The following is a 57,671-nucleotide window of genomic DNA, read 5'->3' on the forward strand; positions in this document are numbered from 1 at the left end:
AATTACAGGATACCCTTTTGTTGCATATTCATTGTTTAATGCAATTAAACGGTCTTCATATAATACTGAAAAGGGACACTCATTACATGTAAATGTAACGATATAACCTTTTGCATTTTCAATACTAGCTAAAGAAACCATTGAACCATCTACATTCTTAAGATTAAAATCTGTAGCAACATCTCCAATGTTATAACCTCCAATTTCTTCTAAAGTTTTAGTTTGTTCTGGACTACCACCTCCTTTTGGAGGTCCTTTTCTATCGCCTCCGTGTGGTGGCCCTTTTCGGTCTCCGTCATGCGGAGGGTGTTCACCTTTATGGTCTTTATGTTGATTTTCAGCAGAAGGTTCTCCTGTTTTATTTTCTTCATTTTTACAAGATACAAGTACACTTGCAGATAAACCAATAATGGCTATTAGGACACTGATTCTTTTCATGATTTTTTAATTAAGTTTTTTTATTTGGTTTTCTATGTCTTCTAAATTTTCAAAAGAGCGTTCATAAAATAAACGTTCGTTTTTGTTAAACATAATTGTAAATGGGATTGCACCAGACCAGTTAGGATCTATTTTATCTATCCACGCGTTAGCATCTGCATCATCCAATAGTACAACTTTTTGAGTTATGTTTTTTTTCTTTAAAAAAGGCTTAAGCTTTGTTTCAATATCTTTTGGGAAATCTAAGCTTACTAAAATGACTTCGACTTCGGGATTTTGAGCAGCGAATTGCTCAATGTATGGTAGCTCTTTGACACAAGGTGCACACCACATTGCCCAAAAATTAATGAGATAGGTTTTATCAGATTCCGTGTAAATTAAGGGTTCAAATTGATTAAAATTGTAAACAGGAATGTCTTGATTAACGTTCGTAGTCGTATTAGATTGTAATGTTTTATCTGATTTAGTATTGTTGCAACTCAGAAAAAAGCTAAGAACTAAAACCAAATGTATTGCCGATTTGAGTGGCTTTATTTTTAATAAATTCAAAATGATGTATTCTATTATTTTTTGTTAGACTCCATAAAAGACAAAAGGTTTAATGTAAAAGTGTTTTATTACTAATTAGACCAAACCGCATAACCTTCGCGTCGCAATTCTAAGGTAATTTGTGCTTCTGCTTTTAATGCTTCTGCTCTAGTAAAAAAAGGATCAATATGATTAAAAAGACTTGGGCGTAAATAGGTGCCATATTTCTCAACAATATTTGAAGATATTTTATGACCCTTTTTGTTACGATGTCCTGTTTTGTGTTGGAGAAAACGTTCTTTTGGAGTTTTACTTGTCATGCCAACATACAAACATTCTAAAACACCATTAAATTGTGGATTTGCATTTCTAAACTTCGCGTTTTCGGTATAAACGCGTTTAGAAAGTTCTATGACGTATATAGTATATAAGGTTTTTGACATTTAAGCTAAGCATTCTAGAAAACCCTTATGAGTATTATTTTAAACTAACATCTATTAAAAATAATATGAGTTAAAGCTCAATTTTATTTTTCAAAATCGCTTTGAGATAAATTATTATTAAATTTTATGTTCGTCCAACTCACATTTATCCAAGGTAAATCACTCTCTTCAGCAGACCAGTTAGAACGTTTGTACTGACGCTTTGTAGGAATTAATAAACCATCAATTTTTTCGTACTGAAGTTTCATAAGAGATGGGTTGTCCATTTTTCCAAAATCTGCAACGGTGAACAAAAACTGATCGACTAAGTTGGTTTCTTTATTGATATATAATTGATAAATGTCTGTAGGTTTATCATCTTTACTTGTAAAACTTACTTTTACAACATTATAGATTTTATTATCAATGGTTTTCTCTTCAATAAATTCATAATTTAAACCTGGATCTAACATTTTTTGAAACATTGTAAACCAATAGAAGTTTGTAGGTCTATTAAAAGCGGCTCTTTTTATATAGGCTTCATTGTCTGAAAAAGTGCCTTCGTGCTTTAACCAATACGTTTTACCATCGTAACCTTGTTCAATTAATCCTGTTAAATTCGCTAATGTTCTCTCATGTTTGCTATATGCACCATAAGATAATTCACCATCAAAAATATATTTCTCTGTAGAAGTATCTGTTTTCCCATCTGGAGTTTGGTATGTGTAGGTATAAATAACATCTTTCTTTTTACTTAATTGATCATAGTTTCCAACTTTTTGAACCATATTATATACAATCTCATGACCTTTGTTTTGAAATACTTGTGCTATTTCTGTAGTAGATTTAGACTCCTTTTCTTTTACAAGTTTCGGATTGTCATTTTTACAAGACACTACTAAGCTTGTCAATAGGATACTGAATATAATAGGAAACTTCATTTTTTGTAATTTAGATTTAGTTGATAATACGATAGAATTTGGTGTTAACTTAATAAGAAACCTTTCAGTTCATTGTAAGAATTTATTTTTATAGATACACCTTCTTTATCCATTACAGCTTCTATTTGAGAAGGTAAAGCCACGCTTTCTTTAATAACGTCTTCCACAACATCTAAAAACTTTGTTGGATGGGCTGTTTCCATAAATACCACATGAGCATCATTTTCTTTTAAGTAGTCTTTGGCACCTAAATACCCAACAGCTCCATGAGGATCTGCAACATAACTATAGTCATTATACAATTCTAAAAGGGCAGCTTTTGTTTCTTCGTCTGTATAACTATATGAAGATAAATTTGCTTTTAAAGCGTCAAAATCATTGTTATGTAATTCTTGAATTCTTATAAAATTACTTGGATTCCCAACATCCATAGCGTTACTAATAGTTTGTACTGACGGTTTTGGGATGTAGGTTTGAGAAATCATATAATTCACAACGGTATCATTTGCATTATTTGCTGCTATGAAATGCTTAATTGGTAAGCCTAATTTTTGAGCAACCATACCTGCACAAATATTACCAAAATTACCACTAGGAACAGAAAAAGCAATGTCTGAATGTTTCGATTTTAATTGCTTGTAAGCAAACATGTAATAAAAGAGTTGCGGTAGCCAACGTGCAATATTTATTGAATTTGCAGACGTTAATTGCATTTTATCCGTTAGCTCTTTATCCATAAAAGCCTGCTTTACCATATCTTGACAATCATCAAAAACGCCATCGACTTCCAAAGCGGTAATGTTTTGTCCAAGTGTCGTTAATTGCTTTTCTTGTATGTCACTCACTTTTCCACTAGGATAAAGAATAACAACATCTACTCCTTTAACACCTAAAAAACCATTAGCAACAGCTCCTCCTGTATCACCAGAAGTGGCTACTAAAACAGTAACATGGTTGGTATTGGTTTTGTTGAAATACCCTAAACATCGCGCCATAAAACGTGCGCCAACATCTTTAAATGCCATGGTTGGTCCATGAAACAACTCAAGCGTTGAAATATTTTCATTGATTTCAACTACCGGAAAATCGAAGTTCAGTGTTTCTTCAACAATCGTTTTTAAAATGTCTTCTGGAATTTCTGGAAGAATGAATTGTTTAATGGCTTCAAAAGCAATTTCTGCATTTGATTTATCTTCAATGGTTTCAAAAAATGAAGGATCTAATGGTGTTATTGATTCTGGGAAATATAAACCTTTATCTGGTGCAAGTCCTCTGACTACTGCGTCAGCGAAGGTTGTGTTTGGTGCTTTTTTATTTAGAGAATAGTAATTCATAATATTTTTATTCTAAATTATTATAAGCTTCAAGTAAGTAGACTGGTTAGAGAAAATTCTTTGTGAATCTTCGTGCCTTCTCTGTGAAGCTTTGTGTTATAATTTTAGTATTAAGTCTTCTGTCATTTTATTACAAAACCCGAATCCCTTCAACATTAATTTTAGAAACATAGGTTTCAAATTGTATATCTGTCGTAGAATAGACTTGTCTTATCGCATTTTCTACAGCTTTTGCTGTGGCTTCACTTTTACTCAACATAAAAATAGATGGTCCTGAGCCAGAAATAGCACAACCCAAAGCTCCAGCTTCTAATGCTGCTTTTTTAACGTCATCAAAATGCGGAATCAACTGTTTTCGGTACGGTTCAATTACCACATCGATTAATGACTCTTTTATTAAATCGTAATCCGAAGTATGAAGTGCATGAACCAAACTGCCCACATTTGCCCATTGGGCAATAGCATTGCTTAACGGAATGTCTTTGGGTAAAATTGCTCTAGATTCAGACGTTTTAATTTCAATCTGCGGATGAATTAACGTTGCAAATACATCTAATGGAGTAGGTAACTCTAAAATTTGTAAAGGCGAGGCACTTTTTACCAATGTAAATCCACCAAAAATAGCTGGAGCTAAATTATCTGCATGCTCGCATTTACTTGCCAAAGCTTCGCCTTTCATGGCAAAATTGGTTAATTCTGTTTTGTTTAATGGATAACCTAATAAGGCATTCATCCCAAAAACACTTCCAGCTGCACTAGCAGAGCTACTTCCAATACCACTTCCTGGTTTAATCTTTTTATAGATTTCTATTTCAAAACCACAGTCTGGTTGTAAAGCGTTATACATCGCTAAAGCCGAAACTCCGGCTACATTATTTTCAGCTTCAAACGGTAAGTCGTAACCTTCAATTTTTGTAATTCTAATACCTTTTTCTTCTGTTTTTCTGATGACCATTTCGTCTCCAATAGTATCTAAACAAAAGCCAAGTACATCAAATCCACAAGCTACATTAGCTACTGTTGCTGGCGAAAATATTTTGATTTCGTTACTCATATCTAATTATTAGCAATTCTTATGATATCGGCAAATAAACCTGAAGCCGTAACATCTGCTCCAGCTCCTGCACCTTTTATAATCATAGGTTGTTCAGGATAACGTTGTGTGTAAAACATGACGATATTATCTTTTCCCTTTAGATTATAAAACGGATGACCTTCAGGTATTTCTTGAAGTCCAACTTTAGCTTTTCCATCATTAAACTCAGCAACAAATTTTAACTGACAGTTATTGTCTTGAGCAGATTTGAATAAAGCTTGATAGTAAGCTTCATCCTTAATTAAAGTTTGAAAGAAATCATCGACAGTATCTGATTTCATGGCAGCGTCTGTTAAGAAATTATCAGTTTCAAGATCCGATAATTCGATGGCATGACCACTTTCTCTTGCCAGAATTAAAACTTTACGAGCAACATCAATGCCGCTTAAATCTATTCTAGGATCTGGTTCTGTATAACCTTCTTCTTGTGCTTGTTTTACAACATCATGAAAAGTAGTTTCAGCATTAAAGTTGTTGAATATAAAATTTAAGCTTCCTGATAAAACAGCTTGTATTTTGTTTACTTCGTCACCAGAAGTAATTAAGTGACTCAATGTGTCTATAACAGGTAATCCAGCACCAACATTGGTTTCAAACAAAAATGATGCATTATACTGTCTTGATAATTGCTTTAATTCATTGTAATATTCAATATTTCCTGAACAGGCAATTTTATTACAAGCTACAACTGAAATACTGTGTTTAAGATAATTGCCATAAATGTTAGCAACGGCATCATTCGCTGTAATATCTACAAAGACTGAATTTCTTAAATTCAAATTCTTAGCATGATCTAAAAACCCTTGAAGACTTGATTTTTCTCCATTTTCTAATTGTTCTTTCCAATCTATTAAATTGATACCATCGTCTTTTACAACCATAGTTCTAGAATTAGATAAACCAGCAATTTTTAAGCTGATTTTAAAGTTTTCTTTAACATAAGCTTTTTGTTGTTTAATTTGCTCTATAAGTCGTTCTCCAACATTACCAACACCTGTAATAAACAAATTGATTTGTTTGGTTTTAATTTCAAAATACTGCTCGTGTAAACTATTTAAAGCTTTCTTTACGTCATTTCTATGAATCACTGCAGAAATATTACGCTCTGAAGCTCCTTGAGCGATCGCTCTAATATTCACATTGTTTTTACCGAGAGTACTAAACATTTTTCCGCTAATACCTTGATGACTTTTCATTTTATCTCCAATGACAGCTATAATTGAAAGTTCATCTTCTATAATGATAGGATCTATTTTTTGAAGTGTAATTTCATATTCAAATACATGATCTATAGCTTCTTTTGCGCGTTGTGCATCACTAGACGAAATTCCAAAACAAATAGAGTGTTCTGATGACGATTGTGTGATTAATATAATGTTGATTTTTTCTTGTGCTAACGTTTCAAACAAACGTTTACTAAAACCAGGAACACCAACCATACCATTGCCTTGCAAGGTTAGTAAAGCAATGTTTTCAATATTACTAATACCTTTTACAGGCGAGCCATTTGACTGCGCATTATGTGAAATTGTAGTTCCAACCGCTTCTGGATCCATTGTGTTTTTAATTACAATTGGAATTTTCTTTTTAAGCACTGGCATTACTGTCGGTGGATATAAAACTTTAGCACCAAAGTGAGATAATTCTACAGCTTCTTGATAAGACAATTCTACAATTGGAGAAGCTTGTTTTACTAACCTAGGATTTGTTGTGTACATACCACTAACGTCTGTCCAAATTTGTAATTCTTTAGCATCAATAGCAGCTGCAATAATTGCAGCAGTATAATCAGAACCACCACGACCTAAAGTTGTAATTTCTCCACTAATAGATTTTGATACAAAACCAGGAAACAATACAATGGAGCTAGAATTAGACTTAAAAAATGTCTGAATATTAGTATTTGTAACGTCAAAGTTTACAATCGCATTGTTAAATGTTGAATCTGTAATAATAAGGTCTTGCGAATTTTTTAATTGAATGTCTATCTTTCTAGATTTTATAGTGTGATAGATAATGGTAGAAGATAGTGCTTCACCAAAACTTAAAAGTTTGTCTTTTGTTTTTGGCGACAATTCATTAATGAGATAAATACCATTTAAAAGGCTTTTTAGATCATTTAATTTATCTGAAATAACATCCTGTAATTCTTCATAATCTTTTTTTAGATTTTCATCATTATTTGAACCTTCAAAAAGACCTTCAATTACTTTATTGTGTCTAGACCAAATAGCATCGTAAGTCTGTTTATAGGCCAGATTTTTATCACAAGCTAAATTTGCAGCTTCTAATAACACATCTGTGATACCACCAACGGCAGAAACGACTACAGCAATATTTGATTCTTTTGATTGTTGATCTAAAATTGAAATGACTTTATTTATGTTTTCGGCTGAACCTACTGATGTTCCACCAAACTTGAGAACTTTCATATTAATTGTATATTTAAGAGAATAAAATGTCTGTTTAGACAATAAGGGACGGAGATCATATTATAAATTACCCCAAAGGGTAATTCGTGTTGAAATAAAAAACATAGAAATAATTGTACCTAATGTACGCACTATTGTATTTGCTGATATGTTTGTTTTTTTATTCATGACTACATGTCAAAAGTATTATTTTTACAACAATAAAAAAACTTATATTTCCTTTTTAGGGAATTTGTAAAAACGGGCTAGTCTTTGCATTTAAATTGAATTATTACTAGTGTTTTGTAAAAAGTATTAAATTATTCATATGAATACTGAATATTTATAGAATTTATAATTATTTCATGAATAATTTAAACACTATTGTTTTTACAATCAAAACATATAAATAAAAAAGAATGAAATTATTTTCAAAAGAACAAATTTACGAAGGTGATAGGATAACTACCGAACTGCAAAAGATAGCCTCTACAGAGTTAATGGAGCGCGCAGGAACTCAAATTTTTAATTGGATTCATAGTAGAATGCAAGGTGCTCAAGTTCCTATTCATGTTTTTTGTGGTATTGGAAATAATGGAGGAGATGGACTGGTTTTAGCACGGCATTTAATAACTCATGGTTACAACGTAGTAACGTATATTACTAATTGCAGTGATAAGCGTACAAAAGACTTTTTAATTAACTACGATCGTATTAAAAATGTAACTAAAAAATGGCCCATTTTATTGAGTTGTAAAGATGATCTCTCTAATATTGAAATTGGTGTAGATGATATTATTGTGGATGCTATTTTTGGAATTGGTTTAAATCGTTCTCCAATTGAATGGGTACAATTATTGTTTCAAAAATTTAAAGCTTCAAAAGCGTATACACTATCTATAGATATTCCTTCAGGCTTATATACTGATAAACCTGTAGAAGATGAAAACGCTGTGGTTTATGCTAATTATACCTTAAGTTTTCAATCTCCAAAATTGATTTTCTTTTTACCAGAAACTGCGAAATACACCATAGAATGGGAGGCTTTAGATATAGGAATTGATCGCGATTATTTAATAAAAACAGATACAGAAGCAGAGCTAATTTCTAAACATGAAGTTTTACCCATATACAAACCAAGAGAGAAATTTTCTAACAAAGGCGATTTTGGGCATGTGATGATTTTAGGTGGAAGTTACGGAAAAATTGGTGCTGTTAATTTAGCAAGTAGAGCAGCATTGAGTTCTGGAGCAGGATTAGTTACAGCTTATGCACCTAAATGTGGTTATCATAGTTTACAAACAGCCATTCCTGAAGTGATGGTGATTACTGATAGTGATGAAACTCATATTTCTAATATTCAATTTGATATTGAACCAACCGTTATTGGTGTTGGAGTAGGATTAGGAACATCTTCTAGAACGGCAAAAACATTTGAAGCGTTCTTAAAAAGTAATAAATCAAAGTTGGTTATAGATGCAGATGCTTTAAACCTGTTGTCTAAAAAGAAAACCTTATTAAAACTTTTACCAGAACAAAGTATTTTAACTCCGCACCCAAAGGAGCTGGAACGGTTAATAGGAAAATGGTCTGATGATTTTGATAAATTAGAAAAAGTAAAAGTTTTTTCAAAGAAATACAATGTTATTGTTCTTATAAAAGGAGCCAATTCCATTACTGTTTATTTAGATAAACTTTATGTTAATACAACAGGAAATCCTGGAATGTCTACAGCAGGAAGTGGAGATGTTTTAACAGGAATCATCTCTGGTTTGATAGCTCAAGGTTATGAATCGTTATCAGCAACAGTTTTTGGGGTTTACTTACATGGAAAATCGGCAGATATTGCTATCGAAGATTATGGATATCAAAGTTTAATCGCGAGTCATATCATTGAAAATTTAGGTAAAGCTTACCTAGATTTATTTAAACAGCCAGAACAACCAAAAGTAGCAGAAGAGGAACAACAATAAGGTAAACAATCAAAAAAGCCTGTCTAAGTTTAAATTAGACAGGCTTTTTTATTATTTGAGTTTGAATTTAGATATTTAACTCATTAAATAAATCTATTAAAGCAGAACTCGATGGTCTTGGCGCATCTGCATTTACAATATTACCATTTGGATCTATTAATATAAATCTAGGAATACCATTAACTTTATAATCTTGCACAAATTGAGATCTAAAACCGTTATCTGCTAACAATTGCATACCTCCTAATTGCTTTGCACCAATCATAGTTTTCCAACCTTCATAAGATGCCGCTTTGTTATTTTTATAACCACGACCTTCATCTACAGAAATACTAACAAATTCAATGTTTTTTCCTTCATATTGCTTTTCAATTTTTTTAAGCGAAGGAATCTCTTTTATACAAGGACCACACCATGTTGCCCATAAATCTATATAAACATATTTACCTTTTAAGTCTGAAAGTGATGTCGATCCACCAGCATAATTTTCGTAATTTTCAAATGTAGGCGAAGGAGATCCCTTTGGAAAGGCGTTAATAGTTGCTTGTTTAGATTTCATAAAATTAGAGATCTGACCGACTGTGCCTTCTATGTTCTTGTCCATATTAGCAAGATGTGTAGAATCTATATCAGTATATTTAATCTTTAGATCTTCGTATGCAGATTTATAACCGTCAATTGCTTTTTCTACATCTTCCATGTTTCCTGAACCAACAAGATCTTCAGTAAAATAATCCTTAGAAATTAAAAAAGATTGAACAGAAAAATTATTAAGATCAGAATCATCTCCTTTAAATACCATAGAGTCTATAAACGAATCGTAATTAGTTTCAAAAGATGATGTATTGTTATTTTCTAAATATATTTGACCATATTGTTTTCCATGTTGAAAGCTGTAATCTCCAGCTTCAACTTTTAAAGTATCATTAAACGTACCATCATCATTTAGGGTTATTATTTTTTCGAAATCACGTCCTTTTAGGATTTTTAATATTTTACTTTCATCTGGGTTTTCAATTTTTCCAGAAAGTGTAACATAATCTTTAGGTTCTCCTTTACATGCAAATAATGCAGAAGCAATGCAAAGTAATAATAATCGTTTCATAGCTAATGTTTTGTTTAAGCTCAAAAATAAACATTAAAAGGCAATGTTAATTTTAAAATTATTATAAAGTTTTAGTTGAATTATTTAGACCTTAAATTAAAATAAGCCTTCATTGAGATGCTTATTAAATAGCGTTTAATGCTTGATAACATGAGTGTAAGAATACCGTATTACTTGAAGTGAATAACTATTTAATTTTTCTAGCTTTATTTGCATTGCTATAACGAATTTATTTTGTTAAAAAGATTGCAACGATTTATTAACAAATCCTTGTAGACTGTAAAAATATTCTCAATTTTGAAACAATAAAAAACGACTCCACATGGATAACTATCATATTATTTCTTCTGATGCTATAGATATTGTAACGATTTACAATATTTTTTATGAAAATAAAAAACTAAAGCTTTCAGAAGAGTCTGTAAATAAAATACAAAAGTGTAAAGCTTATTTAGATGATAAATTAGCCAATAATGAAAAGCCAATGTATGGTATTAACACAGGTTTTGGGTCGCTATATAATGTTAAAATTTCCAATTCAGATTTGAGTCAGCTTCAAGAAAACTTGGTAATGTCTCATGCTTGCGGTACAGGAGATCGTGTACCAGAATCTATAGTTAAGGTCATGCTGCTTTTAAAAATTCAGTCCTTAAGTTATGGTCATAGTGGAGTACAATTGGCTACTGTAGAACGGTTAATAGCGTTTTTTAATAATGATATTTTTCCTTTTGTTTTTACACAAGGCTCTTTAGGAGCATCGGGAGATTTAGCTCCTTTAGCGCATTTGGCTCTTCCTTTATTAGGTAAAGGAAAGGTAATGCATAATTCAAAGGAGTACGATGCTGCAACTATTTTAGAAGAGTTTAATTGGGAGCCTATTACGCTTGAAGCAAAAGAAGGTTTAGCGTTATTAAATGGCACTCAGTTTATGAGTGCTTATGGTGTTTATTTATTATTAATGTCTCATAAAACGTCTTATTTAGCAGATATTATTGCAAGTATTTCGTTGGATGCTTTTGATGGACGTTTAGATCCTTTTCATGATTTAGTACATGCTGTAAGACCACATCCAGGACAGCGCAAAGTGGCCAGACGTTTTAATGAATTTTTAAAAGGAAGTGAACTTATAACTAGAGAAAAGGAACATGTACAAGATCCTTATTCTTTTCGTTGTATTCCGCAGGTTCATGGAGCCACAAAAGACACCTTGGATTTCGTTGAAAGGGTAGTCTTAACTGAAATTAATTCGGTAACGGATAATCCTAATATTTTTCATGAAGAGGATTTAATTATTTCAGGTGGAAACTTTCATGGTCAGCCACTAGCATTAGCTTTAGATTATTTAAAAATTGCTATGACAGAAATTGGGAATATTTCTGAACGACGTGTATTTCAACTCGTATCTGGATTGCGAGGATTACCCGCGTTTTTAGTAGATAATCCAGGTCTTAATTCAGGATTTATGATTCCGCAATACACAGCGGCAAGTATTGTAAGTGCAAATAAGCAAATGGCAACTCCCGCTAGTATAGATAGTATTGTGTCTAGTAATGGACAAGAAGATCATGTTAGTATGGGAGCTAATGCTGCAACCCAAGCTTACACATTGGTGACAAATGTAGAGCGCGTTATCGCTATAGAATTAATGAATGCTTCGCAAGCACTAGAATTTAGAAGACCTTTAAAAACGTCACCATTTTTAGAATCATTTTTAGATCAGTATAGAAAAGTCGTGCCTTTTATAAAAGTAGATGAGGTGTTACATAATTCAATTGAAGCTTCAATTCAGTTTTTAAAAGATGTAGATATTGAAATTGATGAATTATTTTTGAATCATTACGATTTAAAATAAGTCTTAAATATTGAAAACATCCTAAAATAGGAAGTTGCTAAACTGTTATTTTTAGAAATAGATTTGCTTTTAGAAATATATTGAAGATCTTATATTCTAATTACAATGATATGTCATCTCATTAGCCCAAGCAACGGCATCTTCAAGTTCAGTAAAAATCTCAAATGGTTTATTGAAAAACATTTTTTCAATTTTAGCATTGACTTTTACTTGATAATTATTGGTTACTACAGCTAGACCTTTTATGGTTGGTATTTGTTCTGTTTTAAAATAAACTTTTGGATCTACAGAATAGGAATTTATTCTATTACTAATGTAAACAAATGGCTTGTTTGAAAAATAAGACTCTGCAACTTTAAGAAGTGTTTCGTTGTGTTCTAATGTGATTACAACTCCTTCATTAATAACCGTTATGACGTAATTATCATAAATGGTCATACTACAAAAATCGAATGTTAGGGATTCTTTCATGAGTAACTAATATTTAAAAGCAGAATATAAAAAAACTCTTTCATTTCTGAAAGAGTTTTCTTACTAATTTAATGATAATTTAAAGTTCTGTTGTTTTACTAGATGAATTTATTTTAATGCTTAGAACATCATTTTCTTCATCTAAATCCATTGTAATTTTGTCTCCTTCATGGATTTTAGAATTTATGATTTCTTCAGCTAATGCATCTTCAACATATTTTTGAATAGCTCTGTTAAGTGGTCTTGCTCCATACTGCTTGTCAAAACCTTTTTCAGCAATATAGTCTTTGGCTTTTTGAGAAAGTTTTAATTCGTAGCCTAAGTCTTTTATTCTAGCTATTAAGTTTGCAAGTTCGATATCGATAATTTTACCTATATCTTCTTTTTCTAAAGCGTTAAATACAATAACATCATCAATTCTATTTAAAAACTCAGGAGCAAATGCTTTTTTAAGCGCATTTTCTATAACTCCTTTTGCATGATCTGATTCTTGTGCAACTGCTGCAGAAGTTCCAAACCCAACACCACTTCCAAAATCTTTTAGTTTTCTAGCGCCAATGTTAGACGTCATGATTATGATTGTATTTCTAAAATCAATTTTACGACCTAAACTGTCTGTTAAATAACCATCATCTAAAACTTGTAATAACATATTAAAGACGTCTGGATGTGCTTTTTCAATCTCATCTAAAAGAACAACAGCGTATGGTTTACGTCTTATTTTTTCAGTTAATTGACCACCTTCCTCATAACCAACATATCCTGGAGGTGCACCAACTAAACGAGAAATAGCGAATTTCTCCATGTATTCACTCATGTCTATTCTCACTAACGCATCATCACTGTCAAATAGCTCACGAGCTAAAACTTTAGCTAGTTGTGTTTTACCAACACCAGTTTGTCCTAAGAAAATAAATGACCCAATTGGTTTGTTAGGATCTTTAAGTCCAGCTCTGTTTCTTTGGATAGCTTTAACCACCTTAGCAACCGCTTGGTCTTGGCCAATCACTTTACCCTTTATTAAATCGGGTAATTTAGAGAGTTTAGTAATTTCCTTTTGTGCAATTTTATTAACAGGAATTCCTGTCATCATAGAAACAACATCAGCAACATTATCTTCGGTTACGACTTCACGATGTAGTTTAGTGTCGTCTTCCCATTTTTCTTGTGCTGTAGCTAATTCTTTTTCAAGTCGTTTTTCATCATCTCTAAGCTTTGCAGCTTCTTCATACTTTTGTTTTTTAACGACACTATTTTTAGTTATTTTAACTTCTTCAAGCTTCTTTTCTAATTCTAAAATTTGTTTAGGTACATCTATATTAGTAATGTGTACACGAGAACCTGCTTCATCTAAAGCATCAATAGCTTTGTCTGGTAAAAAACGTTCCGTCATATAACGACTCGTTAATTTTACACAAGCCTCAATGGCTTCGTCTGTATAATTAACATTGTGGTGTTCTTCGTACTTACCTTTAATGTTATTAAGTATTTCTATAGTTTCTTCAACAGTTGTAGGTTCAACAATTACTTTTTGAAAACGACGTTCTAATGCACCATCTTTTTCAATATACTGTCTGTATTCATCTAAAGTTGTAGCACCAATACATTGAATTTCACCTCTCGCTAAAGCAGGTTTAAACATATTTGAAGCATCTAAACTTCCTGTTGCGCCACCTGCACCAACAATGGTATGAATTTCATCTATAAATAAAATGATATCATCGTTTTTTTCAAGCTCGTTCATTACGGCTTTCATGCGCTCTTCAAATTGTCCTCTGTATTTTGTGCCTGCAACTAAACTGGCTAAATCTAAAGTAACTACACGCTTATTAAATAAGGTACGTGACACTTTACGTTTTACAATACGTAAAGCAAGTCCTTCTGCAATGGCCGATTTACCAACACCTGGTTCGCCTATTAATAAGGGATTGTTTTTCTTTCGTCGACTTAAAATTTGAGACACACGTTGTATTTCTTTTTCTCGGCCAACAACAGGGTCTAATTTGTTTTCTTCTGCAAGTACAGTAAGATCTCTTCCAAAATTATCTAAAACTGGAGTTTTAGATTTTTTGTTTGTCTTGTTAGATTGTCCACCAAATGGATTCTGCTTTGCGTCTTCTTCTTCATTTATATCATCATCAGAAAAAGATTCTGCCTTTGGTGTTTCTAAATAATCATCTTCGCTAGTTGCCATAGATTTAAATTCTTCTTTAACGTTATCATAATCTACTTTGAGCTTATTTAAAAGCTTAGTGGTAGGGTCATTTTCATTTCTTAAGATGCACAATAATAAATGTGCTGTATTAATTGAGGTGCTTTGAAATAATTTGGCTTCTAAAAAGGTTGTTTTTAAAGCACGCTCTGCCTGTCGTGTTAGATGTAGATTCTTTTTTTCATTCGATGTTGAAATGATATTAGGGTTAGCAGGACTTAAAATCTCTACTTTACGCCTAAGGTGATTTAGGTCTACATCCAGTGCACTTAATATATCAATTGCTTTGCCGTCGCCATCTCTTAATAGTCCAAGCATTAAATGCTCAGTACCAATAAAATCATGACCTAAACGCAAGGCTTCTTCTTTGCTATAAGCTATAACATCTTTAACTCTTGGTGAAAAATTATCGTCCATATTGAAATCCTTTCTGCTTTAAAAATAGTAAAAACATATTGAGTACAAGGCAAAAACTATACCTTAATTATATGTTATAAACGAAGAGAGTAAAAAAGCATTTTAAATCAAAGGAAATAAGCAGATACTTATTAACGAAAAAGATATCAGGTATTGTTAATAAAAAATACCAAAAATATCATTGGATTAGGCTTTAAACATTAGGATTTTGGTTATATTAGCACGTTATGAAAACTCACAAAAAAACTAATTAATTTTATATATGGCAGAAGGAGAAAAACTCATTCCAATTAACATTGAAGATGAAATGAAATCGGCTTACATTGATTATTCAATGTCGGTCATTGTGTCACGTGCGTTACCAGATGTAAGAGATGGTTTAAAACCAGTACATAGACGTGTACTTTATGGTATGCATGAACTAGGTATTAGAGCAAATAGTGCACATAAAAAATCGGCAAGAATAGTTGGTGAGGTTTTAGGTAAGTATCACCCACACGGAGATACTTCAGTATACGATGCAATGGTACGTATGGCTCAAGAATGGAGTTTACGATATATGTTAGTAGATGGACAGGGTAACTTTGGTTCTGTAGATGGTGATAGTCCTGCAGCAATGCGTTATACGGAAGCACGTATGCGTAAAATATCTGAGGACATGTTGGCAGATATTGATAAAGAAACTGTAGATCATAAATTAAATTTTGATGATACTTTAGAAGAACCTACAGTTTTACCAACGCGTATTCCAGGACTTTTAGTTAATGGAGCTTCTGGTATTGCTGTTGGTATGGCAACTAATATGCCTCCTCACAATTTAACAGAGGTTGTAGATGGTACTATAGCGTATATCGAGAATAATGAGATTGAGATTGATGAATTAATGCAGCACATTAAAGCTCCAGATTTTCCTACAGGTGGAACAATTTATGGCTATGATGGCGTTAAGGAAGCTTTCCATACAGGTCGTGGACGTATTGTAATGCGTGCTAAAGCTATAATCGAAGAAGTACAAGGTAGAGAATGTGTTATTGTTACTGAAATTCCTTATCAGGTGAACAAGGCAGATATGATTAAGAAAACTGCCGACTTAATTAACGATAAAAAGCTAGAAGGTATTTCTACGATTAGAGATGAATCGGATAGAAATGGTATGCGTATTGTTTATGTTTTAAAACGAGATGCCATTCCTAATATCGTTCTTAACAAGTTATTTAAGTATACAGCGTTACAAACGTCTTTTAGTGTTAATAATATAGCACTTGTAAATGGTCGTCCGCAGTTATTAAATTTAAAAGAACTTATTCATTATTTTGTTGAACACAGACATGAAGTTGTTGTTAGGCGTACAACTTATGAATTGCGTAAAGCAGAAGAACGAGCTCATATTTTAGAAGGTTTAATTATAGCTTCGGATAATATAGATGAAGTGATTAAAATTATTCGTGCATCATCTAATGCAGAAGAAGCGCGTAATAGTTTAATTGAACGCTTTAAATTATCTGAGATACAAGCAAAAGCCATTGTAGAAATGCGTTTGCGTCAGTTAACAGGTTTAGAGCAAGATAAATTACGTACTGAGTATGATGGTATTATGGCAACTATAATAGATCTTAAGGATATCCTAGCTAAGAAAGAGCGTCGTATGGATATTATTAAAGGAGAGCTAGAAGTTGTTAGAGATAAATACGGTGATGAGCGTCGTTCTATAATAGAATATGCTGGTGGAGACTTAAGTATCGAAGATATGATTCCTGATGCACAAGTTGTAATTACAATTTCGCATGCAGGTTATATTAAAAGAACCTTACTTACAGAATACAAAACACAGCATAGAGGTGGAGTAGGACAAAAAGCATCAACCACTAGAAATGAAGATTTCTTAGAGCATTTATTTGTAGGTACTAACCACCAATACATGTTATTCTTTACGCAAAAAGGAAAATGTTTCTGGATGCGCGTTTATGAAATTCCAGAAGGATCTAAAACTTCAAAAGGTAGAGCTATTCAGAATTTAATAAATATTGAGCAAGATGATAAAGTGATGGCTTTCATTTGTACTCAAGATTTAAAAGATGAAGAATATATTAATAGTCATTATGTGATCATGGCGACTAAGCAAGGTCAGGTTAAGAAAACATCTTTAGAGCAGTATTCGAGACCAAGATCTAATGGTATTAATGCTATTACTATTAAAGAAGATGATGTTTTATTAGAAGCGAAGTTAACAACAGGCGAAAGTCAAGTAATGTTAGCCTTAAAATCTGGTAAAGCTATTCGTTTTGAAGAAGCTAAGACAAGACCAATGGGTAGAAATGCTTCTGGTGTTAGAGGAATTAGACTTCAAGATGAAAAAACAGACGAAGTTATCGGAATGATTGCTGTAGATGATATGGAAAGTAATATTCTTGTCGTTTCTGAAAATGGTTATGGTAAACGTTCTAGTTTAGAAGATTACAGAATTACTAATAGAGGAGGAAAAGGGGTTAAAACTATTTCTATCACCGAAAAGACAGGTAATTTAGTATCTATTAAGAATGTAACAGATGAAGATGATTTAATGATTATTAATAAATCTGGAATTGCAATCCGTATGGCAGTAGCAGATTTACGTGTTATGGGTAGAGCAACGCAAGGTGTAAAGCTTATTAACTTAAAAGGAAATGATTCTATTGCAGCAGTTGCTAAAGTAATGAAGGATGATGAAGAAGAAATTATTGAAGCCATAGATTCTGAAGTTCTTGATTCGGAATTAGCTGATAATGAAGATGCTTCTGAAGATGGCACAGCTATTGATAATACTGAAACTGAAAACGAATAATTAACAACAAATATTTATTACAAGATGAAAAAATTAATGACATTAGTGCTTTTATTAGCAATTACGTCAATGTCTTTTGCGCAAAAAAATGAGATAAAGGAGATTGAAAAAGCACTTAAAAAATCAAATTTTGCCGATGCTAAATCTGCCGTAACAGCAGCAGAAGGTTTAATAGGTTCTATGGATGATAAGTCTAAAGCTAAATTTTATTTATTAAAAGCACAAGCATTATATGCAAATGGTGCTGGTACAGATGCCAATATTGATGAGGCAATTACAAGTTTAGATGAGTTAAAAACTCTAGAGTCTAAAATGGGTAAGCTTAAGTATACAGCAGAAGCTAATGAAATGACAAGCGGTATGGTCAATTCTTTTTTAACTAAAGCTAACGATGCATTTACAAACAAAAACTACGAAGTTGCAGCTAAAGGTTTTGAAAAAGTCTACAGAATGTCTCCAAAAGATACACTGTACTTGTATTATGCTGCTTCTGCTGCAGTATCTCAACCAGACTTTGATACTGCGTTAAAGCATTATATAGAATTGAAGAATTTAGGTTATAATGGATCTTCGATGAATTATTATGCGACTAATGTAGAGACAGGTGTAGAAGAGAATTTTGCAGGTAAAACAGCAAGGAACTTTTCTGTTAAAGCTAAGTTGCATGAGAAACCAAGAGACGTTAGAAGTCCTTCAAAAACAGCAGAAATTGTAAAAAATATTGCTTTAATTTATGTGTCTCAAGGAGACAATGAAAAAGCATTAGGTGCAATGTCTGATGCTAGAGAAGAAAATCCAGATGATATTGGTTTATTATTATCAGAAGCTAATGTTTATCTTAAAATGGGTAATAGAGATAAATTTAAAGCTTTAATGGAAGAAGCTACAGAAAAAGATCCTGGTAATGCAGAGTTACAATATAACTTAGGAGTATTAGCTGCTGAAGGAGGTAATTCAGAAGAATCAATTAGGTATTATGAGAAAGCCCTTGCCATTAATCCAAATTATGTAGATGCTTATAATAACTTAGCCGTTGTTATTTTATCTGGTGAAGCTAAAATTGTTGAAGAAATGAATGGTTTAGGAACTAGTAGAGCTGATAACTTAAAATATGACCAATTAAAAGAAAGTCGTACGCAAATCTATAATAAGGCGATTCCTTATTTAGAAAAAGCTTTAGAATTGAAAAACACTAACGTTGATGCAGCTAAAACGTTAATGAACATCTATAGCGCCTTAGGTGAAACAGATAAGTTCAAAGCAATGCGAACAAGAATAGAAGAAATGGAAGCTTCTGCTAGTGGTAATTAAATCACTACGAGAGATTGTATAAAAAAAGCGACTTATTTATAAGTCGCTTTTTTTATACAATTTTTTTAATCACTCTTAGTTTGTGTGTATGTATCTTTTTATCAATATTATAAATACCACTATGATCTAAGCGATCAATTCTTATTTTTCCGTGAGCATGGATAATATAGTTGTCTTCCATTATAATACCAACGTGAGTAATATTGCCTTCAGAATTATCAAAAAAGGCCAAATCACCTGGCTCACTTTCTTCTATAAAACTTAGTGCTTCACCTTGTGTTGCTTGTTCAGAAGCATCTCTTAATAGTTTGTAACCATTAATTTTATATACCATTTGTGTAAAACCAGAACAGTCTATTCCAAAAGGTGTTTTTCCTCCCCATAAATAGGGTGCATTTAAAAATTGAAATGAGGATTTAACAATATTAGTTTTATCACTTTTAGAAGTGATTGCAATACCATCAAAGTTATGATTAAGTAATTTTAAACTGTTTAAGTCAGAACCTACAGGAATCGGATACAAACTGTTTGAAGCATCAGAAACAAATTCAATTAAATCTTTTGAAAGATAAATTTCAGATTTTAATAAGTCGTTGTAATTAGATTCTTCAACTTCTATATATTGCTTATTATCTATCCATCCTTCATATTTATCAAAAGCAAAACGAATACGACTCCATTTTTTACGTTGTTCGAGAACTTTAAAATAATCGCCATACAAAGCTTGCGTTACCATTTCTGAGGTATCGCTAGGTTCTAATCGTATAGGTACAATTCCAAGATTACAAATGCCGTATTGCATAAAATGTTGTTAAGCGCGTTCTAATATCACAGCAGAAGCACCACCACCACCATTGCAAATAGCAGCTGCACCTAGTTTAGCATTGTTTTGCTTTAGTACATTAATTAAGGTTACTAAGATTCTAACACCAGAACAACCAAGCGGATGCCCTAAAGAAACGGCACCTCCATTAACGTTTACATTACTATCGTCTAATCCTAATATTTTCATATTAGCTAATCCAACGACAGAAAAAGCCTCGTTAAATTCAAAAAAGTCAACATCTTTAATATCAATATTTGCTTTTGCTAACGCTTTTGGTAAAGCTTTAGAAGGCGCTGTTGTAAACCATTCTGGTTCGTGTGCAGCATCAGCATATCCTTTAATTATTGCTAGAGGTTCTAAACCTAATTCTTCGGCTTTTTCTCTACTCATTAATACCATTGCGGCAGCTCCATCATTAATTGTTGAAGAATTAGCAGCAGTCGCTGTTCCGTCTTTAGTAAATGCAGGGCGCAAAGCCGGAATTTTTTCCATTTTCACATTCGAATATTCTTCGTCTCTATCTACAATAACAGGTTCTCCACGACGTTGAGGTACTTCAACAGCAATTACTTCATCTGTAAATTTACCAGATTCCCAAGCTGCTTTAGAGCGCTCATAAGATTGAACAGCATAAGCATCCTGATCTTCTCTTGAGAATTTATATTCAGCGGCACATGCATCTGCACAAACTCCCATAGCATTATTATCGTATGCATCTACTAATCCATCTTTTTGCATACCATCGATAAGTGTTGCAGGTCCAAATTTTGTTCCTGAACGTGCGTGCATATAATGCGGAATAGAACTCATGTTTTCCATACCACCAGCAACAACAATTTCGGCATCACCTAATTGGATCGCTTGCGCTGCTTGCATTACTGCTTTCATACCAGAAGCACAGACTTTATTTATCGTGGTACAAGGAACTGTATTTGGTAAACCAGCATAAATGGCTGCTTGTCTTGCCGGAGCTTGACCTGTACCTGCTTGTACAACATTTCCCATTATAACTTCATCTACCATTTCTGGTTTCAGGTTAATTTTACCTAAAGCTCCTTTAATTGCAGCAGCGCCTAATCGTGGTGCTGGTACTGAGGATAATCCTCCTAAAAAACTTCCAATTGGTGTCCTAACTGCTGAAACTATAACGACGTCCTTATTCATTCTAATTTTGTTTTTGCTTGATGCGAAATTAAACATTTTTTAAGAGATTTGAGAATGTATTAGTGATATTAGGTGTGTAAAATTCTAATATTTATTACATTTGATTGTATATGAATGTATTCTTCAATAAGTGGTATAAGAACCATGCCTTAGTCTATAAGATTTTGTTGTTTATTGTAACAACATTATTTATAGTATATCTTTTTCCTAAAACAGGAAAATTCAGGTATTCCTTTGAGAAAGGGAAGCCTTGGCAATCCGAAAACTTATACGCTCCTTTTAATTTTGCGATTAAGAAATCTCAAGCTGAATTAAATAAAGAGAAAAATGAAATTAAAAGCCGAAGTCTTGTCTATTTTGAACTGAATAAAGATACTAAAGCTGAAGTTCTGTCTGATTATTTGGTGCGGTTTAATCAGGTATTTAAGGACTCGAGCGCTTTTAATATTGAAAACTCTCAGCTCTATAAAAAAGGAAAAACTATAGTTAGTGATCTTTACAATTCTGGCATATTAGATTCGGATTATAATTACGCTGATGATAGACCTGTAAAATTAGCAACTTCAAATAAGGTAGAAAAAGAGACCGAATACGGAAGCTTATTTGAATTGAGTAATCTAAGACATCGGGTAGAATCAGACTTAGGGAATTCAATACCAGAAGATGTTAAAAAACGTATGCTATCCGTCTTTTTTGATGTTATACAACCCAACATTAAACTCAATAAAAGCTTAACAAAAAAGGCATTAGAGGAAGAGTTGTCTCAGGTCTCTTTAACAAGAGGTCGCGTAGAAAAAGATCAACTTATTATTACTAAAGGACAAGTTATTGAAGAGTCTCAGTATGATATTTTGAACTCTATAAAATCGGAATATGAATCTCAAGTTTGGAATTCTGCGAATTACAATTGGGTACTTATAGCTTATACATTATTGGTTGCCTTGGCACTTCTCATGTTGTTATTATTTCTAAGAAAATATAGAAAAGAGGTCTTTTTGAATAACACAAAAGTGACGTTTTTATTTTTCAATATTGCTTTAATGATATTGCTAAGTACCTTAGTCATCAACTTTAATTCGCAATTTATTTATGTGGTTCCGTTGTGTATTCTACCACTGGTTTTAAAAGCGTTTTTCGACGCGAGGTTAGGTTTGTTTACACACGTACTTACTGTATTGCTTTTAGGTTTTGTGGTTCCTAATAGTTATGAGTATATGTTTCTTCAGATTATAGCTGGTATGGTGACTATATTGACGGTTTCGGAATTATATAAAAGAGCAAATCTATTTATTTCAGTAGGTCAAATAACATTTATATACATTATAGCATACTTTGCTTTTTTTGTGATTCATGAAGGGCAACTCACAGGATTAAAATTAGAAACCTTTGGATTATTTATCTTGTGTGGTTTAGCAACACTTTTTGTGCAGCCTTTAATTTATATTTATGAAAAGATCTTTGGGTTGGTATCCGATGTATCATTATTAGAACTTTCTGATACAAACTCAAAACTGTTAAAGGAATTATCTAATCGCGCTCCTGGAACTTTTCATCATTCTTTAAACGTTGCTAATTTAGCCGAAGCATCTGCCAACGAAATTGGTGCAAATGCGATGTTGATTAGGGTAGGAGCTTTATACCACGATATTGGTAAGATGAACAATCCTACTTATTTTACAGAAAATCAGAGTACAGGAATTAATCCGCATGATGAATTATCCAGTAAGGAAAGTGCAAAAATTATTATTGATCATAGGTTAAATGGTATTGAAATAGCAAAGAAATATAACTTACCAGATCGTGTTATTGATTTTATTAGAACACACCATGGAACAAGTTTGGTGTACTATTTTTATATGAAGGAAAAAGCGACGAACGAAAATGTAGATATAAAAGATTTTACGTATCCAGGACCAACACCATTTAGTAAAGAAACAGCAATACTAATGATGTGCGATAGCGTAGAAGCGGCTTCTAAAAGTTTAAAAGAACCTACAAGTACAAAGATTAACGATTTTGTAGAAAACATAATTAACAAACAAATGGAAAGTGGTCAGTTTTTAAATGCTGATATTACATTTAAAGAAATTCAATCAATAAAAAAAGTATTGAAATCTAAGTTGGCTAATATTTATCACCTTAGAATAGAGTATCCAGAATAGCCTTAACAGGTTCGATATTAAACAAGATATATTCAACTAAAACGAATCCCTACTTTCTTCATAGGGAGTGTTTTTTTTAAATTATAATCCTAATCTATAAAACAAGAAACATAAAACTCGTTTAAACCTTTTTATATTCTTAAATGAATTGAAAAAGTATAAACGAGTTTTATGATTTAAAAACAACTTTTAATGTTTCACTAAAAGTTCAAAATGCTTTTTAACATAAGCTTCTTTTTCAGGCTTGGACATATTATCAGCGGATTCAACATCGATATTAATAGCTTTAAAATGTAAATCTTTTTTCAACAGATTATATAGTTCTTTTTTTGCATCAGTTGGACCAAATAAAAGCACATTATTATAGTTTAAAATAGCATCTGAAATACTTTTATAATAAGCTTTGGTCAGTTCTTGTTCTTTATTATGCATGGAACTTTCACCTTTTTGTAATGCCTCTTCTTTGGTATCAAAAGTAAATTGTGATACTATAGAACGACAATTTTTAGAGTCATTTAAATCAATTAAATTAGCTTCAGCATGACTCATGTAAATGCCTAAGTTTTTTTGAATTTTCATATTTTTAAATTTATAATTATGATACCAAATATTAATACATCTACTTTTTTAAAATAGCATTAAGTACTTCAGCTTTATCCATTTTTTTAGTACAGAAAAACCAATCTTTACAATCTAAACCAGCTGTGTTTGTCATTCGTTCTTCTGCAACACCACAAGAACCAGCAGGAGAAACAATAACATCATCTCCTGGATTCCAATCAGCAGGAGTTGCCACATTAAATTTATCTGCGGTTTGCATAGCAATTAAAGCTCTGTAAATTTCATCAAAATTTCGTCCTAAGCTTAAAGGATAATAAATAATGGCTCTAATTATACCATTTGGATCAATAAAAAAGACAGCTCTCACAGCTTGTGTTTTACTTTCGTTGGGTTGAACCATACCGTATTTTTTGGCTACTTCCATGCTAATATCTTCAATCAATGGGAATTTAACATCGATATTTTTTAAGCCATTAAATTCAATTTTCTCTCTAATGGTTCGTAACCAAGCGATATGGCTATATAATCCATCAATGGATAAACCAACTAATTCGCAATTGGCTTTATTAAATTTTTCTTCAAGGTGTGCGAAGGTTATAAACTCTGAGGTACAGACAGGTGTGAAATCTGCTGGATGACTAAATAGGATAACCCATTTACCTGCATAATCTTCAGGGAAATCAATATTTCCTTGCGTTGTAACTGCTTTAAAACATGGAGCTTCATCACCAATTCTTGGCATTGGTGTTATCTGTTCTTGTGATTGTATCATTTCCATAATGTCTGTTTTTATATTTGATAAGTATAAAATTAAGACATAGTTACACGACTCTAAATGACCTGTGTCAGTTTCGATTTTAATTCGCGCTTTTGTAGATATTTAAAGCGTAATAATGCAGCAACATAACCTATTAATAATAAAATGAGAAGCTGAATAATTTCAGTTCTGTACAAATAATTGTCAACACCCATTATGGTTTGTTTTTTTAGAAATTCGAAATAAGGTTTTAGCGGAATAAGGTTTGAAATAAATTGTAATACCCAAGGCATTTCTTTAAAAGACCATGTAATTCCTGTAATTAAAAAAACAGGATAGGATGTAAAAGCCATTATTTCCATAGCTCTAGCTTGAGATTTAAAAAAGCTTGACACAAACCAGCCATAAAATATAGCCGCAATAAAAAATAATATGGATACAATAATTAATGAAAATAAACTCCCATTTATAGGTAAATCAAAAATAGGATATGCCACTAAAAATGTAAGTAACATGTAAGCGGAATAGAGTAAAATGTAGAAGCCTGTTTTTCCCAAAATATAATTAAGAAAATTATATTCACTTTCCTTGAATCGTAATGCTACTTGATTTTTTTCACGATCTAGTGCGACACTTTCAGAGAAACCGATTAATAATGTTTGATGTAAAATAAGTATCAATAATGCTGGTAACAAAAAATTACCATAATTATTAGTTGGATTGTAAACCGCATTAATTTGTGCTGTAATAGGTTGGGCTTTTTTTACTGCAAGTGATGGATTTATACCTTTAGATTCAAAAAAGGTCTCTCGAGATTTTTCAGCATATTCCATAGCCACCAAATTAACGGCCTTATTAACATCGTTGGAAGACAAAAATTTCGAATTATTGAGAATTAAGGCTATTGGAGTACTTTCATGAGCTTTTAATTTTTTTTCAAATCCTTTAGGAATATGAACTAATGCTTGTACATCAAAGCTATTAAAGCCATGTTTAGCTTCTGCGAGATTGTTGCAAGCCTGTATTATTTTTATTTTTTGAGTCGCATTAATTTTATTTAAAAACGCTTTACTGCTCTGCGATTGATCGAGATCTACAATACCTACACTTACTTTTTCTTCATCTTTATTAAAATAGGTGGAACCCATCAGTGCAAAATAAAGTAATGGAGCTGCCAATAAAGCCAATAGAATACTATGGTCATTGTAAACTTGTGTAGCTTCTTTTTTGAGTAATATCCAAATGATTTTTAGGTTCATAACGTACTCAGTTTAGGTGGCAGGAAAATGTGTTTTCTGTTTACAATTAATCCGAGAATAATTATGAATACAGCAATAGCTAGAAAAATAAAGAGTTTTTGAATTTCGGGGAGTATAAATTTGAATGGTGTATTGAGCTGATAAATTTTAAGAAAGCCCGTTAAAAAATGTGTATATGGAATTACTTGCGCATACAAGGAATTAAACCAAGGCATCGCCCAAATAGGAAAGGTAAATCCGCTAAATACAAAGGCAGGAGAATTGTAAAAAATAGCCACGTCGAGTGCTATTATTTCATCTTTTAATAACAATGAAATCCCGAAGCCAAGGGCAATATTAACCGTAAGAAATAATAAAAGTAATACAAAGAGCGAACCAATATTACCATAAATAGGAATCCCAAAAACAGGAAACACAATAGCCAAAAGGAAACCACATAAACTGAGTCCAAATACCATATATGCTAAATATTTCCCCAGAATCATGGACCAAATGTTCCCATTCGCCATCGCATATAAATTAGTATACGTATTTAACTTCCATTCGTTATTAAAAGCTCTTGACGCTGTAAAAAATAGAATCATTTGAATTAAAACGGTGGCTAAACCAGGTAATAAATAGTAAACATAATTGTATTCAGGGTTGCCTAAAACCTTTGTGTTTATATCAATTGGCATTACAGTTCCTAATATTTTATTGGGATTTATACCAAGAGGAGCTATGTTTTTAACAACAACAGCAGCACTTAGTAGTTGTGTAACTTGCGATGCTGATTTGTACAACAAATTTCCAAAAACAATGTTTGTAGAATTTGTATAGATTTTTATCTGTACAGGAACATTCTTAAGGACATCTTTATGAAAATCCTTTGGAATATAAAATATGCCTTGAACTTCATTTTTAACAAATACGTTTTCTATGTCATCTTTTGAAGACATATAATACGTGATTTTTAAGTTGGGTGAAGCTTCTAAATAACGAATATAAGTACGACTTAAAGTACTATTATCATTATCATAAACAGCAATAGAAAGGTCTCTTATTGCGCCTTTGTAGTAAATAGAACCCAATATAAAGAATACCACAACAGGAATGATTAGAAATAAATTTCTAGCCGACTTTTGTTTAGATAATCGTAGTAGTTCTCGTTTAAAAATATGGTAAAAAGCCCAAGTCATGGATTGCTATTTATTTTATAATTTGAATAGACATTCCTGGTCGTAATTCTGCTATGCGCTCTTGTGGTTTTAGATGGATTTCAAAAGATTTAAGCTCATATTCGCCTTTTGCTTTTATAGGCACCCAAGTTGCAAAATCTGCCATTGGTGAAATATAAGTGACTTTAAAATTGATTTCATCATTACCTAAACCTGGTACTTTTGCTTTGTAAACGGTATTCATTTTAAAATCGGATAAATCATCTTCTCTCACATTAAAAATGGCATATATTTTCTCTGGAATTTGAACAGTTAATAAAGGATAACCTGCAGCAATAACTTCACCTTCTTCGGCAATTTGATTACTGATGATTCCAGAAGTAGGCGCAATGATCTTTAATTCATCATAAAAAGCTTCCACTTCATTAAACGCACTTTGGGCACTTTCATAACTTCCTTGAGCGGCTTTAATATCTTCTTTTCGAGTCCCTTTTTTTCCCATTTCCCACATCGATTTTGCTGCATTCATTTGTTCTTTTGCAGCATCAAATTTAAATTGTACTTCATCTATTTCCTGTTTTGAAATGATACTATCTGCATAAAGCGCTCTGTAACGTTTATAGCTTTTCTCGGCAAAATCAAACTGACTTTTAGCCATTAAATATTGATTTTTAAGCGCATTAACTTCTTCTATACGAGCACCTGTTTTAGCTTTTTCAATTAGAGAACTTGCTGCTTTCACCATACCTTCTGCTTGCCCTTTTTTAGCATCCAAAATATCCGGTTCTAATGTGGCTAAAACTTGTCCTTTTTTTACCGTATTTCCTTTTTCGATTAAAATGGAATTTACGCGTCCTGAAATTTCTGAGGATACATTAACCTCTGTCGTTTCTAGCATACCAACATAGATATCTTGTTCAGCTGTGTTAGATTCTAAAAGAAAATAGACAATAGAGAACACTATAATTAGAATAGGAATTGATAATATGATGTGTGATTTTTTCATAGTAATTTTTGGTTACTTATAATTGGAATTATTTTTTCGGGCTGCCCAATGGCTGTGTATAAATTAGCGATGGCTTTATAATAACCATCTAAGGCAACGAGTTGTTCTATTTTTGATTTTTCGTAGAGTAAAGACGCATCTATAACATCAATAGATTTTCCCAAACCTTCTTCAAAACGTCTCGTATTAATTCTAAGGTTTTCTTTGGCTAGATTTACTGTGGTTATTTGGCTATTGTATAATTTTTGCTGGTTAAGCGTGTTCATATAATTACTTTCCACTAGTAACCTAATCTGTTGCGAAGCATAGGCTTTTGCATTCTTAACTTCTGCGCGTAAATGTTTGCTAACTTTCAGTTTATTAACATCTTTAAATCCGTTAAAAATATTGAGTTGCGCCTGAACACCAACGATGAATTTTGGTGGTACAATGGGCAAATCTTCACGGAACATATTGTAAGTTCCAAAAGCAGCGATATTGGGCATGAATTTAGATTTTTCAATGGCATAAGACTGTTTTGCCATGATTTCTTTTTGATCTATCAATTCTAAAAGCGGTTGACTTGTGTTGGCTGTGTCTAGAAGTTTGTTAAAGTCAAAATACAAATCTTGGTAACCAATACTGTCCATTGTTTTTAATGGTATAGAATCGGGCAAATTCATTGTAGTACGTAATGCCATTTCTGCTAATTTCAACCTGTTTTCATCATTATTAAGGTCTTTTTCGGCATCTGCTACAGCTACTTTTGCTCTTAATAAAATATGCTTAGGAAGTATCTCTAATTCAATAGCACGTTGGGTTTGTGCTTTGTGTTTTTGCATGCCATTATAAACTTGCTGACGTGTTTTGATCACCTGTTTTAAAAGTGCCACAGTAAGATATCTATCGATAAGCTCATTGGCAATATCATCTTTTATTTGTTTCAGTTCTATTTCTGAATATTCTAGTTCGGCTTTAGCATAGCGCTTTGCAGCATTAATTTTTCCACCTGTAAATATTGGCTGTGTTGCAGTGATCGCAGCTGTTGAAAACTGTTGGTTATCAATAACCATATTTGGATACGCAGGAAATTGCCCTAGAACGTCTACCAAAGTACTGTATGCACTCTCTGCAGACACACCAGATAAACCAATTTGTTCGCCATAAGCTTGCACAAATGCGGCACTGTATTTTCCACCTAAGGCATCTAAAGAACTTTGAACTTGAGATGTATTTACTTCCATGTTTTCACTCAAATACGTATAGCCACCAATAACATTGATAGATGGCAGAAAATTACCTTTAGCAGCTTTGTCTTCATAAAATTTTTGTTCTACACGTTCCGCATAACGTTTTATTTGCTCGTTATTTTTGTAGCTTATCATCAGGGCTTCAGAAATGCTTATTTCATTATTTTGTCCGAAACCATAAATACTACAAAACATAAGTATGGTGTAAATGATTTTTAGTTTGTGTTCCGAAAATATAGAATTCCAATGTTTCATTTGTATACAGAATGATCAGTGAGAAATTTTTTATAAAATTACTATTCATATTGAAAAATAAACATGATCTAAGTCAGTCTTTAAAACTAAAGAAAGGATTTTTTCAGCGATTCAAAATTTCAAAATTTCGATGTTGTGCTTTAATAAATCTACAGTGCGTATCGTAAAAGAAATGTCATTAAGATGATTAAGGTCATTTTAGTTATAAACTATGTACTCTAATTTTGTTTATCTGTAGAATGCGGATATAATCGTATAAAAAAATATAGAGCTCACAGATATTGCAGATTTGGATGATGCTATAGAGAAGACTGAAGATGACTATATAAAACAGGTGTATAAAAAATTGTTGGCAGCATCACATAATCACCTCAATGTTTTTAACAGACAGTTATCTAGATATTGATTTTAAATAGGATTAAACATATGATAGGTTAATTAAATTAAAATTACAGTTATAAAATAATACTACTATTCTCATGACGATAGCGCTTATTATATACTTTCTTTTAGCATTCGTTTTAATGGGTAAATTATTGCTTTATGGGATTAGACCAACAAAAACTTTAGCTTGGTTGTTGGCCATTTTTACGATTCCAGTTGGAGGTATGCTTTTTTATTTTGCATTAGGTCGTAATAGAAGAAAAAACAAATTCTACATTTTAAAAAGGACAAGATCAATTTCAGAATATCTAGATAAAGTTGAAGGCTATTATAAAATCATAGATTCTAATTCCGAAGTTCCTATTATTTTAAAGCGTCATATAAAGCTCGTTAAATTAATTATTAAAGGCTCAAACTTTGTTCCAACTGTAGGAAATGAAATAAGTCCGCTTAAAAATGGAGCATCTACATTCGAAGCCATTTTTAAGGCCTTAGAAATAGCTAAAAAATTCATTCATATTCAATATTACATTTTTGAAGAAGGAGATTTAGCCGAAAAGTTTAAATCTATATTAATTAGAAAAGCTAAAGAAGGAGTTAAAGTACGTTTCCTTTATGATGCTTTAGGAAGCAGAACATTGAGTAGCACATACATTAATAGTCTTAAAGCAGAAGGTATAGAAGTATTTGCTTTTTTACCCATGCGCTTAGGCCGATTTCTATCTTCAATAAATTATAGAAATCATAGAAAAATTGTCATCGTCGATGGTCTTTATGGGTTTACGGGAGGCATCAATGTTGCTGATAAATACATCTCTGGCGATACTAATTTAGGAAATTGGTACGATATGCATCTAGAACTAAAAGGAGCTGTGGTAAACAGTTTACAAGCTGTTTTTGCTATGGATTGGAGCTTTGCAAGTGGTACAGATCATTTATTAAATACAGACTATTTTATTAAACATTCTAACGAAGGCAATTCAATAGCACAAGTGGTTGCAGGAGGGCCAGATTCCGATTTTTCTGCTATACAACAGCTCTATTTTTCAGTAATCAATAGTGCCAAGAAGTATATTTATATTATTAATCCGTATATAATTCCTGGAGAAGCGATAAAGGAGGCGTTACAAGTAGCAGCAATGAGTGGAGTAGATGTTAGGTTGTTGCTTTCTGCAAATTCAGATAGTCTTTTGGTAAAATGGACAGTTCGTTCAAATTTTGAAGATTTATTGGAATCAGGAGTTAAAATCTATTTATATCCTGATGGCTTTTTACATAGTAAAGTTATTATTTCTGATGATGAACTCTCTACCATTGGAACTGCAAATCTAGATATTAGAAGCTTTGAACAAAATTATGAAGTCAATATTTTAATGTATGATAAAGCCATTACAACTCAATTGAAACAAGACTTTTTAAAAGATTGTAGAAAAAGTAATCAGTTACAATATGAGCAGTTTTCAAAAAGGTCAAATATAGAACGATTAAAAGAAGGCATTGCCAAAGTATTTAGTCCTGTTTTGTAAAGAACTGATAAACGTCATTCTCTATTTATAAGCAACAATGTATCTTTGTTTAAACCAACTTAGCAATATAATGAACATAGGTTTAGTACTTTCTGGTGGTGGCGCACGTGGAGCAGCTCACATTGGTGTTATTAAAGCATTAGAAGAACATAATATATTTCCAACACATATTTCAGGTACAAGTGCAGGAGCTATTGTAGGTGCTTTATATGCTGCAGGTGTTAATTGGTCTGAAATATTAAATTTCTTTAAAACAATTCCTCTTTTTCATACGAGTAGATATGCTAGAAACAAACCTGGGTTTTTAAATTCAGCAAATTTTTATGATGATCTTAAAACCTACTTTCCTGAAGATAGCTTTAGTGCCTTAAAAAAACCAATGTTTATTGCCGCGGCGAATATCATAGATGGTAGTTCAAAGATTTTTAGTAAAGGACAACTTATAAAACCTATTATTGCTTCGGCATCATTTCCAGGTGTTTTTACACCAACGGAAATCAATGGTAAATACTACGTAGATGGAGGAACTTTAAATAATTTTCCGGTAGAACCTTTAAAATCTTCTTGTGATAAAATTATAGGTGTGTATGTTAATCCGTTAAAGGAAGTTAGCATTAACGATTTAAAACATTCCTATTCTGTAATTGAGCGCGCTTATAAAATAAAGGTTGCTGCAGAATCCATGAACAAATTTCCAGATTGCGATTTAATCATAAGTCCACAAGAATTAGTGAATTATGGCACTTTTGGTATGAATAATATGGATGCCATTTTTAAGTTGGGATACACAGCTACCAAGTTAGCTTTAGAAGGAAATAAATTATTAATAAATAATAAACTAAAAATAGACTGATCAAGGTCATTTTAATTAGAATAACATTCATCTAGTTTTGCAATCTATATGGATAGCAACAACATCAAATTACCATTTAATTTAGATTCTTGGATTACTTTTAGTCTAGTAATTTTAGGCTGTATTATACTTGGTATAGTCTCTCAATGGATTCTTTTTTCATTGATTAAAATTTCTAAACGGAGAAAGCCAACAGTTTTAAAAGTGCAATTAATCAAGTATTTAAAAGCACCAGCACTATTTCTGTTTCCCATACTCTTTGTTTTTAGTTCACTTAACTTTTTAGATATAAATGCTATTTGGCACAAGATTATTGAAAGCCTAATTATCATTAATTTCTCATGGCTTTTAATTGCATCAATAAATGCAGTAGAAGAAATTGTAAAACAAAAATTTACAGTTAATGATATACACTTGGTAAAAGAAAGAAAAGTATTGACGCAATTGCGTTTTATGAAGAACCTTTTAGTAGTTATAATCATTACGCTTGCTGTGGCTACTATTTTATGGAATATTCCTTCAGTTAGAAAATTAGGAACTACCATACTTACCTCTGCAGGTGTTATAGGAATTATAGCAGGAGTTGCTGCTCAAAAATCAATTTCTAATCTTATTACAGGATTTCAAATTGCATTTACCCAACCCATAAAAATTGATGATGAAGTAGAAATAGAAGGAGAATTTGGAACTGTAGAAGACATTACACTGACTTATGTTGTGATTAAAACTTGGGATTGGAGACGCTTGGTAATTCCTCTTAATTATTTTAACGATAGTGCTTTTATTAATTGAACGTTTAACTCGGAGGAATTAATTGGAACCGTCTTTTTTCACGTCGATTATATGTTTCCTGTAAATGAAATAAGACAAAAATTTTTAGAAATTTTAAAAAGTGATGATTTGTGGGATAAAAACGTAGCCGATTTAGTTGTTACTAAAGCAGCTATAACAACAATGGAATTACGAGCTACTTTTAGTGCAAAAAATGCTTCAGACATATGGAATTTGCGCTGCAATGTAAGAGAGAAATTGATTGTTTTTATTCAGAAGACTCATGAAAACGGTTTACCTATAATTAGGTTGAAAGAATTAAGCCAAACCTAAAATAGTTAATCTTAATTACCGTAAATTGAAAGCAAGCTATTGACCACTGAAAACGATAAACATAGTACATGAAATTAGATTCTCTAATTAATAATTTACCAAATTTATTTTACCGTGTAAAGAACGATAAAAATTGGACTGCAGAATATATTAGTGAAGGCTGTTATAAGTTAACAGGTTATAAAAGTGAAGAATTTATAAATAAGGATATTCACTTAGGTCAAATTATTTTAGAAGAAGATCGGGATAGAGGTTGGCATCTAGTCCAAGAAGCAGTGGCTAAAAAAGAAATATTTAATATTGAATACCGTATAAAACATAAAAATGGAACTATTAAGCACTTTTGGGAACAAGGTCAAGGTATTTACGATTCAAACGATCTTTTAATTGCCATAGAAGGTTTTGTGCAAGATATTACAAAGCAAAAAGAAATAGAATATCAGTTAAGAGACAGTAAGGCCAAATACAAGGCCTTATTGGAAGCGATGCCAGATATGTTATTTATTCAAGACTTAGAGGGTGTCTATACAGATAGTTTTACACCAAAACCTGAGCAATTATTTATGTCTCCAGACAAAATTATAGGTAAAAACATGAAAGATATTTTACCTGCTCACGTTTATGATATTATTAAAAACGGACATGATTTAGCTATTGCAAGTGGTGGTGTAGAAGTTGCAGAATATAATATTACCAATAGTAACGGAGAGCATTTTTTTGAGGCACGAATGGTGCATTTAAATCAGCATGGTGTTTTAACTATTGTTAGAGATATTACTGAGAGAAAGTTAGCAAAAAGTCAGTTTACAGAAAGTGAACATAGAAATAAGGCCATGTTGCAAGCTATTCCAGATTTTCTATACGTTCTCAATAAAAAAGGTATGTATCTAAGTGCACATGCACCAGATAATTTAGTACTTCCTGAGCATAGAAAAGATCTGGTTGGTTTAACCATCCATGATATTCTTCCTAATGAACTTTGTGAAAGAATAATGAAATCCCTTTATCTTAGTGAGGAAACTAAGGAAACTCAATTTTTAGAATATTCATTTTTAGTTAAAGAAGAATTACATTATTACGAAGCTAGAATTGTAGCAAAAGATAATGGTAAGTTTTTAGTGATTGTGCGTGATATTACTGAAAGAAGAGTAATGGATGATATGCTCTATCTTAGAAACAAAGCCTTAGAGGCAGCATCAAGTGGTATTATAATTACAGATGCACGACAACATGACAATCCTATTATTTATATAAATGAAGCATTTGAGAAAACTACTGGCTACCAAAGTGCCGACTTTATAGGTAAGAATTGCCGTTTCTTGCAAGGGGATGACTTAGACCAAGAAGAAATTAAAATTATGTCTTCAGCAATTAAAAATGGAGACTTATGTAATGTGGTATTACGAAATTACAGAAAAGACGGTTCGCTCTTTTGGAATGAAGTATCGCTCACGCCTATTTTTAACAAACATAACGTATTAACTCATTTTATTGGTGTTCAAAGAAATGTTACGGCTCGTAAAGAAGAAGAATTTTTTAAAAATGCCATACAAAACGTGATGGATATGATTATTCAAGACGAGCCTTTAGAACAAATTGGTAATAAAATAATTGAAACCATTGAAAATGCTATACCCAATTCAATAGGTTCTATTTTACTACTGAATAAAGAAAAAACTACATTACATAAATTGTCTGCACCTCATATGCCTCCAACTTATAGCAAAAGTATAGATGGTATTGAAATTGGTGAAAAAGAAGGGTCATGTGGTACTGCAGCTTTTTTAAAAGAAGAAATTATTGTCTCAGATATAGCCACTAGTCCTCTGTGGGAAAAAAACAAGAAATTAGCATTAGAAAATGATTTAAAAGCCTGTTGGTCGTTCCCTATATTCTCTTCTAACAAGGAAGTCTTAGGCACATTTGCCATATTTTTTAATACTATAAGAGTGCCTTTAACAGCGGAGACAGACATTATTTATAATATTATACGTACAGCGAGTTTGGCAATAGAGCAACATAACACAAACATTGCATTAGAACGAAGTACAGATAAACTTGCAGACTATGCCGAAGAGCTTGAAAATGAAGTAGAATTACGTACCAATGAATTAAAACATATTGTTCAAAAATTAACAGAGTCTAATTTAAGTCTCGAAGACCAAATTCACGAAACCAAAGTGGCAGAAACTAAAATGCTACGCAATAAATTTTTATTAGATAATATCTCTCAAAATTTTCCCAAAGGATTTATAGTTGTAATAGATTCTGATATCCGAGTAGAGTTTATGGCTGGCGAAGAATTAGAAGAATTAGGTTTTAGCGATTTGGTAAAGAAGAAACCGACATTAGATGATTTTACCATGATGCCAAAAGAGATTCTGGTTGATTTTAAAAACTATGTAAAACGAACATTTAAAGGAGAGCATTGTTCTTTTGAAGTTGATTATTTAAACAAAACATTTCTAGTTAATACCACACCTTTAATGAATGACAATAACAAGATTAAACATGTCTTGTTTGTATATAACAATATTACGCTACAAAAATCAGCGGAACTTAATGTTCTAAATTCCTTAAAAAAAGAACAAGAACTGAGCGAGCTAAAATCACGTTTTATATCCATGGCATCTCATGAATTTAGAACACCGCTTAGTGCAATTTTATCTTCGGCCATTTTAATAGAAAAATTAAATGCACCAGGAAAAGAAGAGAAAAGAATTAATCATGTATCAAAAATTAGATCTAATGTTAAAAACTTAGTCGTTATACTCAATGACTTTTTGTCGTTAAGTAAACTTCAAGAAGGTAAAGTGAAAGCACAACCTTCAACCTTTGATTTTATTGTGTTTTCCAAATCTATAATTCAAGATATGGAAGGCATTAAAAAGCGAGGACAAAAAATTAATATTAAGAGTGAAGAACCTCATATCGAAGTGTATTTAGATTCAAAATTAATGCAGCATATTATTTTCAACTTGTTATCTAATGCACTTAAATATTCAGATGAAAACACAACCATTATTTTTGAGATAGAAACAGATCAACAGCAATTATTTATAGAAATAACAGATCAAGGTATTGGTATTCCAAAAGAAGAAATAGATAATATGTTTCAACGCTTTTATCGCGCCAATAATACAACCAATATTCAAGGTACTGGTTTAGGATTAAACATTGTAAAAGAATACACAGAACTTATGGAAGGTAGCATAAAGATTAAAAGTGAATTGCATATAGGTTCTACTTTTTATGTTACGTTTCCATTAAATCTAAGAAAAGATGAAAAAAATACTATTCATTGAAGACAATAAAGATGTTAGAGAAAATACAGCCGAAATTCTCGAATTAGAACATTACGAAGTTTCCACTGCCGCAAATGGCATCATAGGAGTGGAAAAAGCAATCCAGGATATTCCTGATATTATATTATGTGATATTATGATGCCAGAGCTAGATGGTTATGGTGTGTTTGAAAAGTTAAGCACCAATCCTAAAACGGCTAGTATTCCATTTATATTTTTAACGGCAAAATCCGAGAAAGCAGATTTAAGAAAAGGAATGAATCTTGGAGCAGATGATTACTTAACCAAACCTTTTGAAGAAACGGAATTGTTGGAAGCAATAGAGTGTAGAATTAAAAAAAACAATTTTTTAAAGAAAAAATACTCAAAAAATATACAAGGTATTAATGAATTTCTAAACGAAGCTTCAGAATACTTAAATCTCGAAGAACTTGCAAAAGAACGTGATTTTGAAAACTACGATAATAAGGAACGTATTTATGACGAAGGCAATGCGGCACATCACATGTATTTTATACAAAGTGGGAATGTAAAAACATATAGAACAACAGAATCTGGAAAAGAATTTGTTACAGGTATGTATAGTGCAGGCGATTTTATTGGGCAATTATCCTTACTTGGCGATTCTGGTATTTATATAGAAACCGCTAGTGTTTTGGAAGAAGCTGAGGTTTGTAGTATTCCTAAAGCAGATTTTACTAAGCTTTTGTTTCAAAACAAAGACGTTTCTAATAAGTTTATTGGGATGATTTCTAATAGTTTAATCCATCTACAAGAACATTTGGTAGATATGGCATTTGCGACTGTAAGACAAAGAACAGCAAAAGCGCTTTTAGAATTAGATGATAAAGGCATGATGATAAATGAAGATCATGATGGTATTAGTATTCCAAGGGAAGATTTTGCAGGACTTATTGGAACAGCTACAGAAACAGCGATTAGAATGTTAACCGAGTTTAAAAATGAAGGATTAATAGGTGTAAAGCCTAATAGAAAACTGGTGTTATTAGATAAAGTAGCTTTAAAAAATATTACTGAATTTGGATAATAAAAGTTGAATTAAAAACTTACTTTTTCTATTAAGTTATACTGTTATTTATTTAAAGTATATCGTCTTCTTTATGCCCTTTTAGTTTTTGAAATAAATAATTTTTCAAAAACATTAATAGGCGCTCTTGTAGTAAACCTTTAAATTCAGTCTTAATATTAGTCGCTGTAAAACTATTTTTAGAACTATTTAAACTCAGTTTTATACGTTGCTTATAAATCTGCTTTTCTAGACTCAAAATCTTTAACTGATGATCTATGTCTGCAAACGAATTATAACTATTTGGTATCATCTTTTGTAAAATAATAATTAGAAAATTTTCTTATCAAAGGAGTATTAAGCTTAGTTCTAAAGACGTAAATCAATATAACAACTAATACATAAAACAAACCTACAATTAGAAAACCATAAAATGTATTCTCTAAAATTTGGGCTAACTTAAAAGCAATTGCAAAAGAAATGACCAATAAAGCAATAGAACTTAAAGCACCTATAATTAGTGTTTTGGTAATAAAAATAATACCAATCATAAGTGCTTTAAAACTTTTAAGCTTAATGTAGTCTTCACTGCTTTTTATATAGCCATGAATATTATCATCAGTCTCTAAAATGCTTTCTTTTAATGCTTCAAAAGCCATAATTAGTTTCTTTGAAGATGTACATTTTTCTTTTTAAGATCTTCTAACTTAGTTTCTAAAGCCGAAATTATATCATCTGCCTTGCCGCTCATGTTAGAAATGGTGTCGTCTAGCGTTTGTTCAAATTCGTCTTTTTTGTCATTTACCGTTTTAGTAAGTTCTTGTTTGGCATGAGAAACACGATTAGCAATATCATGTTCCAAATCCTCCGCTTTTTGTTTAATTTTTCTTCTGGTTTCTGTGCCCTTATCTGGTGCATACAAAATTCCAATTCCTGCACCTATTGCTGCTCCTGTTAATAAAGCTAATAAGGTGTTTTCGCTATTTCTTGTCATGATTCTATGTTTTAAAGGCCTACGATATATAATGGCAGGCAGATTAATAATTTAATTATATACTTCAAAATTAGGACTAATATCATAAGATTAGAATGACCTAGGTCAGTCTGTTATAAATTAAAATAGTCTAAAAAAAAGGTGGATTGATATAGGTCATTTCACAGGTTTAATTATCACATTAACTTAGCTATACAATTGAGATTAATAGTGCTAGTAGTAAAATACAGATGAAGAATAGAGTAGAAGATATAAATGATAAACGTGTTTTATTAAAGTCATTTCAATCCATTAATCAAATTGAAAATATTGTAAAACAAATTTGTAGTTCAGAGATGGATGATATTCAGATTTCGGTATTAGGGAAAGTTGAAGACGTCAATTTAGATACAAATTTTTCAGATTCATGGACGGAATTAAAATCGTACTGTTCAAATAAGTTACGTCTAACTTCAAATTTTGGAATGGTTTCTAACGCAGAGATTGGTACGTATTTTATAGCAGGATTTTTAGCACCTATGTTTTTGCAAGAAATTAATGGTAAAACTATAGGAGCTATGTCTGCTGGTTTTTATGGGATCTTAGGAGGTTTAGGTATAGATCAAGAAAATGTTTCGGATTACTCAAAAGCATTAAATAAAGGAGATCTGATACTTATAATTAGAGGTAATAAAAGTGAAATATCTAAATTAAAACCATTGATAGTTTAGATTTTGTTTGATTCAATTTTATTAAATTAGAAATGTTTTTAATGTTATTGAGAACATTTTATAGCAGTAAGATTTATTAATGAGTACAAAAAATAATGTATTACACATAAAAAAAAGGAAGCCAAACAACCACGGACTTCCTTTTTTTTTGGAACTTATTAATATAATTTAATAAGTTCACTTATTGGTAAATCGCTTATAAAAAGCTAAAATAAATATAGTGTTAGTTACAGTATTTCCTTTATTTAATACTGTAGGACTTTAAAATTTTGCCTTTTCCATCCATAAAGACTACCATTTTTGAATCTTCTTTTACTAGGTTTAGTTTGTATCGTTCTTTTTTCTGTTTGTTACTAAAGTGTGTCATTTTATAGTGGTCTTTTGTAATAGTCCAACCAGAGAAATTGTCTGCAACACTTCTTCTAACGGCAATGTTAGGTGCTACGTTTTTTAAATGCTCAACGGTACTTTGTAGCTGACCTTTTTTATTGTAGGTTGCATTTATTCTACCTTGCTTACCTTTTAAAATTACTTGGTAAGTATCGTAGTCTTCATTGTTATCAATGTCTTCATTTACATAGACATCTTCTTCAATAAACTCAATAGGTAAAGCATAAAACTCAACCACTTCTAAATCCCCAAAATCAGTAGCGATCACTTCTATGATTGCTGTAGGCATTTCTTCTTTTTTGATTTTTTCTTTAAAAATCACGTCTTGACCATAAGATTGAATTCCCAATCCTAAAAAAAATAGGCCTAAAATAATTTTTTTCATTTTTTTAATATTTAAAGTTTTATTTAAATTCAGTTCTGTAATTAATAGTATAAATCTAAAGCAGGATTTTGATGGTGAGAATGACTTGGGGCAATCTTAGATATTTATTTTTAAGCGATTTCCAATTCATTTTTCACTTCATAAACACCAGGCGCATAATAAGCTGTTTTTTTAGCTTCATCTCGTTCTGAAATAGAATGGACTTTACCTTTTAGTTTTACAGTATGTCCATCGACCTCTACAGTAATATTTTTAGACTCTAGGTCTGCTAATCGTTCAAAAGCTTTTTTTATTTTATCTTTAATTTCAATGGGTTTTACTATTGGTTTTATAGAGATAGAATTAGTGACACCATGTATACCATTTAAATCTTCAATAGCATTTTTTGCAGATGTTTTTTGATAATCCCATTCAACCTCACCTGATAAATAAACCCATCCATTTTCAACTTTTATTTCAATTTCATTTTGAGGAACAGAAGAATTCCAGGTTAAAGCATCAATAGCAATTTTGGCAATCTCTGCATCTGTTTTTTTGTGCTGCATTCCATACTTTATAGTGATTTCTTCAGCAATAGCTTTTACTCCAGAAACCCCTTTTACAGCATTTTCTACTGTACGTTTTTTGCTGTAGGTATCTACAATGCCACTAAGAGTTACAACGCCGTTTTGGACAATGACACCAATTTGAGTTTCATCTATGTTAGGCTGCCAACTTAATTCGGCAAGAACATCTTCTTTTATACTAAAATCTGATTTCATAATATTCTAATTTTTAATTAAACATGCTCAAAATTACTTCAGAGTATTAAGTTCCTAAATGATGTAAGTCAGCCTTATATATTTTTAAGGACTGACCTAGGTCATTCTAAATGGCTAAAGGCATCCTTAAATTTGAAGTATATAATCACGTATAAAAAATTTCAAAATGAACAGTCTAAAATATTATGAAAGTAAAAAAGAATTTAATGTATTTGTAGCAAGTACGTTTTCGGATTTAAAGACTTATAAACTCGAAAACAAACAAGCAGCCTTCAATGAATTATTATTTACAGACTTGTACGAAGTAAAACGTTTCATCATTAAAAGATTAAGTACTGCTTTAACCAAAGGAAATCTTCCTCACGGCAAATACAAAGCAGATGATTTTATAGATCAACTTTTTATTGAAGTCTATGATCATTTTGAAGACGTTGAAAACGAAAAGCAACTATATCCTTGGTTATTTAAGAAAGCAAATGATTTGTTAGATAATGTTATTACAGAAGAAAATTTTGATGATTCTTTTCTTAAAAATATAGATGATTATACCAAGCCAGAATGGGATGCCATGGAGGAAAAATATAGCACAGATGCTAACGGTCATTTATTGATGATTGAAGAATTAGACGATATGTCTTACAACCATAACGACTACACTTTAAATCATGTATTTATAGAAGATGACGAAAAAGATTGGATAGAAAAAATAGACAAAGATTTAACTGCAGAAGAGATTCAAAATCATATCTCTATGGTGTTGTATTACTTGCCGTTAGAAGTCCGAACTGTTTTCCAATTATCAATTGTTCAACATCTAGAATTGGTTGAAATTGCTGAAATACGAAACATTACAATTGAAGCTGTAAAACTACATTTAGCGACGGCAAAAAAAGCGCTTAAAGTCAGTTTACTCAATAGATATCCTTTAAAATAAGAAATCACTTTGTAAGATGAACTATAAGGATTATTACAAAATATTAGGCGTTAATAAAGATGCTTCAGAAAAAGACATCAAAAAAGCCTATCGGAAATTAGCAGCTAAACACCATCCAGATAAAAATCTAGATGATAAAGCTTCCGAAGAAAAATTTAAAGAAATTAATGAGGCTAACGAAGTCTTAAGCGATAAAGAAAAGCGTGAAAAATATGATACGCTTGGCTCTAATTGGGAAGCCTACCAAAACACAGGAGATGATTGGAGAGATTATGCCAATCAAGCTAACCAAAGAAAGAGTAGGGGAGACGGTTATTCTTATCAAGGAGATCCTTCAGGATTTTATGGTCAAGGCGCTCAAGGTGGAGACGATTTCTCAAGTTTCTTTGAATCCTATTTTGGAGCAGGAGGACGTTCTGCAAGAGGACAACGACCAACACACTCAGGAGGAGACACGCAAGCCGAAATGCCCATTACACTTTTGGAAGCTTATGAAGGAAGTAAAAGAACTTTTGAAATTCATAATGAAAAGTTACGGATTACCATTAAAAAAGGAGCTTATGATGGTCAGCAATTAAAAATAAAAGGCAAAGGCCAATCAGGTGCTCAAGGTGGAAAAAGAGGAGATTTATATATCATTTTAAAAGTACAAGCAGATCCTAGATTTGAAAGAAGAGGAGATAACCTGTTATACAATGCTTCAGTAGATTTATATACCGCCATTTTAGGTGGAAAAATAGAAGTGCCAACATTTACAGGAACTTTAAAAATAACAGTTCCCAAAGGTAGCGAAACAGGAAAAACACTTAGACTTAAGGGAAAAGGAATGCCAAAGTATAATAAGCCAACAACACATGGAGATTTGCTTGTTAAATTAAATGTAGATCTGCCTAAAACACTCACTAAGGAAGAGGAAGAATTATTTAAAAAATTACAAGATTTAAGAACAACTCAAACGGTAAATTAAACACAAATTAAAACTATAAAATCATGGACACATTAATTTCAAACCCAAAAGAGCAATATTTATTAGGTGCAGGACTAGATGTTTTACACTTTGAAAGCAGAGAGTGGCTAGATACTATTGACTTGTATAAAGATGAAGTTCGTTTTTTTGAAGACTTATTAACTAAAAAAGAAATTTCAAAAAAAAATAATACAGACTATGAACAAATGCTGAAAAATCTTGATAAAATTCATAAAGATTTGTTTGAAGATTTAGAAGAAGCCATCATAAAACACGAACAATTATTATCTAGAATAGAACTTTCAGAACAAGGATTATCTGATAATAACTATCGAGAAAAACACCAAGAAATTGGCTTAAGAATGAGCACATTTACAAAGGATTTTAAAACTTTTAAAAGAATCGTTTTTAATTATGCAAAAGGGCTTTAATAACAAATAATCCAACTATTAATTTACTTAATCCAATATGTGAATTAATAGTTTGGTTTTAAAATTAAAAACAGATGAAAGGCGATTTTAATAAAATAGTAAATGAAAAAACACCTGTTCTGGTAGATTTCTTCGCAGAATGGTGTGGACCTTGCAAGGCGCAATCTCCAGTTATTAAAGAGCTAGCACAAGAAGTAAATGGTAAAGTACGTGTTATAAAAATAGATATAGATAAAAACCAAGCAGTAGCACAGCGTTACAATGTTAGAGGAGTACCAACTTTGGTTTTATTTATAGAAGGTCAGATAGTTTGGAGACAATCTGGTGTACAAAGTAAATCGCAACTTTTAGATGTTATAAAACAGCATACATCTGTATTGGGTTAACTATTAATTAAAAAAAAGACATTATGGAATTAGCAATTTATACAACAAACTATGACGTAACAGATACGGTTCAAAATTTTATGAATATCTATTATGCGACAAACATGCCATATTTGGCAAGCGATCTTTTAAAGAAAGGATTAACACCAGTTCAAATTTCTGATGCTGTCAGTGCTGCCATTAAAGTGATTAATGCTTCAGGTATTGCTGCTCACAAACATTTTATGCCTGTTTTTAGTAGCTTAAAGGAAGGAATTGTTCAAGATTGTAAACTTTCTGATATTGGATATGGTTTGGTATTGATGAATGCAGAGAAAAGTTTACCAGCTGTTAGTGAGTTTCAAATGGATATTTTAAATAATTTTTTAAAAGTGCATTAAAGATTCAATCGGTATCAAATTTTAGATATATAAAGCTCCTTCAGTATTAACTTTAATTGTTCTTTAGAACTATAATTAACACTGAAAGAGAAGTTTTGTTTTGTTTTTTTTAGATTGTATTCATAGTTATTTCAATAGAAAAATAGCTTCTTAAAATTCAGGATAGATTAATACCCTATGACATTTAACTCATTAATTACAATATGAACACCAGGAGCTAAATAGGCGGCGTTTTCGGCGGCTTTCTTTTCTGCTATGGAATGTACTGTTCCGTTTAATTTTACGAGACCATCTGTGTTATCTACTGATATAGCATTGGCATCAATATCTGCGGAACGAATAAATGCTTTAGCTATTTTCTCTTTTATATCAAATGGCTGTAGACTTTTTTTTATGGTGATAACATTGTTTATCCATTTTACACCAATAATATTTTCTGCAACACGTTTTGCAGCATCTTTTTGGAAAGCAAAGTTGACTTCTCCAGACAAGTTAACCCAACCATCTCGTACTTCAATTGAAATTTTATTTTCTGGTACTGCAGTATTCCATTCAAACGCTTTAACAATGGCTTTGCTAATCTCTAAGTCGGTTTTTTGGTATTTTGTTCCATACTTAACTTGGATATCTCCTGCTAAAGCTTTTACACCTTTTACGCGTTTTATTGCTTTCTCCGCGGCTACTTTTTTCTGATAATTATCAAGAACACCAGTAAGCATGACGGTTCCATTTTCTACAACGACTCCAATTTGAGTTTCATCTATATTTGGTTGCCATTCAAGTTCTTCTAATACATTTTTTTTAATATCTGAATCTGTTTTCATGATCTAATGAATTAATCTATTATTTATTTATACGACTTTCAATCTAAGCTCAATTTATTTCAAAAAATCTAAATCTTGAAAAGCTGGATTAGGATATTTATAGAATCCTTCGCCTGTAGAAACTCCTAATTTATTTTTATCTATAAAGTTCTCTTTGAGGTATTTTACGGTTTCAATTTTTAAAGGATCATTAGTTTTATCAGCTTCTATTTTATTAATGTTATAGGCTGTAGTAATACCAACAACATCCAAAATAGCAAAAGGACCTAATGGTGCACCTGTTGCTTTCATCCAAGTTTTATCTATAGTTTGAGGCTCTGCAACTTTATTTACCAATAACGCAGTTGCAGCACTTAATAATGGTACTAATAGTGAATTTAAAATATAGCCAGGTTGTTCTTTATGCAAAGGCAAGGCTAACATGCCAATCGCTTTGGCAAAGGCAACTACATCTTTGAAAACTTTTGGGTCGGTTTTAGGATGTCCCATAATTTCTGCTGTGTTATGAATCCATATGGTGTTCGCAAAATGTAATGCCAAAAATTGAGAAGGTCTTCCTGTAGCGTCTGCAAACTCACTTGGTAAAAGTGTTGAAGAGTTAGTAGCAAACACCGTTTTCTTAGGTGCCACTTTTGCCAATTTATAGTAAAAATCTATTTTAATTTTTGGATTTTCTGGTACGGCTTCAATGAGCAAATCAGCATCTTTAACCGACTCGGCTAAATTAGACGTATAGTTTAAGTTTTTAAACGTTGCATCAATTTGCTTTTGTGTTGCATTTAAATCTCTTTGATAAGCTTCACTTAAGATATTAAATTTTGTTTTAGCTTTTTCTAAATTTTCATCTGTGATATCATAAACGGTAACTTGAAATCCATGAAATGCGGTTTGAAATGCTATTTGGTATCCCAAAACACCGCTTCCTGCTATGGTAATATTTTTATAGTTCATTTTTATAGTTTTTTTGTTTTTGTGACTTCAGTTTATATTATGTTGAACCTAATACTCTTAATAGATATTCAATATGCAAGGTTTATTTTAGTTGAATTTCTCTAAAGTTTTTTTACCACCTTAACTCTTTTAATACCAATTGTTTTGCGTCTAAGTCGGTTCATCTTTTTAGATGACCGTTTAGTTGAATCATCAATGGTATACTACAAAATTAAGACAGTATCTTTTACTAAGTACTGACCTAGGTCAGTCTAAAAAAAATGCCCTAATCTATGGTATTAGATTAGGGCATTTTTATATAAGAAACTAGAATTTTCAATTTCTTATATCGTTTTTAAAACAATTAGTAAACAACTTCTAATTCATTATCTACTGTCCAAACTCCAGGAGAGTAATAGGCGGTTTTTCTAGCATCGTCTTTTTCTTTTAATGAGTGTACTTTCCCTTTTAAGGTTACAGTATGTCCATTAGTTATTACAGCAATACCTTTAGAGTCGATATCTGCAGAACGTTCAAATGCTTTTTTGATTTTGTTCTCAATATCTTTAGCATCTACTAAGTTTTTTAGTAAAATATTGTCAACAACATATTTTACACCTTGTAAGTTTTCTACAGCTTTTTTAGCGGCATGTTTTTCAAAATCCCACATAACTTCTCCAGATAGATAAACCCAACCGTTTTCAACTTTGACATCAATTTTACTAGAGGGCACTGAAATATTCCATTTTAAAGCATTAACTGCTGCTGCTGCTAGTTCTGCATCAGATTTCTTATAACCGTCTCCATAATGTACTTCGATTTCTTCTGCTACAGCTTTTACACCAAATACGTTTTTAGCAGCATTTTCTGCCTCACGTTTTTTTGCGTAACTGTCAACTGTTCCAGATAGTGTTACAATACCATCTTTTACAACAACACCAATTTGGGTTTCATCGATGCTTGGTTGCCATTCTAGCTCGTCTAAGACATCTTGTTTGATACTTGAATCTGTTCTCATGATTTTATGATTTAGATTAAACATTAATTAATAGTTCAAAGGTAATGTGGACTTAAAGTGTTGACACTGATCTAAATCAGAATAGTGTTTTTTTTGAAAATTTTAACAGCGCATAAATTATAGCTGATAGTTGAACACCTAGAAAAGCAATTGCCATGTCTTTTTGAGAGTCCCAGATGTCTCCTTGCGTTCCTAGATATGAAGCACCTTCTTCTACAAAAAAAACATTAGCCACCAACCATTCTATAATTTCATATAAGGCGCTTGCAGATAGAATTATTAAAATGGGAAGTACAAAAGCTTCGCGTTTTGAAAGTTTCAACCATTTTGAAAGTAATTCGTGCAATGGGAGGAACAGCAGAAATCCAAAACTAAAATGAACGAGTCTATCGTATGGATTTCTAGAGGTGTGGAGTACATCTTGAAGCCAAAAACCAAATGTATTATCTGCATAAGTATATTTAGAGCCATAAACATGTAAGCATAAAAAAACACAAATTAAGAGATAACTAAAATCGCTAAACCTGTGTTTTTTATAAGAGACTATTAAAAAAAGCAGCGCTATTACAGTTAACGTATTTTCTATAAGCCAATTCTTAATGTCTGTAGTACCAATTAGGGAATTTGCCCAAACGATACAAAACAACAAACCATACCAAAAAGTCTTATGTCCGATTACAGTAATAACACTGCTTTGCAATTTCATATCAAAATAATTATAAGTTGCTAGCTACTAATAGATTTAGCCGCTTTAATAAGCGATTTTGCTTCGTGAATTGAAGGGTAAACAGGAATTAGTTTTTTTCCTGTTTCAAACAATCCATAGACTGCTGTTTGTGCTGTTCTTACTGAGTATTCTACCGTAAACACAATATCTTTTGGTACCTCTGCAAACTGACCTAAAAAGGCAAAATTAGTTACGCCTTCAACTAAAACTTCGGGTCTATCTCCATATGCTCTTGGCATAAATAAGCTATCAATAAAAGGCATTGCTGTTGGAATACAGTTTACTTTTCCTTCAGCAACAATTGGTTTCATTAATTTCTGAATATTTAAATGATACCAAAGTTCTTCTAAGATTTCTTCACCTGTACATTCTGCCATTGTTTTATTAACATAATTTCCTTTTCTATCTGGATATAAACCATAACCCCAAAATACTTTAACATCTTTAGGTTGATTAGGGAAATGTGGTTGACGAGCAATTACAATAGACATCAGCCAATTAGAATCTGTCATGGTTACTAAACCACCAGTACCATCTACATTACCTGAGAAATTCTCCATGTAATCATGAAAGGTACTATCTTTCAACGTTGCTGTAAATGAATACCATTTTTGTAAATCTATATTGTCACAGAAAACACCAGGATTACCAAAAGCCTTATCTTTTTTAGCTATGTGTTTCCAAAGTTTCCAAGACCCAGATTCTGCAACCCCTTTTAGTTTTGCAGGTCTGTCCCAAGCGCCATTATCTGTACTATCTGTAATAGAACCATTGGTAATAAAAACGTAGTCATTTTCACCAAGCACTATTTCATTCTTATCTTTTAGATGTATTACAGCTGCTGTTTTTTTATCTGAAGATAAATCAAAATCTATATCTACAACTTCACATTTCATATCAAATACAACGCCTTTGTTTTCTAGATATTTTTTCATAGGACGCACTACAGAATCGTACTGATTATATTTTGTACGCATTACACCACCTAAACGATAAAGTCCATCTACTAAATGAATTAAACGTCTCATGTATCTTCTCATTTCGGCAACACTGCTCCATTTTTGAAAAGCAAACATTGTAGACCAAATGTACCAGAAGTTAGTTTCAAAAAAATCGTGATCGTACCAATCTTCAATTCTTTTGTTCTCTAATAATTTTTCAGACGTCATTAATAGTTTTAAGAAATCTGCTTGCTGTTTAAGTGAAAGTCCATAGGAAGATACATCTAGTTTTTTACCCTCTTTTAATAACCTCGCTTTTCCATTTGAAACAAACCTTTCATTAAATTCAAACGATTCATCCCTTACAGAAACCTTTGGATCTTCCAAAGATGGAATATAGGATAGTAAATCCCAGTAACACTCATAATGTTTTTCGTGCATTCTTCCACCTCTAACCACAAAACCGTCGTCTTCATTTCCTGCTCCATCTAAAGCACCACCAAGGATATTATCTTTTTCTAAAATATGAATGTTTTTTCCTTGCAAACCAGCATCTTTAACTAAATAAACAGCACTTGCAAGCGATGCTATTCCGCTACCAATAAGATATACTTTAGCATCTTTTGGATTTTTATTTTTATGTCGCTTCATAATTTTTATTTTTTCCTCAAGACAAGTGACTACTTTTCTTGAGATATTCTTATTGTTAACTGAAATCGTTTTTAATTTTCTTTAAACCAAATGCCAGAAATATTCGAAAAATACCTGCACTTACAAATGCCATCGCTGTCATGTAAATTATGCTTAAACCTGCAAAAACGGGATTAGCTAATAGTAGAAATGCAAACATTAAAGTGAGAAACCCTAAAAATAATAACCATCCCCAATTTGGAACATCAATAGCTTTAAACTGAAACGATAATCCAATAGCCATAAAGCCCTGAAACAATAGCCAAAAACCAACGTAAAAAGGTAAAATTGTCATTGTCATTAAGGGATGTGACATTAATAATAGGCCTATAATAAGATCTAGAATACCACCTGCGAGATACCAGCCCCAATTATTTATATCGTTTTTATTTGTAATAGAAAACAATATTTGAGATATACCTGAAACAAATATGAATACACTAAAAACAATACTTAAGGACACATAACTTGCTAATGGTGTTTGAAACACCCAAACTCCAGCAATGATGTATAAAATTCCAATTAAGAGTGATATCCACCAATTTCTCACTGTAGATTGTGCTGAACTTAATACTGTAGTTGCCATGATTTTTTTAATTCACATTGTTTTTAAATAGATCTTTTAAGGCAGTACCTAGTTCATTCATATCGTGAGTAAACTCGCGTTCAAATTTGCGTTCTGTAGCGATAGATGCCTCGTTAAAAGAAATTACTCCGTCTTTAAATGCTTTGCTTCTTTTTGCTAATTTTTCTTTTAATTCATTATTTTTTTGTTCAAGCTTATCGAGTTGTTGAGTCAACTTTTCTTTTTCACTTTTACTTGCTTTTGCAATTTTTTCTCTTAATAATTTGATTTCTTTTTCTGAATTTTCAATAGTTGTTTCAGATTCTGTTTTAAATTTTTGCCAGTCTGCACTTACTGCAGTTTTAATCTCTTTACTCGTGTCTTCTGCTCCTTGTTTTAAATCTTTGCTTAGTTCTTTAGCATCTTCTTTAGCTGCTTTTGCATCTTGTTTAGGGGCTTCGCCGCAGCTTGTTAAAACTGTTCCTGTCATAAATACTATTATGATGAAGGATAAAATATTTGTTTTCATAATTAATTGTTTTAAAAATTATTTTATTTGCTTGTTTTCCAAAAATCTCTGAGTCCAGCTAAAAGTTCATTCATATCTTTTACAAATGCATTTTCAAAAGTTGTTTTTAAGACTTTATCAGATTCATTAATACTTCCTAAGGTTGCTTTTAACTTTGTATTAAAATGTGCTAAACGCGTTTTTAAACTGTTCTTTTTTTGTTCTAACGAGTCTAGTGTAGTAATACGTTTTTGTTCTTCCTTTTTTCTGTCTGTTAAGATTTCTTTTCGTAATTCTTCTATTTGAAATTCTCTTTCTTTTATGGCAATCTGAGCATTGTTATAAAACACTTGCCAACTTACTTTTTGAGAATCTCTAGATGTTTCTGTGTCGTTTTTTGTTACAGAACCACATCTAATTGAACGAATAGAGAAGAGAATCACTATAGCAACCAAGAATAATATGTTTGCTTTTTTTAGCATTGCTTTACATTACTAATTCTCTTTTTTGTTTTAATCTGTAATTGTCCTTTAAAGTCATAGTAGAATCAAAATCATAAATATTTAAGACTCCTGTTTGTACTTCTACTTTAGAAATTTCAGTAGCTGGAATATTTAAAATCTCTGTCATTAAGGCTCTAATGGAATTTCCATGGGCAGAAACCAAAACGGTTTTACCTTTTACCAATTCTGGGACAATAGCTTCAAAATAATACTGAACAGCTCTTTGCTTTGTGTCTTCTAAAGATTCTGTAAGTGGCAAATCTGAGCTATTTAATAGCTTGTATTTTGTATCAAATCTTGGACATCTCTTATCGTCAATAGCTAGGGGAGGAGCAGCATCACTAAAACCACGTCTTACATTCCAAAAAAGCTCTTCGCCAATTTCTGCTCTTACCTTATCTTTATTTTGGCCTTGCCAAGCTCCATAATTTCGTTCATTTAGCTTCCAACTTTTAATGAAATCTATATGTGTTAAATCTGCTATTTCGAGTATAATCGAGGCTGTTTTTATCGCTCTTTTTAAATAAGATGAAAAACAAATATCAATATTTATATGTTCATCTCTAATCAGGTTTCCTGCTGTTTTAGCTTCTTCAATACCTTGAGGAGCAAGCTCTATGTCTGTCCACCCAGTAAATATATTTTCTATATTCCAGACACTTTTTCCGTGTCTTACTAATATTAACTTTCCCATGATTACTTTATTTATGAGATGGGATTAATCTTAAATTTTTAATCCACAATATCTTCGCCTAATGCGTTATGTAATTGATATAATTTTTCTTCTTGTCTTTTTATTCTCTTTTTTAACCTGTTTTTTCTTGCTTTTGTAAAAGAATTAGCAACAGTATGCTCAAAGCCTGCAAGTTGAGATTCCATTTTTTTGATTCGAGAATTAGTCTTGTCCTTAATCTCTTTTAAAGTAGATTTTCTTTTGGCTTCCAACTCAGCGATTTTAGCTTTTCGTTTTGCTTTTAAACTGGTAATCTTATTTTTGATCTTCGTTTTTTCGTCTGAAGTTGCTTTTTTAAGATGTTGACGTTCATCTTCAATTTCTTCTTCTAATTCTTCGATTTGTTCATCTATATAATCGTCGTATTCTAATTCTGCCTGACTTCGTATAATTTCAGAACTTATGGTTTTAAGCGCTTCATCAATGAACACTGGACTATCTTCTGCGACTTCTGCGATAATTGCAATGGTGCCAACATTCATTTTATTATTCACTTTCTTAATAAAATCATTTTCGAAATCAAAGTGATTAACATCCCAAATAGCGCCTGCAACAGTACCTGTGTAAAGACCAATTGCAAATCCTATTGGACCAGCCAATGCACCAGCTATTCCGCCTATGGCCATTCCAGAGAGTGTTCTCCATCCTGAACCATCTGTTTTATTATTTAGTACTTCGTATTGATTTTTTTCTGTTTTACGAATCATCATGTGTTCATAAAGTGTAATATCTCCATAAACATCTAGTTCTTTAATTTTGTGTAAAGCATCTATTGCTTTTGCCTCTTCCTTAAAAGGAATAACTATGATATTTGCCATTTTGTTTGTGTTTTTACCTAGAACTTTATTCTAGATTTAGTTCATATTAATTTTTATTAAAACGTATTTCTTAATCCGCCAATGATCCCATTTCTTCATCTAATTCTCTTAGCATAATCAACTCTTCTCCAAAGGCCTCTAATCTATCCATTAGGTATTGTACTTTGTTGAGTTCTTCGGCTTGTTCTTTGCAATACCATAAACCAAGTTCTACCACCATATAGTTTTCTTCTACATGAGCCATTTTAGTAAGGTCGTAACATTGTCTTGTGATTTCTTTTTCGTGTTCCAAGGCTGAAATTATGACATCAGGAAGGCTTAAAAAATCTTGTTTTGGTTTTTGTAGTGCTGGTGTTATTGGTCTTATGCCATTTGATAAAAGCATATTTTTTGCTTTTGTTGCGTGTACGGTTTCCTCGTCACTATATTGTTTAAATAGCTTGGCAGCTCCAACAAATCCTTTATCATCTAACCATGTTGACATGGCCAAGTATAATCTTGAAGAATACTCTTCTTGTTCTACTCTATAGTTAAGTAACTTAACCATAGCTTCACTTAAAAATTCTGATTTAGGTTTCATATCTTTTATTTTAAAAATTGTTATTCGTTTTAAATAATATTCAAAATTAGATAGTTATACTGCGAGCGACACTGACCTAGGTCAGCGTGATGAAAAAAAATGGATTTTTATATGTTATTGTTTTTTTTGCGTGAGTGATTATTCGTGGTTTATTATTTTTAAATTAATGAACTTATGAATATAAAAATGTTTGCAATGGTAATCCCATAGTCTTACAGCCAAGAAGAGCGAGAAATTGTAATGGAAATCGCGATCCTTGTGGTCACTCCCAAATTAATATCTAGTGCTACTATATAATCTTTTATGAATAATTATTTTGAGATTTATGAAAAAAAAGACCTCACAGGTTTTGAAAACTTGTGAGGTATATTCTGAAAATATTAGAGTTTCTAATTATTTTATTTTGGTATATTGAATTGATTACATCGTTTTTTCAAGAAATCTAAAAAAATCTTTTTTCAGTTTTGCGTAAATTTCGCGTTGTGTTTCTAGCCGGTTTCTAAATTCAATATGTTTTTTAGCTAAGTCCATATCTATAGCATCTTCACCTTCTAAACTTTGTCCTGCAATGCGTTCTTCATGTTGCTCTATGGATTCTTCTAATTCTTCAATGACGCTGCCGTGAAGTACAAATTCATTTTGATAGTGTTCTAATTGTGCTAATACATCTTTGTTTGTCCAACGTGTAACTAGTTCACTCAACCGGTTATTAAAAGATCTTAATTCATCTTTCCAAAACTCGAGTTCACCTTTCCACAGTCGGTGCTCAAAATGCATATTTGAGTTGTATAAAACTTCTGTTTTCATGATATATTTTTTTTAAATTAATATATTTCAAAGGTTGCGATTTATCTATTTATATGAAATGACTCAGGTCATTACTGAAAAAAAAAGACACAAAAAAGCTTATATTTTTATAATATCCGTTGGTGTTTGTACTAAAATGGTTTTGTCTCCATGCAATGCAATAGGTTGTTTCATGATTTCCGGGTTGTGCTGAATCATTTTTATCCAATCATCAGTAGATAAATTGTGATGGTCAAAGTGTGATTTATAGGAAGGATGTTCTTGGTTTATTAAACTAGCTACTTGGATGTGTAATTTTTCTGCCAATTCTACAATTTGTGTTCCTGTAAGTTTTGCTTTTAGTATATCGATATCTTCGAGTTTTAACCTTTCAGATTTTGCATAGGCTAAAGTTTGTTTTCCTATTTCCGATTTTGAATTGTAAAATAAGGTGATTTGTCTGTTTGATGTGGCTATCTCTCCCATGACTTCGATTTTTATAACTTATTAATTCTTATTTTTTCTTCTTCCACATATTGGTTCAATACATCTGTTAAGCTTTCTAGGTATTCTTCCATCACTTTTTTGTCTATATGAGGATGTTTACTAACAGGTAAAGTCATTGGGTTCTCATCCAAAGAACGATAGAGTTCTGGATAATTGGTTTCAATATTACTGGTCAATGCTGTTATCTGCGTTAATATGTTATGTAGATTTTTCATGGTGTAAATGCTTTTCAGGTTAAAAAAATCACTTTTATACAGCTTCTAGCTGCTGTATCAGTTCTTCTCGTTTTATTAAGTGTTCGGTAATTTGAAAAACATCTTTTCTGTTATTTCTAAAATCTTTTACAAACTGAGCGAGGTCGTCTTCCAATTGTGCGTGCTCTATTCTAAATTTTTGCGAATTGTACAGAAATGGATGCTCTATTAATTCTGCAATATGATGTAAATGAGTATTTATATTTTTTAATAATGCAGCACACTGCTTATCTACTTTAAGTAAGTTTATTTCAATATCCTGAACTTTATCTATATTCTCTTTATTTGAGATCCAAAGAAAATATTTATCAATAAGATCATGTGAGAATTTTAAATCGTCGTTATAAAAAAGAACGTCAGATTTCCAATGTTCTGTTAGCACATAAAGTTGATTCCAATTGGCTTCATTAATGTAATTGTCTTTTGGTCTGTATCTAAAATTAGTCATGATATTAAATATTTTAGTGTAAAGATAAATTAGAGGTTTAGAGTTTAAAATGACGTAGGTCATTTTCCATTTCTTATTATCTAAGTAATTTTGATTTATAATTGAAATGACCACCATCTCATGAAGACGATTCTATTTGCTACTGATTATTCCAAAAACTCTGAACTAGCGTTGAAATACGCTTACAATATGAGTACAAAAATGAAAGCTAAATTATTGGTAATTCATGTTTTTGATTATCCAACGATGTTAGACCATTTAAGTTTGGAAGCTGAAGACCCATTCCCTGATATTGAAGGTGAGACTCATAAAAAACACAATGCAAAACTTACTGCATTTTCTGAGCGTGTTCTAAATACTAGTGTGGCTACTATAAATATTGAAATAGAATCAATTGAGAATAAATCTGTAGTAAAAGGCATTATTAAAAAAGCTAATGAAATCAATGCTCTTTTAATTGTTATTGGAATTAAAGGACTTAGTGAAATCCGAGAAATTATTATGGGAAGTACAGCTAAGAATCTTATAGAAAATGCACCATGTCCTGTATTAACAATTCCTAATAACGTTGCAAATACACAAATTAAAACTATAATATACGCTACAGATTTTGAAGACGAAGATTTTGGTGCTATAAACGAGTTAGTAGAAATAGTGAAACCCTTCAATGCTAAAATAAAGATTTTGCATATTTCTCCATTAGATAAAACGATAGATAAAAGCGAAAAGAAAGAAATTGAAGCTAAAATTCATGAACATATTGTTTATCCTAATTTGGAACTAGATATTTTATATTCAAACGATGCCTTCAAGACACTAAAAAGTTACTTCGGTACTTCTAATGCAGACCTCATAGCAATGCTTGAGCGTAGGAGTAGTAGTTTTTCTTCAAAAGTGTTTCATAGAGACTTAGTAAAACGCTTGGAGTCTTATGGTAAAATTCCTTTACTAAGTTTTAATTCTAAAAATTATGGAATATTCCATTTAGAATAATTTACAAATTTAAAAAACAGAAATAATGACTAGAAGATTATTTAGAATAGTAATTGTAATTGCAATTGTTTTATGGATATTTCTCTTTTTTGCAAAAGCAACGTTTTCAAACAGCACATTAATTATTATCTCCAGTCTTATCTTTTTACTATTTAGTTTTGGTATTCAGGGATTGATTGCACATTCTATACGCCCACCAGAATCACGAGGAGAACTTATTACGTTTCCACTTTTAATGTGGTATTTTGGGCTTTAATGTTTTTGGTATTTGTATTTTTTATTATTCCTGTTTACTGTCCAAATTTTTTGATGGATATCTAAAATTAATACCATTTACTAAAATCACGTTCTAGTGAAATTTAAGTTGTTATTTTCTCTTATTATGTAATGCTTATAAAGGCTTTGAAATCTCTTAAATTCATCTTAATTAAGAAATAATCTAGCATTCAATTCTTATATTCGAAGTTGATTTTTTTTTCAAAAAAAACAACTTATATGATAAAAAAAGTATTTCTTACTCCGTTTCAAAAATTTGTAAAAATTGAAAGTTTTAGTGGTATTCTGCTTATGTTCTCCACAATTATTGCTTTAGTTTGGGCAAATTCATCCTTTGGAGATGTGTATCGAGAAATATGGCAATATGATATCGGAATTGTTACCGAAACTTTTGAATTTAAAAAACCCTTAATTCTTTGGATAAACGATGGATTAATGGCTGTATTCTTTTTTCTAATAGGCTTAGAAATAAAGCGCGAATTATTAATTGGAGAACTTAATACACCTAAGAAAATCGCCTTTCCGTTAGTTGGTGCATTAGGTGGAATGCTGGTGCCTGTACTTTTCTATTTAGTGCTTAATCAAAATCCAGAAACTACGAAAGGTTGGGGAATTCCTATGGCGACTGATATTGCCTTTTCACTAGCAATTCTAAACGTCTTAGGAAAACGCGTGCCATTAAGTCTTAAAGTCTTTTTAACGGCTTTTGCTATTGTAGATGATATTGGTGCCGTTTTAGTCATTGCCATATTTTATAGTGGTACAATTAATATTACGTTGTTATTAATTGCCTTAGTTATGTTGGCCGTTTTATATTTTCTGTCGTTTAAAGGTTACTATTCAAGATTTGTTATGTTTTTCTTCGGAGTAATCATTTGGTTCTTGTTTTTAAAATCAGGAATACATCCTACAGTGGCTGGTATTTTATTAGCGTTTTCAGTCCCAATTAGACAAAAAATAGATACATCAACATTTTTAGAACAATTAGAAAACGTTTATCAAGATATTAAAGGAGCAAGTGTATTACAAAAACCTATTCTTTCTACAGAGCAGATTCAGCATATAGATGATTTGGACGATTGGTCATCAAAATTTCAATCGCCATTGCAGCATTTAGAGCACAATTTACACGGTTGGGTGGCTTATTTTATTATTCCCATTTTTGCACTTGCAAACGCAGGTGTTTTAATCAGTGGAGCTGAAAATTTAAATACAGCTTTGGTAACTAATATTGTAATTTGTTTAATTTTAGGAAAAGGTATTGGCATTAGTGGTATTGTATTATTGGCTAAAAAAATTAAGTTAATTGAAGTTCCAAGTGATAT

At 31.6% G+C, this 57,671-nt stretch carries 59 protein-coding genes (2 of these 59 cut by a window edge); 21 read left to right on the plus strand and 38 right to left on the minus strand.

Features of this window, described 5'->3' with window-relative positions:
* From HM981_RS08710 to thrA, 7 genes are all read right to left on the minus strand, one after another.
* Window positions 1-438, minus strand: the 5' portion of a protein-coding gene (locus HM981_RS08710; RefSeq protein WP_179338403.1) for a thioredoxin family protein. 333 nt of this gene lie to the left of the window's left edge; 438 of the gene's 771 nt are visible here — the first part of the coding sequence; its start codon is at window positions 436-438; its stop codon lies off the left edge, out of view.
* Between the two features lie 6 nt (window positions 439-444).
* Entirely contained in the window at window positions 445-987 is a 543-nt protein-coding gene (locus HM981_RS08715; protein WP_218846357.1) for a TlpA family protein disulfide reductase, read from the minus strand.
* A gap of 71 nt (window positions 988-1,058) precedes the next feature.
* Window positions 1,059-1,409 (minus strand): GIY-YIG nuclease family protein, encoded by a 351-nt coding sequence (locus HM981_RS08720; protein WP_179338404.1) that lies wholly within the window; start codon window positions 1,407-1,409, stop codon window positions 1,059-1,061.
* Window positions 1,410-1,492: 83 nt separating this feature from the next.
* Window positions 1,493-2,329, minus strand: a complete 837-nt coding sequence (locus HM981_RS08725) for a DUF6503 family protein (protein ID WP_179338405.1) — start codon at window positions 2,327-2,329, stop codon at window positions 1,493-1,495.
* 44 nt (window positions 2,330-2,373) lie between these two features.
* Window positions 2,374-3,663, minus strand: a complete 1,290-nt coding sequence (gene thrC, locus HM981_RS08730; protein WP_179338406.1) for a threonine synthase — start codon at window positions 3,661-3,663, stop codon at window positions 2,374-2,376.
* A 130-nt stretch (window positions 3,664-3,793) separates the two neighbouring features.
* On the minus strand, window positions 3,794-4,717 hold the full coding sequence (locus HM981_RS08735) for a homoserine kinase (protein WP_179338407.1): 924 nt from the start codon (window positions 4,715-4,717) through the stop codon (window positions 3,794-3,796).
* Window positions 4,718-4,719: 2 nt separating this feature from the next.
* Entirely contained in the window at window positions 4,720-7,191 is a 2,472-nt protein-coding gene (thrA, locus tag HM981_RS08740) for a bifunctional aspartate kinase/homoserine dehydrogenase I (protein WP_179338408.1), read from the minus strand.
* 398 nt (window positions 7,192-7,589) lie between these two features.
* On the opposite strand from thrA, the gene HM981_RS08745 reads away from it, so the two are divergent.
* The gene (locus HM981_RS08745) at window positions 7,590-9,143 is read left to right on the plus strand and encodes an NAD(P)H-hydrate dehydratase (protein WP_179338409.1); all 1,554 of its coding nucleotides are present in this window, start codon (window positions 7,590-7,592) and stop codon (window positions 9,141-9,143) included.
* Window positions 9,144-9,210: 67 nt separating this feature from the next.
* Here HM981_RS08745 and HM981_RS08750 read toward each other — a convergent pair whose 3' ends face one another.
* Window positions 9,211-10,248: a TlpA family protein disulfide reductase gene (locus HM981_RS08750; RefSeq protein WP_179338410.1), complete on the minus strand. Its 1,038-nt coding sequence runs from the start codon at window positions 10,246-10,248 to the stop codon at window positions 9,211-9,213.
* Between the two features lie 322 nt (window positions 10,249-10,570).
* On the opposite strand from HM981_RS08750, the gene hutH reads away from it, so the two are divergent.
* Window positions 10,571-12,100 (plus strand): histidine ammonia-lyase, encoded by a 1,530-nt coding sequence (hutH, locus tag HM981_RS08755; protein ID WP_179338411.1) that lies wholly within the window; start codon window positions 10,571-10,573, stop codon window positions 12,098-12,100.
* A 96-nt stretch (window positions 12,101-12,196) separates the two neighbouring features.
* Here the strand turns inward: hutH and HM981_RS08760 are convergent, their stop codons facing one another.
* A complete protein-coding gene (locus HM981_RS08760) occupies window positions 12,197-12,571 on the minus strand; it encodes a hypothetical protein (RefSeq protein WP_179338412.1) in 375 nt (124 codons plus the stop codon).
* Window positions 12,572-12,650: 79 nt separating this feature from the next.
* Window positions 12,651-15,200, minus strand: a complete 2,550-nt coding sequence (locus HM981_RS08765) for an ATP-dependent Clp protease ATP-binding subunit (RefSeq protein ID WP_179338413.1) — start codon at window positions 15,198-15,200, stop codon at window positions 12,651-12,653.
* Window positions 15,201-15,462: 262 nt separating this feature from the next.
* Between HM981_RS08765 and gyrA the strand changes: the two genes are divergently transcribed.
* Together gyrA and HM981_RS08775 are read left to right on the plus strand one after the other, a co-directional pair.
* Window positions 15,463-18,021 carry a DNA gyrase subunit A gene (gyrA, locus tag HM981_RS08770; RefSeq protein ID WP_179338414.1) on the plus strand — a complete coding sequence of 853 codons (2,559 nt, stop codon included), beginning with the start codon at window positions 15,463-15,465 and terminating at the stop codon, window positions 18,019-18,021.
* Window positions 18,022-18,045: 24 nt separating this feature from the next.
* On the plus strand, window positions 18,046-19,332 hold the full coding sequence (locus HM981_RS08775; protein ID WP_179338415.1) for a tetratricopeptide repeat protein: 1,287 nt from the start codon (window positions 18,046-18,048) through the stop codon (window positions 19,330-19,332).
* A 52-nt stretch (window positions 19,333-19,384) separates the two neighbouring features.
* Here HM981_RS08775 and HM981_RS08780 read toward each other — a convergent pair whose 3' ends face one another.
* Both HM981_RS08780 and HM981_RS08785 read right to left on the minus strand, forming a co-directional pair.
* Window positions 19,385-20,134 (minus strand): C40 family peptidase, encoded by a 750-nt coding sequence (locus HM981_RS08780; protein WP_179338416.1) that lies wholly within the window; start codon window positions 20,132-20,134, stop codon window positions 19,385-19,387.
* A 9-nt stretch (window positions 20,135-20,143) separates the two neighbouring features.
* Window positions 20,144-21,322 carry an acetyl-CoA C-acyltransferase gene (locus HM981_RS08785; RefSeq protein ID WP_179338417.1) on the minus strand — a complete coding sequence of 393 codons (1,179 nt, stop codon included), beginning with the start codon at window positions 21,320-21,322 and terminating at the stop codon, window positions 20,144-20,146.
* A gap of 110 nt (window positions 21,323-21,432) precedes the next feature.
* Between HM981_RS08785 and HM981_RS08790 the strand changes: the two genes are divergently transcribed.
* Window positions 21,433-23,484 (plus strand): HD family phosphohydrolase, encoded by a 2,052-nt coding sequence (locus HM981_RS08790; protein WP_179338418.1) that lies wholly within the window; start codon window positions 21,433-21,435, stop codon window positions 23,482-23,484.
* Window positions 23,485-23,673: 189 nt separating this feature from the next.
* On the opposite strand, the gene HM981_RS08795 is transcribed toward HM981_RS08790, so the two are convergent.
* From HM981_RS08795 to HM981_RS08820, 6 genes are read right to left on the minus strand one after another with little or no spacing between them, the layout of a single operon-like run.
* A complete protein-coding gene (locus HM981_RS08795; protein WP_179338419.1) occupies window positions 23,674-24,063 on the minus strand; it encodes a hypothetical protein in 390 nt (129 codons plus the stop codon).
* A gap of 40 nt (window positions 24,064-24,103) precedes the next feature.
* Window positions 24,104-24,823 carry a peroxiredoxin gene (locus HM981_RS08800; RefSeq protein ID WP_218846360.1) on the minus strand — a complete coding sequence of 240 codons (720 nt, stop codon included), beginning with the start codon at window positions 24,821-24,823 and terminating at the stop codon, window positions 24,104-24,106.
* 53 nt (window positions 24,824-24,876) lie between these two features.
* Entirely contained in the window at window positions 24,877-26,061 is a 1,185-nt protein-coding gene (locus HM981_RS08805) for an ABC transporter permease (RefSeq protein WP_179338420.1), read from the minus strand.
* Entirely contained in the window at window positions 26,058-27,239 is a 1,182-nt protein-coding gene (locus tag HM981_RS08810; protein ID WP_179338421.1) for an ABC transporter permease, read from the minus strand. The genes HM981_RS08805 and HM981_RS08810 overlap by 4 nt, the downstream gene beginning before the upstream one ends.
* 10 nt (window positions 27,240-27,249) lie before the next feature.
* Window positions 27,250-28,224: an HlyD family secretion protein gene (locus HM981_RS08815; protein WP_179338422.1), complete on the minus strand. Its 975-nt coding sequence runs from the start codon at window positions 28,222-28,224 to the stop codon at window positions 27,250-27,252.
* Window positions 28,221-29,708 carry a TolC family protein gene (locus HM981_RS08820; RefSeq protein ID WP_179338423.1) on the minus strand — a complete coding sequence of 496 codons (1,488 nt, stop codon included), beginning with the start codon at window positions 29,706-29,708 and terminating at the stop codon, window positions 28,221-28,223. The genes HM981_RS08815 and HM981_RS08820 overlap by 4 nt, the downstream gene beginning before the upstream one ends.
* Before the next feature lie 265 nt (window positions 29,709-29,973).
* Between HM981_RS08820 and HM981_RS17585 the strand changes: the two genes are divergently transcribed.
* The 7 genes from HM981_RS17585 (at window position 29,974) to HM981_RS08855 (ending at window position 37,928) form a co-directional block, all read left to right on the plus strand.
* Window positions 29,974-30,114, plus strand: coding sequence for a DUF2202 domain-containing protein (locus HM981_RS17585; protein WP_394351707.1), 141 nt, complete (start codon window positions 29,974-29,976; stop codon window positions 30,112-30,114).
* A gap of 73 nt (window positions 30,115-30,187) precedes the next feature.
* Window positions 30,188-31,618, plus strand: coding sequence for a cardiolipin synthase (gene cls, locus HM981_RS08830; protein ID WP_218846363.1), 1,431 nt, complete (start codon window positions 30,188-30,190; stop codon window positions 31,616-31,618).
* Between the two features lie 70 nt (window positions 31,619-31,688).
* Window positions 31,689-32,471, plus strand: coding sequence for a patatin-like phospholipase family protein (locus tag HM981_RS08835; RefSeq protein WP_179338425.1), 783 nt, complete (start codon window positions 31,689-31,691; stop codon window positions 32,469-32,471).
* Window positions 32,472-32,519: 48 nt separating this feature from the next.
* Window positions 32,520-33,263 (plus strand): mechanosensitive ion channel family protein, encoded by a 744-nt coding sequence (locus HM981_RS08840; protein WP_179338426.1) that lies wholly within the window; start codon window positions 32,520-32,522, stop codon window positions 33,261-33,263.
* 51 nt (window positions 33,264-33,314) lie between these two features.
* Window positions 33,315-33,575, plus strand: a complete 261-nt coding sequence (locus HM981_RS08845) for a hypothetical protein (RefSeq protein WP_179338427.1) — start codon at window positions 33,315-33,317, stop codon at window positions 33,573-33,575.
* A 68-nt stretch (window positions 33,576-33,643) separates the two neighbouring features.
* The gene (locus HM981_RS08850) at window positions 33,644-36,880 is read left to right on the plus strand and encodes a PAS domain S-box protein (RefSeq protein ID WP_179338428.1); all 3,237 of its coding nucleotides are present in this window, start codon (window positions 33,644-33,646) and stop codon (window positions 36,878-36,880) included.
* Window positions 36,858-37,928, plus strand: coding sequence for a response regulator (locus tag HM981_RS08855; RefSeq protein ID WP_179338429.1), 1,071 nt, complete (start codon window positions 36,858-36,860; stop codon window positions 37,926-37,928). The genes HM981_RS08850 and HM981_RS08855 overlap by 23 nt, the downstream gene beginning before the upstream one ends.
* A gap of 52 nt (window positions 37,929-37,980) precedes the next feature.
* Here the strand turns inward: HM981_RS08855 and HM981_RS08860 are convergent, their stop codons facing one another.
* From HM981_RS08860 to HM981_RS08870, 3 genes are read right to left on the minus strand one after another with little or no spacing between them, the layout of a single operon-like run.
* Complete coding sequence (locus HM981_RS08860) at window positions 37,981-38,220, minus strand: DUF6327 family protein (RefSeq protein WP_179338430.1); 240 nt, start codon at window positions 38,218-38,220, stop codon at window positions 37,981-37,983.
* Window positions 38,207-38,566, minus strand: coding sequence for a hypothetical protein (locus HM981_RS08865; protein WP_179338431.1), 360 nt, complete (start codon window positions 38,564-38,566; stop codon window positions 38,207-38,209). Before HM981_RS08865 ends, HM981_RS08860 begins: the two co-directional genes overlap by 14 nt.
* 2 nt (window positions 38,567-38,568) lie before the next feature.
* Window positions 38,569-38,901 (minus strand): YtxH domain-containing protein, encoded by a 333-nt coding sequence (locus HM981_RS08870; RefSeq protein WP_179338432.1) that lies wholly within the window; start codon window positions 38,899-38,901, stop codon window positions 38,569-38,571.
* Window positions 38,902-39,131: 230 nt separating this feature from the next.
* On the opposite strand from HM981_RS08870, the gene HM981_RS08875 reads away from it, so the two are divergent.
* Entirely contained in the window at window positions 39,132-39,611 is a 480-nt protein-coding gene (locus HM981_RS08875) for a hypothetical protein (RefSeq protein WP_179338433.1), read from the plus strand.
* A gap of 241 nt (window positions 39,612-39,852) precedes the next feature.
* Here HM981_RS08875 and HM981_RS08880 read toward each other — a convergent pair whose 3' ends face one another.
* Together HM981_RS08880 and HM981_RS08885 are read right to left on the minus strand one after the other, a co-directional pair.
* Complete coding sequence (locus tag HM981_RS08880; RefSeq protein ID WP_179338434.1) at window positions 39,853-40,386, minus strand: hypothetical protein; 534 nt, start codon at window positions 40,384-40,386, stop codon at window positions 39,853-39,855.
* A gap of 110 nt (window positions 40,387-40,496) precedes the next feature.
* Window positions 40,497-41,147: a BON domain-containing protein gene (locus tag HM981_RS08885; protein WP_179338435.1), complete on the minus strand. Its 651-nt coding sequence runs from the start codon at window positions 41,145-41,147 to the stop codon at window positions 40,497-40,499.
* A 166-nt stretch (window positions 41,148-41,313) separates the two neighbouring features.
* Between HM981_RS08885 and HM981_RS08890 the strand changes: the two genes are divergently transcribed.
* From HM981_RS08890 to HM981_RS08910, 5 genes are all read left to right on the plus strand, one after another.
* Window positions 41,314-42,081 (plus strand): sigma-70 family RNA polymerase sigma factor, encoded by a 768-nt coding sequence (locus HM981_RS08890; protein WP_179338436.1) that lies wholly within the window; start codon window positions 41,314-41,316, stop codon window positions 42,079-42,081.
* 16 nt (window positions 42,082-42,097) lie between these two features.
* Window positions 42,098-43,048 carry a DnaJ C-terminal domain-containing protein gene (locus HM981_RS08895; RefSeq protein ID WP_179338437.1) on the plus strand — a complete coding sequence of 317 codons (951 nt, stop codon included), beginning with the start codon at window positions 42,098-42,100 and terminating at the stop codon, window positions 43,046-43,048.
* Window positions 43,049-43,071: 23 nt separating this feature from the next.
* Window positions 43,072-43,479 (plus strand): hypothetical protein, encoded by a 408-nt coding sequence (locus tag HM981_RS08900; RefSeq protein WP_179338438.1) that lies wholly within the window; start codon window positions 43,072-43,074, stop codon window positions 43,477-43,479.
* 74 nt (window positions 43,480-43,553) lie between these two features.
* Window positions 43,554-43,865 carry a thioredoxin gene (trxA, locus tag HM981_RS08905; protein WP_179338439.1) on the plus strand — a complete coding sequence of 104 codons (312 nt, stop codon included), beginning with the start codon at window positions 43,554-43,556 and terminating at the stop codon, window positions 43,863-43,865.
* A gap of 23 nt (window positions 43,866-43,888) precedes the next feature.
* The gene (locus HM981_RS08910) at window positions 43,889-44,245 is read left to right on the plus strand and encodes a hypothetical protein (RefSeq protein ID WP_179338440.1); all 357 of its coding nucleotides are present in this window, start codon (window positions 43,889-43,891) and stop codon (window positions 44,243-44,245) included.
* A 167-nt stretch (window positions 44,246-44,412) separates the two neighbouring features.
* Here the strand turns inward: HM981_RS08910 and HM981_RS08915 are convergent, their stop codons facing one another.
* The 15 genes from HM981_RS08915 to HM981_RS08985 form a co-directional block, all read right to left on the minus strand.
* Window positions 44,413-45,069, minus strand: a complete 657-nt coding sequence (locus tag HM981_RS08915) for a BON domain-containing protein (RefSeq protein WP_179338441.1) — start codon at window positions 45,067-45,069, stop codon at window positions 44,413-44,415.
* Between the two features lie 54 nt (window positions 45,070-45,123).
* Window positions 45,124-46,020 carry a 3-hydroxyacyl-CoA dehydrogenase gene (locus tag HM981_RS08920; RefSeq protein ID WP_179338442.1) on the minus strand — a complete coding sequence of 299 codons (897 nt, stop codon included), beginning with the start codon at window positions 46,018-46,020 and terminating at the stop codon, window positions 45,124-45,126.
* Between the two features lie 343 nt (window positions 46,021-46,363).
* Complete coding sequence (locus tag HM981_RS08925) at window positions 46,364-47,017, minus strand: BON domain-containing protein (protein ID WP_179338443.1); 654 nt, start codon at window positions 47,015-47,017, stop codon at window positions 46,364-46,366.
* Window positions 47,018-47,093: 76 nt separating this feature from the next.
* Window positions 47,094-47,723 (minus strand): DUF2238 domain-containing protein, encoded by a 630-nt coding sequence (locus tag HM981_RS08930; protein WP_179338444.1) that lies wholly within the window; start codon window positions 47,721-47,723, stop codon window positions 47,094-47,096.
* A 20-nt stretch (window positions 47,724-47,743) separates the two neighbouring features.
* On the minus strand, window positions 47,744-49,336 hold the full coding sequence (locus HM981_RS08935; protein ID WP_179338445.1) for an oleate hydratase: 1,593 nt from the start codon (window positions 49,334-49,336) through the stop codon (window positions 47,744-47,746).
* A gap of 55 nt (window positions 49,337-49,391) precedes the next feature.
* Complete coding sequence (locus HM981_RS08940; protein ID WP_179338446.1) at window positions 49,392-49,961, minus strand: HdeD family acid-resistance protein; 570 nt, start codon at window positions 49,959-49,961, stop codon at window positions 49,392-49,394.
* A 7-nt stretch (window positions 49,962-49,968) separates the two neighbouring features.
* Window positions 49,969-50,469, minus strand: a complete 501-nt coding sequence (locus HM981_RS08945; RefSeq protein ID WP_179338447.1) for a hypothetical protein — start codon at window positions 50,467-50,469, stop codon at window positions 49,969-49,971.
* Window positions 50,470-50,492: 23 nt separating this feature from the next.
* Entirely contained in the window at window positions 50,493-50,930 is a 438-nt protein-coding gene (locus HM981_RS08950; RefSeq protein WP_179338448.1) for a hypothetical protein, read from the minus strand.
* Window positions 50,931-50,934: 4 nt separating this feature from the next.
* Window positions 50,935-51,645, minus strand: a complete 711-nt coding sequence (locus tag HM981_RS08955; protein ID WP_179338449.1) for a 2,3-bisphosphoglycerate-dependent phosphoglycerate mutase — start codon at window positions 51,643-51,645, stop codon at window positions 50,935-50,937.
* 38 nt (window positions 51,646-51,683) lie between these two features.
* Window positions 51,684-52,502: a DUF1269 domain-containing protein gene (locus HM981_RS08960; protein WP_179338450.1), complete on the minus strand. Its 819-nt coding sequence runs from the start codon at window positions 52,500-52,502 to the stop codon at window positions 51,684-51,686.
* A 70-nt stretch (window positions 52,503-52,572) separates the two neighbouring features.
* Complete coding sequence (locus tag HM981_RS08965) at window positions 52,573-53,082, minus strand: ferritin (protein WP_179338451.1); 510 nt, start codon at window positions 53,080-53,082, stop codon at window positions 52,573-52,575.
* 420 nt (window positions 53,083-53,502) lie between these two features.
* Complete coding sequence (locus HM981_RS08970; protein ID WP_179338452.1) at window positions 53,503-53,889, minus strand: hypothetical protein; 387 nt, start codon at window positions 53,887-53,889, stop codon at window positions 53,503-53,505.
* Between the two features lie 99 nt (window positions 53,890-53,988).
* A complete protein-coding gene (locus HM981_RS08975) occupies window positions 53,989-54,354 on the minus strand; it encodes an arsenate reductase family protein (RefSeq protein WP_179338453.1) in 366 nt (121 codons plus the stop codon).
* 11 nt (window positions 54,355-54,365) lie between these two features.
* Complete coding sequence (locus HM981_RS08980; protein WP_179338454.1) at window positions 54,366-54,590, minus strand: hypothetical protein; 225 nt, start codon at window positions 54,588-54,590, stop codon at window positions 54,366-54,368.
* A 34-nt stretch (window positions 54,591-54,624) separates the two neighbouring features.
* Complete coding sequence (locus HM981_RS08985) at window positions 54,625-55,077, minus strand: hypothetical protein (RefSeq protein WP_179338455.1); 453 nt, start codon at window positions 55,075-55,077, stop codon at window positions 54,625-54,627.
* Window positions 55,078-55,197: 120 nt separating this feature from the next.
* Here HM981_RS08985 and HM981_RS08990 point away from each other — a divergent pair, with 120 nt between their 5' ends.
* The 3 genes from HM981_RS08990 to nhaA form a co-directional block, all read left to right on the plus strand.
* Window positions 55,198-56,070, plus strand: a complete 873-nt coding sequence (locus HM981_RS08990) for a universal stress protein (protein WP_179338456.1) — start codon at window positions 55,198-55,200, stop codon at window positions 56,068-56,070.
* 25 nt (window positions 56,071-56,095) lie between these two features.
* Window positions 56,096-56,326: a hypothetical protein gene (locus HM981_RS08995; RefSeq protein WP_179338457.1), complete on the plus strand. Its 231-nt coding sequence runs from the start codon at window positions 56,096-56,098 to the stop codon at window positions 56,324-56,326.
* Window positions 56,327-56,565: 239 nt separating this feature from the next.
* Window positions 56,566-57,671, plus strand: partial view of a Na+/H+ antiporter NhaA gene (gene nhaA, locus HM981_RS09000; protein WP_179338458.1) — the 5' portion only. 199 nt of this gene lie beyond the right edge of the window; the window shows 1,106 of its 1,305 coding nt (coding positions 1-1,106); the start codon lies at window positions 56,566-56,568; its stop codon lies beyond the right edge, outside the window.

Source organism: Winogradskyella ludwigii (genome assembly GCF_013403985.1).
In the GTDB taxonomy this organism is placed as follows: Bacteria; Bacteroidota; Bacteroidia; order Flavobacteriales; family Flavobacteriaceae; genus Winogradskyella; species Winogradskyella ludwigii.

What these genes read in the sequence shown, in the direction of transcription:
- HM981_RS08820 (WP_179338423.1), bottom strand. Translation starts at nt 29,708, where the DNA reads ATGAAACATTGGAATTCTATATTTTCGGAACACAAACTAAAAATCATT.
- HM981_RS08805 (WP_179338420.1), bottom strand. Translation starts at nt 26,061, where the DNA reads ATGAACCTAAAAATCATTTGGATATTACTCAAAAAAGAAGCTACACAA.
- HM981_RS08810 (WP_179338421.1), bottom strand. Translation starts at nt 27,239, where the DNA reads ATGACTTGGGCTTTTTACCATATTTTTAAACGAGAACTACTACGATTA.
- HM981_RS08910 (WP_179338440.1), top strand. Translation starts at nt 43,889, where the DNA reads ATGGAATTAGCAATTTATACAACAAACTATGACGTAACAGATACGGTT.
- gyrA (WP_179338414.1), top strand. Translation starts at nt 15,463, where the DNA reads ATGGCAGAAGGAGAAAAACTCATTCCAATTAACATTGAAGATGAAATG.
- thrA (WP_179338408.1), bottom strand. Translation starts at nt 7,191, where the DNA reads ATGAAAGTTCTCAAGTTTGGTGGAACATCAGTAGGTTCAGCCGAAAAC.
- HM981_RS08970 (WP_179338452.1), bottom strand. Translation starts at nt 53,889, where the DNA reads ATGAAAACAGAAGTTTTATACAACTCAAATATGCATTTTGAGCACCGA.
- HM981_RS08935 (WP_179338445.1), bottom strand. Translation starts at nt 49,336, where the DNA reads ATGAAGCGACATAAAAATAAAAATCCAAAAGATGCTAAAGTATATCTT.
- HM981_RS08795 (WP_179338419.1), bottom strand. Translation starts at nt 24,063, where the DNA reads ATGAAAATTCAAAAAAACTTAGGCATTTACATGAGTCATGCTGAAGCT.
- HM981_RS08800 (WP_218846360.1), bottom strand. Translation starts at nt 24,823, where the DNA reads ATGGAAATGATACAATCACAAGAACAGATAACACCAATGCCAAGAATT.
- HM981_RS08980 (WP_179338454.1), bottom strand. Translation starts at nt 54,590, where the DNA reads ATGAAAAATCTACATAACATATTAACGCAGATAACAGCATTGACCAGT.
- HM981_RS08865 (WP_179338431.1), bottom strand. Translation starts at nt 38,566, where the DNA reads ATGGCTTTTGAAGCATTAAAAGAAAGCATTTTAGAGACTGATGATAAT.
- HM981_RS08750 (WP_179338410.1), bottom strand. Translation starts at nt 10,248, where the DNA reads ATGAAACGATTATTATTACTTTGCATTGCTTCTGCATTATTTGCATGT.
- thrC (WP_179338406.1), bottom strand. Translation starts at nt 3,663, where the DNA reads ATGAATTACTATTCTCTAAATAAAAAAGCACCAAACACAACCTTCGCT.
- HM981_RS08835 (WP_179338425.1), top strand. Translation starts at nt 31,689, where the DNA reads ATGAACATAGGTTTAGTACTTTCTGGTGGTGGCGCACGTGGAGCAGCT.
- HM981_RS08995 (WP_179338457.1), top strand. Translation starts at nt 56,096, where the DNA reads ATGACTAGAAGATTATTTAGAATAGTAATTGTAATTGCAATTGTTTTA.
- HM981_RS08790 (WP_179338418.1), top strand. Translation starts at nt 21,433, where the DNA reads ATGAATGTATTCTTCAATAAGTGGTATAAGAACCATGCCTTAGTCTAT.
- HM981_RS08720 (WP_179338404.1), bottom strand. Translation starts at nt 1,409, where the DNA reads ATGTCAAAAACCTTATATACTATATACGTCATAGAACTTTCTAAACGC.
- HM981_RS08960 (WP_179338450.1), bottom strand. Translation starts at nt 52,502, where the DNA reads ATGGCAAATATCATAGTTATTCCTTTTAAGGAAGAGGCAAAAGCAATA.
- HM981_RS08920 (WP_179338442.1), bottom strand. Translation starts at nt 46,020, where the DNA reads ATGAACTATAAAAATATTACCATAGCAGGAAGCGGTGTTTTGGGATAC.
- HM981_RS08945 (WP_179338447.1), bottom strand. Translation starts at nt 50,469, where the DNA reads ATGAAAACAAATATTTTATCCTTCATCATAATAGTATTTATGACAGGA.
- HM981_RS08890 (WP_179338436.1), top strand. Translation starts at nt 41,314, where the DNA reads ATGAACAGTCTAAAATATTATGAAAGTAAAAAAGAATTTAATGTATTT.
- HM981_RS08765 (WP_179338413.1), bottom strand. Translation starts at nt 15,200, where the DNA reads ATGGACGATAATTTTTCACCAAGAGTTAAAGATGTTATAGCTTATAGC.
- HM981_RS08760 (WP_179338412.1), bottom strand. Translation starts at nt 12,571, where the DNA reads ATGAAAGAATCCCTAACATTCGATTTTTGTAGTATGACCATTTATGAT.
- HM981_RS08985 (WP_179338455.1), bottom strand. Translation starts at nt 55,077, where the DNA reads ATGACTAATTTTAGATACAGACCAAAAGACAATTACATTAATGAAGCC.
- HM981_RS08745 (WP_179338409.1), top strand. Translation starts at nt 7,590, where the DNA reads ATGAAATTATTTTCAAAAGAACAAATTTACGAAGGTGATAGGATAACT.
- HM981_RS08870 (WP_179338432.1), bottom strand. Translation starts at nt 38,901, where the DNA reads ATGACAAGAAATAGCGAAAACACCTTATTAGCTTTATTAACAGGAGCA.
- HM981_RS08860 (WP_179338430.1), bottom strand. Translation starts at nt 38,220, where the DNA reads ATGATACCAAATAGTTATAATTCGTTTGCAGACATAGATCATCAGTTA.
- HM981_RS08925 (WP_179338443.1), bottom strand. Translation starts at nt 47,017, where the DNA reads ATGAGAACAGATTCAAGTATCAAACAAGATGTCTTAGACGAGCTAGAA.
- HM981_RS08950 (WP_179338448.1), bottom strand. Translation starts at nt 50,930, where the DNA reads ATGCTAAAAAAAGCAAACATATTATTCTTGGTTGCTATAGTGATTCTC.
- HM981_RS08990 (WP_179338456.1), top strand. Translation starts at nt 55,198, where the DNA reads ATGAAGACGATTCTATTTGCTACTGATTATTCCAAAAACTCTGAACTA.
- HM981_RS08880 (WP_179338434.1), bottom strand. Translation starts at nt 40,386, where the DNA reads ATGAAAAAAATTATTTTAGGCCTATTTTTTTTAGGATTGGGAATTCAA.
- HM981_RS08875 (WP_179338433.1), top strand. Translation starts at nt 39,132, where the DNA reads ATGAAGAATAGAGTAGAAGATATAAATGATAAACGTGTTTTATTAAAG.
- HM981_RS08725 (WP_179338405.1), bottom strand. Translation starts at nt 2,329, where the DNA reads ATGAAGTTTCCTATTATATTCAGTATCCTATTGACAAGCTTAGTAGTG.
- HM981_RS08975 (WP_179338453.1), bottom strand. Translation starts at nt 54,354, where the DNA reads ATGGGAGAGATAGCCACATCAAACAGACAAATCACCTTATTTTACAAT.
- HM981_RS08885 (WP_179338435.1), bottom strand. Translation starts at nt 41,147, where the DNA reads ATGAAATCAGATTTTAGTATAAAAGAAGATGTTCTTGCCGAATTAAGT.
- HM981_RS08780 (WP_179338416.1), bottom strand. Translation starts at nt 20,134, where the DNA reads ATGCAATACGGCATTTGTAATCTTGGAATTGTACCTATACGATTAGAA.
- HM981_RS08915 (WP_179338441.1), bottom strand. Translation starts at nt 45,069, where the DNA reads ATGAAAACAGATTCAGATATTAAAAAAAATGTATTAGAAGAACTTGAA.
- HM981_RS08850 (WP_179338428.1), top strand. Translation starts at nt 33,644, where the DNA reads ATGAAATTAGATTCTCTAATTAATAATTTACCAAATTTATTTTACCGT.
- HM981_RS08900 (WP_179338438.1), top strand. Translation starts at nt 43,072, where the DNA reads ATGGACACATTAATTTCAAACCCAAAAGAGCAATATTTATTAGGTGCA.
- HM981_RS08840 (WP_179338426.1), top strand. Translation starts at nt 32,520, where the DNA reads ATGGATAGCAACAACATCAAATTACCATTTAATTTAGATTCTTGGATT.
- HM981_RS08845 (WP_179338427.1), top strand. Translation starts at nt 33,315, where the DNA reads ATGTTTCCTGTAAATGAAATAAGACAAAAATTTTTAGAAATTTTAAAA.
- trxA (WP_179338439.1), top strand. Translation starts at nt 43,554, where the DNA reads ATGAAAGGCGATTTTAATAAAATAGTAAATGAAAAAACACCTGTTCTG.
- HM981_RS08855 (WP_179338429.1), top strand. Translation starts at nt 36,858, where the DNA reads ATGAAAAAAATACTATTCATTGAAGACAATAAAGATGTTAGAGAAAAT.
- HM981_RS08930 (WP_179338444.1), bottom strand. Translation starts at nt 47,723, where the DNA reads ATGAAATTGCAAAGCAGTGTTATTACTGTAATCGGACATAAGACTTTT.
- HM981_RS08965 (WP_179338451.1), bottom strand. Translation starts at nt 53,082, where the DNA reads ATGAAACCTAAATCAGAATTTTTAAGTGAAGCTATGGTTAAGTTACTT.
- HM981_RS08785 (WP_179338417.1), bottom strand. Translation starts at nt 21,322, where the DNA reads ATGAATAAGGACGTCGTTATAGTTTCAGCAGTTAGGACACCAATTGGA.
- hutH (WP_179338411.1), top strand. Translation starts at nt 10,571, where the DNA reads ATGGATAACTATCATATTATTTCTTCTGATGCTATAGATATTGTAACG.
- cls (WP_218846363.1), top strand. Translation starts at nt 30,188, where the DNA reads ATGACGATAGCGCTTATTATATACTTTCTTTTAGCATTCGTTTTAATG.
- HM981_RS08775 (WP_179338415.1), top strand. Translation starts at nt 18,046, where the DNA reads ATGAAAAAATTAATGACATTAGTGCTTTTATTAGCAATTACGTCAATG.
- HM981_RS08815 (WP_179338422.1), bottom strand. Translation starts at nt 28,224, where the DNA reads ATGAAAAAATCACACATCATATTATCAATTCCTATTCTAATTATAGTG.
- HM981_RS08955 (WP_179338449.1), bottom strand. Translation starts at nt 51,645, where the DNA reads ATGGGAAAGTTAATATTAGTAAGACACGGAAAAAGTGTCTGGAATATA.
- HM981_RS08940 (WP_179338446.1), bottom strand. Translation starts at nt 49,961, where the DNA reads ATGGCAACTACAGTATTAAGTTCAGCACAATCTACAGTGAGAAATTGG.
- HM981_RS08895 (WP_179338437.1), top strand. Translation starts at nt 42,098, where the DNA reads ATGAACTATAAGGATTATTACAAAATATTAGGCGTTAATAAAGATGCT.
- HM981_RS08735 (WP_179338407.1), bottom strand. Translation starts at nt 4,717, where the DNA reads ATGAGTAACGAAATCAAAATATTTTCGCCAGCAACAGTAGCTAATGTA.